The following is a 57003-nucleotide window of genomic DNA, read 5'->3' as shown; positions in this document are numbered from 1 at the left end:
ACGATACTAACTGAGCAAAAAACCTTAAGTTGTCGCTCTGGGCATATTTGTTTAACTCATAAGCCCGTGGAGTGCTCTGGTTACGAGATTCACTGCGGTGAGAGTGAGTTTCTCGCCGAGCATCAAAGCCTTATTAGTTACGACACAGCTGAAGCAAATTCAGAGGGTTTTATTAGCGAGGATGGCCAGATTGTGGGCACTTACTTACATGGTGTTTTTGACCGATCGCAAGCTTGTATGGCTCTATTAGAATGGGCTGGTTTGAATCAAGTAGTAAAGCAGGACAGTATTGAAGAGCGGCGTAATCAGCAGTTAGAGCGTCTAGCAGACATGCTTGAAGATGAATTAGACTGGTCAAAATTAGAGCTATATTAATTTTTTGTGACCTATTGAGGCTTTTTTAGCCAGGTCGCTTGAGTATGGCGCGTATAATTGTTTACAATTCTATCTCGGCTACAACTTTAGTGTGAGGGCTTACCTCAGCACACTTATAGCCACCTCCTCCTACACCTCTTTCGAACAAGACAGGTTCAAAATGAAGTTTAAATCAGTCAGTTTTGCATGCGCCCTTATGGTGGCTTGTGCATCGATGCATGCGCAGAGCGCGACTTTACAGCAGCAATTAAATGAAAGTGAGCAGGGAATTGCCAAGTATCAAGCTAAGCTTGATACGCTTCAGGGCGAGCTTGATCAGGCTCAAGCCGACGTCGACCAAGCTAAGGCTCAGAAAGAGACTGCTCAAGCTAATTACAATGTAGAGGCAAGTGCAGAAAATGAGCGTGCTTTAGACCGTGCTAATGGCAGCTTGAGTTTGGCGGAGCGCAAGTTAGCTTCGACTCAAAAGCGTATCGGTTTTGCGGATACTAAAAAGGCAGAGTATGAAAAAACGTATTCAGCTGCTCGTAAAAGCATAGATGAGCAAGCGAAAGCCAATGAGCGCGCCGCTCAGGCCGAGAAGCTCCGCCAGGAAGAAGAGGCTAGGCTACTCGCTGAACAAGAAGCCGCGTTGTTAAAAGAACAAGAAGAGCAGGCCGCCGCAAAACTAGCTGCTGCAGAGCTTGCTACGCAAGAGGCTGTAGTTGAAGAGGCTGTAGTTGAAGAAGCTAAGCCTAAGCTTAGTGCTGAAGAACTACAGAAGCAGAAAATGGCGAGGGCCAAAGTTTCTGAGTTTAATGCATATTTAGCTGGTGATGTTCGTAAGCGAGCGTCACTGTCTCGCCTTAAAGGTTCTAGCTCTTTATCGGGCTCATTTCGTTTTGAACACCTAGGTGGTGAGATTTATTTTACTGAAGTTCCTTTGAAGTCTGGTGAGCATAAAATTAAAGTATCTAAGCGTTATTTCAAGTTAGTTATACCAGAAGCAGATAATGGTGAAGTTTATAGTATTTATTTTGATAACCGCGCTAATGGACGCGGGCGATTGACTGCATTTAAAACAAGTTTGTTGGAAGTAAGTAAATAATAAGCTGCGAATATTTTTTGTAAAGGGCTGCTTAACATGCAGCCCTTTTTTGTATTTGCTCTTTTATGAGGCAACTTTGGTTTTACTGGGGGTTATTAGAACTAAACTTCCGGATGCGATTGTTTTTTTTCTGCTCGTTACTTTAAAACTATAAATAGCACCGTTGTTTGAATTAAGTTCTAATTGAGTTTGAAATTGAATGTTCTTTTCAGGTAGGTAGGTGTTTTCCCACGAGAATTTTTTTATAGCGCCGACAAATGCTGCTTGTTTTTTTCCGAGGTGAGAGTTTATATGTGCAGCATGTAGGGCTGCAGTTTGTGCAGCGTATTCTGCAAGTATACAGCTGTGAACTCGTGCATTTATCTGTAGAGGGTTGTTACCTCTTAAATGGCTTTCTGACTCGCATTGGATTCTATCTTTGTCGCAATAAGTTACTTTATCTATAAGGCACATGTCACTGCCGTGAGGTAATAGCTCTGCAAGGTCTAGATGTTTGAAGGAGCAAATATTCATGCTCGGCCTTCAACGACAAGTTTTAGCTTCTGATTGCAAGCTAGGTCAAAATAAAGTTCTGTTTTATTTGGTTGAGCACAGGCTTCTAATAAGGGTAAACATTTAGCTGCAGGATTATCCATTCGTAGGGCTTCTAACTCTTTTATTTTACAGTGGCTTAAGCTATCGCTATTTTCTATGCCTAAATTGAACTGGGCTATACAGTCATCGCTAGGCTCTCGGCTTAATAAAAAGGCGCAAGCAAAAGCTGTGTTAATAGATCTCTTAGTTCGTAGCGGGACTGGTGGAACACTGTCGTAGCAAACAAATAAGACCTGTTTATGCTCCGCGACTAATAAACCAGTGCTTTCGATTAAACCGCTAGAAAAGCTGTAATCGAAAGCACTTAGGCTGGTTGATGCACTTTGGCAGTGAGAGGCTATGCCCCAGTAGCCTGCTGCTGAATTATGTACTGAATTATGAAACTGGGTGGGTGAAATTAAGCGTTCGTTTTTACTTAGCGCGCGACAGATTTGATCAATAATTTGATAATCACCACCGGAGCTTGCAAAGACAGAAGCTGGTGATTCCAGTTTACTTTTCTCTTGAATTTGCTCACATACTTGAAAAGCTAGGCGAACTAAGTTGGTGGCTCGGCGACGTTCATTTGCTGGTAGGCTATTGGGTTTGTATTTATCTATTGAGCCAGCGTTATAGTCTTCTTTACCTAATAAAATGGCTTGAGCCTGGGGCCAATTGTTAATTCCCTCGCTCACAACTTCGATGGCATTAATATAAATGTTCATGCTTGGCCTCCAAAGATCAGACTGCAATTACTTCCGCCAAAGCCAAAGGAGTTACTGAGAACATAATCGATATCTGCATGACTGCTATCTAAGAGAATATTAGCGTTAATTTGGGGGTCGATCTCAAGCGTGTTTAAACTCTTGGGGCGCCATTGGTGTTCTATACTTAAAACAGAGTAAATTGCTTCTATTATACCTGCTGCACCCAGTGTATGGCCTGTCCACCCTTTGGTAGAGCTTGCTGCGACATATTTACCAAATAATTCACATACAGCTCGGCTTTCACTTAGATCATTTGCATTCGTGCCTGTTCCGTGTAAGTTAATGTAGTTAATGTCTTCACTATTTAATTTCGCTTGATTTAGAGCTTTTTGCATTGCCAATTGGGCGCCGATGCCATCTGGATGAGGGGTGCTCATATGGTGGGCGTCACTGCTCTCGCCATAAGCAAGCATCATTATTGCACTGTCTTCATTATTAGCCGGTTCAACAATGGCGAAACCTGCGGCCTCACCTATGTTTATGCCTTTTCTATTTTTATCAGAAGGGCGGCATAATTCGTTGGCAATAACTTGTAAGCTGTTAAAACCATAAAGTGTAGTCAGGCACAAGCTGTCGACACCACCGACAATCGCGGCATCACAAATACCTAAAGCAATGGCGCGCTGGGCGGCAGCAAATACTTTTGCGCTAGAGGAGCAGGCTGTTGAAATAGCACTTGAATAACCATTTAGCTTGAAATAATTTCGTACAAACTCAGCACAAGAATATACGTTGTGAGTACCTTGATAATTATACCAAGCAGGAAGTTGCTCTAAGCTCCCTCGCTTAGCCTGCTCAATATAAGCTCGCTCAGTTTCGTGAATGCCTGAGGTGCTGGTGCCAATAAATACACCAATTCGATTTGAACTGTATTTCAGTTTTAATGCAGAGACCTTGCTCGCAAAGGAATCCTGCTCAAGCGTTAACGCTGTCAAACGATTATTTCGACAGTCGTAGTCTTTAAGGCGAGGTTCTAGCTTAAGCTCGTCGCAGGCATCAATATGGCCGCAGTAGGTAGATAGGTCGTTTATATCAAAGAAACGACATGGTTCTAGGCCGCTATTACCATTTTTTAAGGCCTTAAGGTTGGCATCGATGCCTTGCCCGACGGCTGTGCTTAGGGTGTAAGCGCTAAGTTTAAGTGCGTTCATTGGACCAGAAGTTATAAAAGTTAAACCAATTGTAAGGAGCGAGTTTTATATAATGCTCTAATCTTTGCGCGTATTTTTGCGCCAGCTCATGCAGCACCTTATGACGTTCCTTTCTCGTTATTTTATGGCCTTCATATAAAAGCTCAAAATGAAGACTGTAATGTTTATTACCGTGATAAAGGCCTGTGCACATTATTACCGGAACTTTGAGTGTTGCGGCAAGTTGCCAAGGGCCGAGGGGGAGTTGGGCCGGTTGACCTAAAAAATCACACAAGGTATGGGTTTCATTGCGGCCGACACGGTCTCCCATAATGCCTATATATGCACCCTGTTTAATTAATTCATCAAGGTGAAGGGCTAGTTGAGAAGGGGGTTGTGCCACATCAATGATTTTATTAGCCATTTCGGGGCTTAGTCGTTCAATAAGCTGCATGGCTTTAGCGTTGTGTTGCCTATCCATAAGAATATAGATATCTAGATTACTTTCTTGTTTGGCAAGCACACGCATGGAGTCAAAGCTACCTATATGACTTACGAGTAATAAGCCTCCAGATTTTTCTGTAAACAGGTCTTTCCCTTCTGTATCGACACGAAATTGCTTATAACGACCGCTAAGGAAGTAAAGCCGGTCAATACTCACTTGAGCGAAATGATAGAAGTGTCTAGTAACCTTAAAAAAAGAGGGGGGATGCCCTTCTAGATGTTGCCAGTAGTCTTTACTGGTATTCACGCTATGCTTTTTGAAAATAGTAAAAAATAAAGCGGTAGCTATTAAAATTGGACTCAAAAATATTCGTGGGCTGTGAAGAGCAAACCAGTAAAGCAGGCTTAGCATAAACTTATTGCTTTGCTCTTTTTGTTCTCGCCAGTGTTGAGGGGAGTCACTGTTCATAGCTGCCTGATATTAGTTGTTTTATGCTAGTTGATTTGTATAGGTTGCTTAATAAGAGTCGCTTGCATAATAGTTTGCTTTTCTCTAAGCAGCTTAATCTTTATTAGACTATCTGTTTCTTGTGTTTCAACTTGGCAGTGGTTGCCTGGGTGTAGTGTTGATAAAAATTTGGCGCTTTTTACTGCGTTTATAGTAATGCCTTTTTGCTCGCAGAGCTCAATTAACCACTGAATGGTTAAGGCTCCAGGAACAAGGGTGTTGTTAGGGAAGTGATCCTTATAACATGGGTGTTCAGACGGAACATGAAAGTCAGATTTAGTCATTGTGTTCTTGCTCGAGTCTAGTTGTTCTTAAAAGATCCTCTAAGGCCTGTTGTTTAAGCTTCCCAGTAGCGTCCCGACCTAAACTTTTGACCTTAAGCAGAGGTCGTGGTAAAAAAACTGCGTCAATATGTTTGGCAAACAGTGAGCGAAGTCTTTCGCGTGTTAAATTGCTAACTACAAGAGCGGCGGGGCGTTCACTGTCCTTAGGTACAAAAAGTACAGAGTCATCAATACCTTCAATTTCTAGTAGCTTTAAATTTAAGTCTGTTAAAGAGCTGCGTTTACCGCCAATATTTACCATGTCTTGGCCGCGACCTAGGAATTGAAAGTGTTGTTTGTCGACAATATTGATCCGGTCTTCGAGTATGACAGGATCAGAAAAATAAGGCAGTGTAAGTTGAGTTTCTTGTTGCACTTGTTTTAGTTCGATTCCCTCGAGGCAGACCCATGTTATATCTTTACTGGTTTGGCGTGTGGCAAATGAGCCGGCTTCCGTGCAGCCATAATCTTCTAGCAGCGGGCATTGAAAGAGCTGCTCTATGCTTTGAGCAAGAGAAAGAGCCAAAGGCGCTGTGGCACTTACTATACAGTGAAGTTGGCCGCTTACTTCTTTGCTTAAGCTTTGCAGGACGCGTAAATGAGCTGGTGTTGTTACGAGCACTCCCTGCTTGAGTTTCATTAATGCATGACTTACATCGGCAGGAAAAAAAGGTTGCTCACAGCGTATTGAGCAGCCACTAACCAGGCTGAGCATGACGGTCATTTCTAGGCCGTACATATGCTGTGAGGGAACGGTTGCTAATAAACAGTGGCTTGAATCAATCTTAAAACGATTTGCAAGTCTTTGAGCAGCTCCTTTAAGTGAGGCCCAGTGTTTGTTGTTGGCTTTGGGCTTGCCTGTGCTGCCAGATGTAAAGGCAATAGCGCACCTTATATCTTCCGCAATATAGTTTTGTATTTGTTCATAGTTAAGTTGTTCTACTTTTGGCGTTTTCGAGTCTTGTATGTGTGGTTCACGGATAATAGCCCCGTTATTATCTTTCACCTGCCAAATGTTGATTTTGATGTGAGGCCTATTAAGCTCATAATCGAGCTCATTGTCACTGATTATAAAAAAGTCTGTATATTGTTCAGTGCTATCTCGGACTGCGCGCTCATTTTGCCCAGATGGTAATAGATTGGTTTTTCCTGCTAGTGCACAAGCTATAAATGCGCACATAAAATTGCCCCGGTCCTTACATAAATTGAGTGCGTATGTTTGCTCCGGTAAACCTTCTGTTAAAGCGTGAACATGAAGCATAAACTCAGGTCGAGTTAAGCTTTGTTGTTCTTTATAGAGCAAGGGCTGTTGTTGGTTGGTGATGGCTTCAGTCTCCACTTTTTTCTCGTATTGGGTTGGATGTGAAAACGATTTTTATATATTCAATAAAGCCTGGATGATTGTGCTCTGGAAATTTATGTTTTCTATATACAAACTCGCCAACAAAAAACACACCAACTAGCAGGTGGTTAAAGCCGTTAACCATAAGTGACCAGACCCATTGAGGGGCACTAATGGTGAATATTAAAGCGCTAAGCACAAAATAACTTAATAGTAGTGTCCAGCAGAGAGTAACTTTGTGCGTGTAGTTTCTCATGGCTTGAGTTAATGGCCCTCTAGATGCTTCTCCAATGGCTGTTACTAAGGGTTCTCGACCTGGTAATAAACTTTGAGCAAATACAAATAGGATAAACAGTGGTAATAAAATAGGTGGTAGGGCTATTAGGTAAAATACTGCGTTAGCGTAAAAAGTTGCGCTGGCTAGAGTGCTAAAAAAAATAAAAATAGCCCAAGCGTACTTGTCGCGATTGAGTAAGGGGCGTAGCAAAACTCCCGCACATAACAATACCATGGCGGCAAAATACCAGTGTTCAGATTTTAGTAAGGTGCCTAGGTGTACACCCACCGGATAGGCCAGTATTAATACTATTTGAAGAACTGTGCGAGGCGCTATGCGCATACTACTTACGTTGTTGGTTTATATGCGCTGTAAGCGACTTTAGATTGGCAAAAATTTGCTGATTATTTTCATCATCCGCTTTTAGTTGCACGCCAAAATTCTGGGCAACAGCAAGGGAAATTTCTAAGGCATCGATAGAATCAAGGCCTAAGCCTTCGGGATCCTGTGTGCCAAATAAGTCGGCTTCAACTTGTATTTCACTTGCTTCAAGATCTTCAAGATCGAGCGCTTCAACAAGGATTTTTGCAAGCTGTAATTCGGTGATTTGTTCAGACATAAGGCTACCTACGATTGATCTGCTTTTGTTGCACTGTATTCGCTGAATAAGCCCATAACGACATGTCGCTTGGCTTCGAGGCCTTCTGAGTCTTTGAGGGCTTCGACAATGGTGTGGGGAGGCACGCATTGTTCAATCGTGTCCCAGTAGTATTTCATTAGTTCTTCAGCATCAGCGCTGCGGCGGAAAATACGAGTTGCAAGGGGGACAACTCCCTTCATATACGCCTTAAGGAAAGCAGTGCTTAGTGCTGAAGGTGGCTTAGATATTTCCAAAAGTAAGAGCTTGCCACTTGGCTTGAGCACACGAAGGTACTCTTTAAATGCACTGCGTAAATCAGCAACATGGCGTAAAGCAAAACCCATAGTGAGCATGTCAAAGCTGTTATCAGGGAAGGGAAGGGCCTCACCGAGGCCCATGCTTGCGCGCTTAACGCCATTTTTACGAGCCTGACCAAGCATGCCTGAACTGGGATCAAGAGCAATAACGCAGCCTTTATCCCCAACGAGGTCTTGAGCGAGTAGTGAGACTTCACCGGTGCCTGCCCCCACGTCGAGTACTCGCATACCATCTTTCATACCTGCGCGAAGAAGCGCTTGTTTGCGGTACCAGCCACCAGAGCCAAAACTCATGATCTTACAGATCCAGTCATAGTGCTCGGCAGAGGAGTCAAACATACCGTCCACTCGCTTACGGCGAGTCTCTGCACTTTCGTAATAGTCGGAAAGAACGGGGTGAGGCGCTACACTATCGTTCGCCTGTTTACTCGAAACCGTTTTTTGCTTTGGATCTTGCATTGGGAAGGCCGCTAAAAAAGGGCAAATACTAAAGCAGGGCGCCCGCCTGCTCAAGTTGATTGTTGTCATTGATCCCGAATTGGCTCGACTGCTAAAATCCAACCCCGATTTTAATTAAAAGCTCTGTAGTTACGGGTTTTCTAGGCACCGCTGTTTTTATGGTACGTTCTTCTCTTTATACACGGCTTCAGTGTGGTGCGTGGTCCTTTAGTGATGGACCACTTTGTGATCTTCTCGAAGATGATAGCGTCTTTGCTGTTTGTGGTTTTTCTCCGTCACAAATGAATACAAGCCCACGTTTTATAGCCACAGGTATGCAGCAGCTGGCTGAAAAAAATAGTTTTGAGCTCCTTGGCGCGTCTGGTCCTGTTCGTTCGGGCTGTATAGAGACTTCTGGTTTGCGGTGGGTCGAAGATGATGAGAAATTACTCTTGAGTTTGAGTTTAGATGCTTCTGACTCGGACTTTGACTACGCTCTTGAGACTGAAAAAGCCTATGATTTATTGCTCAAGGAGATGTTTCAGCGTGGTTTTAATTACATGGTTCGGGTCTGGAATTACTTTGCTGGAATTAATCTAGGCGAGGGGGATCAGGAGCGTTACAGACAGTTTTGTTTAGGTCGTCATCAAGCCTTGGCTAAGCATGAGCTTAGTAAGCAGCACTTCCCTGCGGCATGTGCTTTGGGGCGTGATGATGGCAGTTTACTTATCTACCTAGTAGCGGCTAAAGAGCCTGCTAGGCATATTGAGAATCCACAACAGGTTAGCGCTTTTGATTATCCGCGTTGTTATGGCCCTCAAAGCCCATCCTTTGCTCGAGCGGCCGTGAAGTCTTGGTCAAGGCATCAAGATATTTATATATCTGGTACCGCAAGTATTCTGGGGCATAAGAGTTTACACCGAGGGGATGTGCTCGCACAGACCAAGCTCACATTGAAAAACATTGATGTTCTACTTGAGAGTATTAGGCTGCAGCATCAAGTGAGTCTGCCTACATTAGGCCAACCTTTATACTTAAAAGTGTATTTACGCTCTTCTGGGGATCAAGAGTTGGTGGCTGATGTTATTCATGCTCACTGGGGAGGGGCTGTTAACTGTATTTATTTGCTTGCAGATGTTTGTCGACAGGAGCTGGATGTTGAAATAGACGCGGTTGGCTGTGTATTTGTATGAGAGAGCCTAGTTTATTTTGCCGCTTATTTACTTACTTGTATCGATATTGGCGGGTCTTTGCTACGGGTTTGTCATTTGCGGTATTTGGTTTAGGAGGGCCTGTGGTTGCAGCTCTTTGCGCCTTGATCTTCCTCTTGTTTCCGATGAGACAGGGGAAGAGGGTAAGGGTTAGTCGGGCTATTTTACGTTCCACATACACGCTGTATGTCAACTTTATGCGAGCCCTTGGCTTATTGTCTTTCGAGGTTAAGCAGATTGAGCGCCTTGAAAAACAGCCTTGTATCATTATCGCGAACCACCCTTCGTTACTTGATGTTGTGTTTCTGTTCTCCCTAGTTCCCAATGCGAGCTGTATTGTTAAGAGAGCTTTATTTCATAATGTATTTACACGTCTGCCTATACGTGCTGCAGGGTATTTAGCAAATGATGATAGCGAGTTAATCAAGCACGCAAGGCAGGTGCTTGAGGCTGGGGCTCCGCTGATTATTTTTCCTGAAGGGACGCGCTCTACACCAGGTCAGCCACTGCGTTTCCAGCGTGGGGTGGCGCACATAGCATTGCAATTGTCTTGCCCTATTTTGCCTGTTATCGCACGTTGCGATCCGCCTACTTTGCTTAAGGGGCAGCAGTGGTATCAGGTGCCAGATCGCAAGCCTCACTTTTCTATGGAGTTTGGAGAGCTGCTAGATCCAAGTCAATTTGTTGATGATCAAGCAATGCCAAGTACGCAAGCAAGACAGCTAACTCGAGGCTTGCAGCAGTGGTATGAACAGCGTTTGTAAGCTGTAATTAAGAAGTATCCTTGTGACTTGATCTGAGCAGTGGCAGCACGACTCTGATGTTGTTAAAATGCGCGCCGATTGTAGGGAGACTGAATACTCCTTTTAAAGCTAGATGAGATGAAACATGCAGAATAAAGACGAAATTTACGCCCAAATGGTCGCCTTACTTGAGGAACTGTTTGAGTTAGATCCTGCAGATATCTCGCCAGAGTCAGAACTGTTTGGTGATCTTGATATCGATAGTATTGATGCTGTTGATATGATTGTACGCCTTAAACAAATTACCGGTAAACGCATAGAGCCTTCAGCTTTTAAAAATGTACGTACGGTAGGCGATGTTGTTGATGCTGTAGACGTTTTAGTTAATAGCTCGTCTGAAACGGATGATCCAGAGCCTTAGGCTTTCTATTTCAGCTCTTAAATGAGTTCGGCTGCGGCCACGACCCTTATGATTCAATCTGTTAGTGCTCGCCGTGTTAAGCTTCAGCCCAAAATTCTCGGGCGAGACCCCATACCGCTGAACGATTCATGGCCTCAAGGCTTTAGCATTGATATGCAGGCGCCTTTAGATTCGCTTTGGTTTGATGGTCATTTTTCTGACTTCCAGCTTTTGCCCGGAGTTGCCCAGCTCGATTGGCTTATCTATACGTTAGAGGCTATTGGAGTAAAAGGGCGTTTTGTAGGTTTTGATCGACTTAAGTTTACCCGCCCCTTAACGCCAGGTATTTGTTTTAAGCTCGAGCTCAATTTTCACATTAAGAAGCAGCACTTATTGGTTAAATTTCATTTATTTGATAAGCAAAGCTCATTTGCCAAAGGTGTGCTGCTGTTGGCGGAAGCTCGTCTCGAGGCCTAGATATGAGTGAGCTTAAACCTTGTGTCATTATTCCTGTTTTTAATCACGGTCGTGTTATTGCTGCTATTGCAGAGTCTCTAGTCGTAAAAGGTTTGCCTGTTATATTGTTGAATGATGGCAGTGAACCTGTTTGTGCTCGTGAGCTGGAGCGTGTAGGCGACAAGCATGAAACAGTTATATTATTGAGCTTTGATTCAAATCGCGGTAAAGGCGCGGTTGTTTGTGATGGCCTTAATTACGCTTTTGAAAAGGGCTTTACTCATGCATTACAGGTTGATGCAGACGGTCAACACAACTTAGACGATGTAGCTGCTTTTTTAGATATGATGCAGAAGTGCCCTTCTGCGGTTATTTCTGGATGGAGGCCCTATAGCGATTTACCTAAAGGACGTCGTTATGGACGCATGTTTACCGATATGTGGGTTTGTATTCATACCTTGAGTCGAGACATCAAGGACTCTATGTGTGGTTATCGTTTATATCCTTTGGCGCAAACCTGTCAGCTTTTGGCTAAGCACCGTATTTCTAAGCGCATGGATTTCGATACCGATATTCTTGTGCGCCTATATTGGCAAGGTTTGTTAGTTAAACATGTACCTACTCATATTAGCTATGGTGAGGATATGCCATCGCACTTTGCCTTGCTTGCAGATAATGTACGTATAACTTATATGCACACACGGCTATTTCTTGGCATGCTGTGGCGTTTGCCAAGTTTGTTTTTACGTAAAATACATGATGCTGATGCTTTGAATAATCGCTCTGATAACGGCTGCTCGTCATGAAGACCAATGTGATCTTAAGTTGTGAAACTGATATTACGATTGAATTTTACGATGTGGATTCAATGGATATGGTTTGGCATGGCAACTATGTTAAGTATCTTGAACAGGCCCGTTGCCGTTTATTTGAAAAACTAGGTTATGACTATAGCTGTATGTTGGCACATGGTCATGCATGGCCGATCGTTGACTTAAAGATTAAATATATTAAGCCCGCGGTGTTTTGCCAAAAAATACGAATTTATAGTGAGCTAGTTGAATGGGAGCACCGCTTGAAGGTGCGCTATATCATTATGGATGCCGAGAGTGGTTTACGTTTAACTAAAGCGCAGACAACACAGATGGTTGTGGATCTTGAGTCGGGAGAAACTCTATTTGAAGCGCCGGAGATATTGAAACAAAAAGTACAAGCTATTAGGGAAGAGCAATAATGACTTTGTATCGTACTTATGTGTTGTTACTCCCTATGCTTTTGAGCTTAGCTGTTCGTGCCGTTGAGCTACCAGAGGCGCCTAATGAGCCTGTGCTGAGTGGTAGTTTTCAGCAGCAAAGGCTGATGCAAGGGTTTAGTAGACCAATGTTGTCGAGTGGGCATTTTGTTTTTTGGCGTGAGCGCGGTGTACTTTGGCAGCTAGAGCTACCATTTGTAAAAACGACAACTTACTTAAGCGATGAAACCTTGTCGTGGACTACAGAGGGACAGCTAATTGAGCGTAAAATATCTGATCAAATCGAAAAGGAAGTTGCAGCAATTATTATTGCTTTATTAGGGGCTGATTATGAGCACTTACAGCGTCGTTTTATATTGTCTTATACCGAAGATGCTCAAGTTTGGTCAATTAACTTGCAGCCTAAAGATCAACTTTTAGCTGAATACCTAGAATCTATTGACATAAGTGGTCGAGACTTTATCGATACTTTGAGCGTACACTCGAGCAACGGTGATACAAATGTAACAAGTTTTGTGCTCGAGAATAGATCCTTAGAGCCGAGTGTGAAAGCTCAGCCATTTTTTATGCCTAACCCTGGTATAAACCCTTAAGTTGTATGACTCTCTTATCCCCTAGAAATCTAAACGTCGCTTTAATACTTTGGATTTTTTTCTTGCTTGTGCTTGCTATCCGTCAGCTCGATCTTGGTGTCAAGTTTGATAGTGATTTACGTTCGTTACTACCTAGTAGTACACACTCGACTTGGCAGGAGCAAGCCGAGCAGCAACTTGATGAGTTTTCTCAGGGGCGCATTAGCTTAATGCTATCATCAGAAGATAGCATTTTATTAAAGCACGAAGCAGAGCTATTACAGGCTCGTCTAGAGAACGCTCGTTATTGGCATTTTTATGATTTAACATCTCAGTTTTCTACAAGCGAGTGGCTCGCTGCTCTTCAAGCACATCGTTTTATGTTGAGTGCGGATGCAACATTAAAAGAGTTGACCGATTTTTCAGGTCAAGAGCTTGAAAAGGCTTGGCACAGTTTGTTTTCTATTGTGCAAGACCCAAGGCCAATGCCCTTCGTTGAGGATCCTTTGAACTTGTCTGGACGTTGGTTAAAGCAAAACAGTGCTTTTTCTTCTGTCGTGCAAGAGGGTGTATTACTCTGGCATGCAGATAGGCATGCTGTTCTGTTAGTTTTACAGAGTTCAGGGGCTGAGTTAAACCTTTCTGAACAAAAGAACGCTGTAGCAGAAATAGATGCTTTGCTTTCGGGTCTACCTATTTCTATTCAAAGTGCTCGAGCGGGTTTGATTTTTCATGCTGAGCAAGCTGCTACTCAAGCAGAGAAAGAAGTTTCAATTATTGCCTCCGGCTCCCTCGTTGGTATCGTGCTTTTATTTTTTTGGGCGTTTCGAAGCCCTTGGCCCTTAGTTATTTCTTTGTTAGTTGTTAGCTTGGGTATTATTAGTGCGTTTGTTGTAACGACTGCTGTGTTTTCTACGCTACACGTAATGGCTTTGGTTTTTGGTGCTTCTTTAATCGGCGTTGCTGTGGATTATTGTCTGCATGTTTTTTGTCATGTTTATTTCTCTTCTGGGCATCCTTCTGAAAACCGAAAAGAGCGTAGTTTAAAGGCAGTTTGTGCAGTGCGTGTTGGTTTGCTGTTAGCGTTACTTACATCGTGTTTGGCATATTTGTGTTTGTTGCAATCGCCGCTTCCGGTTCTGTATCAAATTGCTATGTTTTCAATTGCAGGCTTATTTAGTTCTTTTTTATTGGCTTTAGTTGTACTCCCCTATCTGGCTAGTTTTATACAAGCTAGAAAAAATCAAGGGCTTTTATATGTGGCGATGTTGAATGTTCGGCCTTGGTCTCTTTGGGGGCGATTTCAGTTTCGCTGGGGCTTGGTTTTAGTTGTTGCTCTGTTGTTGTCTAGTTTGTTGGGGCTTAAATTTAATTCTGAGCTTAGCGCTTTGCACAACATCGACTCTGAACTGTTGCGGCAAGCAGTTGCTATTGAAACGGAGTTTAAGCCGAGTTCAGCTAATCAATACTTATTACTTGAGGCGCAGAGTGAAGAGGCTCTTTTGGAATTAGATCGATCTGTCTCAAAGCAGCTGCATGATTTAATGAGCGATGGGTATTTTGAGTCATTTTTAAGTGTGACTCAGGCCTATAGGCTTAAAACAGAACAGCGCTCTACTTATGAGGTGCTGAATGAAAAATACTATGGTAATGGTGCGATTGAGCGCTTGTTGTTGAATGCTGGGGCAGCGCCTTTAATCGTTAAAGAGCAAATGCAAGGCTTTAATCAAGCGGCAACTAAGTTGTTTGAATTTAAGCAGTATTTAGATTTGGCTCCGCCCCAAATCAAGCAGCTGTGGCTGGGTGAAAGTAGTGGCCAATGGGCAACTCTGATTGTGTTTTCTGGTTTGAAGGATCCTGCGTTTATTGGCCCTATATTATCAGCATGCGATCATTGTTCTTGGCATGATCGTGTTGCTTCAATGGGCGAAGATTTAAATACTCTGACAAAGCAGGCTTTATTTTTCCTTGCGTTAGCCTTTGTTGTTGCGGCTTTGTTTTTTGTTTTCCTCTATCGTCGGTGGGCCATTTTGTTATTGCTAGGTGTGCCTTTTATATCAGTGATCACGGTGTTGGCTTTATTGACTCTAAATGGCACAGCAATAAATTTGTTTCATGTTATGGCCTTGTATCTCGTTTTGGGTTTAGGGGTCGACTATGCTGTTTTTGTTTATGAGGCGAATGCCTCTATAGATACTCAGCATGCTTATGTTGCTGTGTTTCTAAGTGTAATTACAAGTTGTTTGTCATTTGGTTTGATGGCCTTAAGTGCGACACCGATGGTGGCATCATTTGGTTTGGTTATCTTACTTGGAAGTTTGTTGAATTATTGTTTAAGCCCATTGGCTCAGTTTGCTCGAGGGCGTGTATGAGAGCAATATTCTATGCTTGGTTTTTACTCTTAATATCGGCTTGCTCTAATGTTCATAAAAAGGAGCGGCTTGCACCTGCTCTTAGCTCTTGGTTGCCAGCTGACACACTAGCTGTGGCGCAATACATCGATATTCACAGGGCTAATAAAAGCTGGCAGTTACAAGCGATGCTGGAAGGTAATGCCGGTGGTATTAAGTTGTTACTTATGAGTGAGTTGGGTCAGCGTTTATTTTTACTTGACTATGATGGCGAGCAACTCTCTAATTCTAAGTATGTAGTTGTGCCCATGCCATTTGATGAGGCCTATATTCTGCAATCTTTACAGTTTTCCTTTTGGCCTGATCAGGCTCTAAATGAATTAGAGCCTTTAGGTTATAGTTTTAATTTTTATGAAGATGGACGGCGTGAAATTTTTTATAAGGGTGAGCTCTATGCAGAGCGTGTACTTATAGATGGGTGTGATAAAAAAGTTGAATTACACCAGTATACTTATAAGTTTGTATTAACGATTCAAAGTCAAAACTTGCTACATCAAACTGATAAACAAGGAGACTATCGTGCGGACGACTGTATCTTTCCCTCCCATTGAGACTTTAATTCCGCATGAGGGGGGAATGGTTCTTATAGATAAGGTATTAACTTATTCCTCTGAAAGTATAGAGGTGCTTATTACTAAACAGGCCAGTAGTATAGTGGCTTTAGAGAGTGGCGAGGTTCCTGCTTGGGTAGGTATTGAATATATGGCTCAGGCTGTTTCTGCTTTTGCTGGCTTGCGTGCATTAGAAAAGAGCACAGTGATTAAAAAAGGTTATTTACTTGGCTCTAATCGCTATAGGGCTTATTGCGATACTTTTCCCGCAGCAGATCCCTTGGTTGTTAAAGCGAATCAAAGTTTACTTGATGAAAGTGGCGTATCAATTTTTGATTGTCAGCTTCTCTTTGGTGAGACAGTGCTTGCCGAAGCTGCTATTAAGGCGATTCAGCCTGAAGATGATGAATTAATTAAAAGAGGCTTGAGTTAATGTCATTACGTGTATTGGTAACAGGTTCCAGCAGAGGCATTGGAAAAGAGATTGCACTGCGTTTAGCTCAAGATGGCTATGAGCTTGTTCTTCATTGTCGCAGCAGAATTAAAGAGGCAGAGGCTGTGAAATCGGAAGTGGAGAGCTTGGGCTCTCAAGCTAGTATTTTGCAGTTTGATCTTTGCGATCGAGCACTTGCCCGAGAGCTAATAGAAAAGGATATTGAAGAAAACGGCTGTTATTACGGAGTTGTATGTAATGCTGGTTTGGCAAGTGACGGCGCTTTTCCTGCTCTTTCTGAGGAGGATTGGGATAGTGTTGTGCGTACAAATTTAGACGGTTTTTACAATGTTCTCCATCCCGTTACGATGCCCATGGTTCGCAGGAAGGCGCCTGGACGTATTATTACTTTATCGTCTGTTTCTGGCTTGATGGGTAATCGTGGTCAAGTCAATTATAGTGCTGCAAAGGCCGGTATTATAGGAGCTACAAAGGCTCTGGCTATTGAATTGGCAAAGAGAAAAATTACTGTAAACTGTGTCGCTCCGGGTCTGATTGAAACTGAAATGACTGAATCGGTACATATGGACGAGGCAATGAAACTCATTCCGATGAATCGAGTAGGTAAACCTGAAGAAGTCTCTTCATTGGTTAGCTACCTGATGTCTGATTCTGCAGCGTACATCACCCGGCAGGTGATTTCTGTCAACGGCGGTATGTTCTAAATGACAAAGCGGGTAGTGGTAACAGGCATGGCGGGCATCAGTTCGCTTGGTCATGACTGGCAAAGTTTTGGTTCTGCTCTAAAAGAAGGGCGCAGTGGCATTATTGCGATGCCAGAGTGGGATAGGTATCTTGATCTCAATACTCGCCTTGCAGGTCCTATTCGCGACTTTGAAATACCGGCACATTACACTCGTAAAAAAACGCGCTCCATGGGCCGTGTTGCACTTATGGCGACACGCGCCAGTGAATTAGCGTTAGAAGATGCGGGTTTATTGGGTGATCCAATCTTAAATAGTGGTCAAGTTGGTGTTGCCTATGGTTCCTCTACCGGCAGCCCCGATGCCGTCACCGATTTCGGCTCTATGCTGATCGATGGTGATATGAGCAATATCACCGCAACCACCTATATTCGTATGATGGGGCACACTACACCGGTTAACATTGGTGTGTTTTTTGGTTTGCGCGGTATCTTAATCCCTACCTCTAGTGCCTGTACTTCTGCCAGCCAAGGCATTGGTTTTGCCTATGAGCGAATTAAATACGGTCAGCAGGTGGCTATGGTAGCTGGTGGCGCTGAAGAACTGTGTCCAACGGAAGCCGCTGTCTTTGATACGCTCTACGCCACCAGTACACGCAATGATGCACCCACCACAACACCTGCGCCTTTTGATAAAGATAGAGATGGGCTTGTTATTGGCGAGGGTGCAGGTACGCTTGTACTTGAAGAACGCGAGCATGCTCTAGCGCGCGGAGCACATATTTATGCTGAGCTTGTTGGTTTTGCAAACAACAGTGATGGCGGCCATGTCACGCAACCAAATAAAGATACAATGCAGACTGCAATGGAGTTGGCATTAAAAGATGCCAAGCTTGATGCGAGTGCAATTGGTTATGTTAATGCTCATGGCACGGCCACCGATAGAGGTGATATTGCTGAATCGAATGCAACTGCGACTGTTCTTGGGCGAGTTCCTTTTTCGAGCTTGAAAGGTAATATTGGTCACACTCTAGGTGCTTGTGGTGCGCTAGAAGCATGGGCAGGTATTCAGATGATGAATGAATCTTGGGTTGCTCCGACCTTAAACCTAAAAACTCCAGACGAACTTTGCGGTGACCTTGATTATATTATTGGCTCAACAAGAACTTTAGAATTTGAATATCTAATGTCAAATAACTTTGCCTTTGGTGGTATTAATACCTCAATTATTTTCAAGCGAGTGTAGCTGGAGCTATAAATGATCGACCCTGTTTTATTGGATTTGTTAGTCTGCCCCGTCTGTAAAGGTAATCTTATTTGGAAAGAAGAGCAGCAAGAACTGGTCTGTTTAGAAAGCAAGCTGGCTTACCCAGTGAGAGATGGGCTACCAGTTATGCTTGAAAGTGAAGCGCGAAAATTGGGTGAGCAAGAGTCGGTTTAGTTTCTATTGCTCACCCACTTGTTATTGTTTAGTTTGAAGATCAATTAATTTTCTGTCTACAAGTTCTAAAAACTCCGGTGTACTTAAAGCTCCCGCGTGGCTTGCATTTAGCCCGTGAATTTGCCGTGCTTCCTGTTGTAACTTTGTCGTTAACTGGCTTTCAAGCGCCACAACGCCATCATCGCCTCGGCCCTTTTGCCATGAAAATACCAGTGTGTAATTAAGGTCTTTAGGCCAGCTCCACTGGTGTAAGTCAACAATAAAGTCACTGCCAGCAGCTACATCACGCCAAGAAGGTACTACGATAGGTGAATATTTTACACCTTTGCCTGCGCTTGGCATTCCGTGCAAGGGGCTGTTAAGTGTGAGTACAAACTCAACGGGTAAGGGGGCTGGCTTGGCACTATTTTTCTTGATTAGTGAACGAGTTACTAAGCCGCCCATACTGTGGGCAAATATGTAAAGCTGTTTGTAGTTGTGGCGTTCCTGCATGATATTTAAAGCGTTATATAAATAGTCGCTTACGATATCTAGTGGCATTCCGCTTGGGTAATAAAGCGCCCAAGCTTGGTAGTTCTCAGTATCTAGTTTTTCTATTGTTGGTTTCCAGTCTAGGGGGGTGCCATTAATGCCGTGTACAAACACTATTGGGGTTTTATTTTCACTGTAGTCCGAAAAAGTGTAGAGGCCAACGGCGCCTTTGGCTGCAAAGTCGGTCGGTCGCCACAGGCCCATTTCTGCATAGTCTCTAGAGAATATTGGGTTATCTAGTCCGGTTTTACGACCTATATTGTCGTATGAACGCTCTTCAGCTATTTTTCTTTGCTCTGTTTTAATTGGCTTGATTGGGCCGCGAATTATTAAAGTAGGGGCGGTCAGTTGAGCATTTTTTTGGACGGTTATTGTGCTTACCTTGTTTTCATCAATTCCGATGTAAGTCCCTGGCTCCCCTTGTTGGTATTCTCCATCGTTATTAGTGTCGACAAAAGCACCGAGATGATACTCACCTGGCAGCATGTCCATATGAAAGCTTCCACCCTCGTCAAGTAGCTGGGTTTGACGCTCAACTATTTCATGCTCATTCATGGTGAATAATATGGCATAGATGGGGCCTTGGTCGCTTTGTTTATTTTCTACTTGACCGTGAATTCGTCCAGCGCCATCAATTAGTTCTGCCTGCTTGTTTATTTCGAGTAAGGAACAAGCGCTTAAGAGCAGGGGGATTGTTAAGCTAGTAATAAAGCGAATAGAAGGGTTTTTCACTGAGCGGTCCTTAGCGTTAATGATAGACCAAGGGTAAACGAGCTAGGAGCATAGCTCAATAGAATTGATTGGCTTGAAATATCTGGCATAAAAAAGCCGAGCACTAGGCTCGGCTTAAAAGTGCGTAAAAAGCTTATTGCCAGCCTTCTACACCAGCCATGTCAGGTAGTTGGTGAGCAATACCTTTATGGCAATCGATACAGGTTTTTTCACCGTCAGCAAGAGCGGTGCTGTGCTGTACTGCCGCGCGAGCACTCTGCTGGGTGAAGTCCATATACTCAAAGTCGTGACAGTTGCGGCATTCCAGTGAATCGTTAGCTTTAAGGCGAGCCCATTCGTGTTGAGCAAGCTCTAAGCGGTGGGCTTCAAACTTTTCACGGGTGTTGATGGTGCCAAAAATCTTGCCCCAAACTTCTTTAGATGCCTGCATTTTACGTGCAATTTTATGTGTCCATTCGTGCGGTACATGGCAGTCAGGGCAGGTGGCCCTCACCCCTGAACCATTACTAAAATGCACAGTGTATTGCAGTTCTTGGTAGACATTATTTTCCATTTCATGACAGCTAATACAAAACTCCTCAGTATTAGTCAGTTCGAGGGCGGTGTTAAAACCACCCCAGAAAATAATGCCCGCAATAAATCCACCTAGGCTTAAAAAACCTAAGCTGAAATGCACGGAGGGTCGGTTAATAACCCGCCAATATTTCTTTATTAATTTAATCACAGTGCACGCTCACTATTTTTTAAGGACGGTCTTAATATCTTCGTACTCATTTACAAGCAGGTCTTTTTTACCCTCTGCCTGAGGTACATGACATTGAGTACAGAAATAGCGACGTGGGCTAACATCGGCAAGGAAGTTACCATCGCGGTCCATAAAGTGAGTCACGCTGATCATGGTGGCTTGAGAGTCACCAACTTGATCGCGTGCGTGACAGCTTAAGCATTTGTTCGCTTTAAGATCGACCTGATAGTTGGTGATCTTGTGAGGAATCAAAGGCGGCTGCATAGGGTAGGCGCGCACTTCTTTTTTATCGGTGTTTGCATCATTAGTGAGTGGTGCAGGGTTGTCGTTAACAACATCCAGCGGCACACCCTGACGCAAAGTGGCGATTTCGTTGGCCATAAGGCTGCTAGCAAAAAGCACAGTAGCCAAGGCGACCAGGAAGCTTAGTTTTTTCATTGTTCTCTCCTTAAACCTTGGTGATTTTCACAGCGGTTTTCTTGAAGTCGGTCTGCTTAGAAAGCGGATCGGTCGCATCAAGAATCAGCTTGTTAATGAGCTGGCGAGAATCAAACCAAGGTACAAACACAAGCCCTACAGGAGGTCGGTTGCGGCCTTTGGTTTCTACGCGGCTAACAATATGGCCTCGGCGAGATTCAATCTTAACTTTATCGCCACGGCGCAGACCTTTTTTCTTGGCGTCTTCTGGATGCATAAAACATACGGCATCTGGGAAGGCTTTGTAGAGCTCAGGTACACGCTGGGTCATAGAGCCGCTGTGCCAATGCTCAAGAACACGGCCGGTGCTTAGCCAGAATGGGTAGTCCGCATCAGGGCTTTCTGCAGGTGGTTCATAAGGAAGGGCAAAAATAACGGCTTTGCCGTCTGGTTTGCCGTAGAACTGGAAGCCTGTGCCTTTTTCGACATAAGGGTCACTGCCTTCACGGAAGCGCCACTTAGTTTCTTGGCCGTTAACAACTGGCCAGCGCAAACCACGTGTTTTGTGGTAGGTCTCGAACGGTGCAAGGTCGTGCGCTTTGCCACGGCCGAAGGTGGCGTACTCTTCGAATAGACCTTTTTGCACATAGAAACCAAAGTGCTTGGATTCAACGTTGTCGTAGTTCGGATCGAGCTCGTTGTTGCTGTAGCGGTTAACTTGGCCGTTAGCAAATAGCAGTTCAAATAAGGTTTTACCTTTGAACTCAGGATTCTTATTGAGTAATTCAGCAGGCCATACTTCATCGGTGGTGAAGCGCTTAGAAAACTCCATCACTTGCCATAGGTCAGATTTGGCTTCACCTGGGGCTGTAACAAGTTGTTTCCAGAACTGAGTGCGGCGCTCGGCGTTGCCGTAAGCCCCTTCTTTTTCTACCCACATAGCTGTTGGTAAAATAAGGTCAGCAGCTTGAGCAGTGACCGTTGGGTAGGCGTCCGATACCACGATAAAGTTTTCAGGATTGCGGTAGCCCGGTAGGGCTTCAACATTCATATTGGGGCCGGCTTGCATGTTGTTATTACATTGCACCCAATAAGCGTTAATTTTGCCGTCTTTTAAATCTCGATTCTGCTTAACGGCGTGAGCTCCGACTTTGCCATTGAGTGAATTTTTAGGTAGTTTCCAAATTTTTTCTGAATAAGCGCGGTGCTTAGGGTTCTTAACAACCATGTCCGCAGGTAGGCGGTGAGCAAAGGTACCTACCTCACGTGCTGTACCACAAGCTGAAGGCTGGCCAGTTAAGCTGAATGGGCTATTACCTGGCTGAGAAATTTTTCCGGTCAATAAGTGGATGTTGTACAGAAGGTTATTCATCCATACGCCACGAGTGTGTTGGTTCACACCCATGGTCCACAAGCTCATCACCTTGATCTTAGGATCGGCGTATTGCTTTGCAAGTTTAATCAGTGTGTCTTCGCTAACACCAGAAATCTCGCTGGCTTTTTTAACATCGTATTCAGCAACAAATTTAGCGAATTCATCAAAATCAATGGGTTTGCCGCCACCAGCTTTACTGGCGTTTTTAGCTGATTTTTGGCGAGGGTCTTCTGGGCGCAAGCCGTAACCGATATCGTCATTACCTTTAACAAACTTGGTGTGTTTCTTAACAAAGTCCCAGTTTACGGCGTCGTTCTGAATAATGTAGTTGGCAATGTAGTTGGCAATGGCCAAGTCGGACTGAGGCTCAAAGATCAGGGTATCATCAGCTAGGTCGCAACTTCTGTGATGATAAGTTGATAGCACGTTGACTTTAACGTGAGGAGCACTTAAGCGGCGATCGGTAATGCGAGTCCACAGAATAGGGTGCATCTCAGCCATGTTCGAACCCCAGAGCACAAAGGCGTCGGCGTGTTCGAAATCGTCATAGCAGCCCATAGGCTCATCGATACCAAAGGTGCGCATAAAACCGCCCACCGCAGAAGCCATACAGTGGCGAGCGTTGGGGTCGATGTTATTACTAAGGAAACCGGCTTTCATCAATTTAACGGCAGCGTAACCTTCCCATACGGTCCACTGACCCGAGCCAAACATACCTAAGCCTTCTGGGCCTTTAGCTTTTAGTGTGGCTTTGTATTTGTCAGCCATAACATCAAAAGCTTGATCCCAGCTTACCGGGGTAAAATCACCGTTTTTATCGTATTTTCCGTCTTTCATACGTAAAAGAGGTGAGGTAAGGCGATCTTCCCCGTACATGATCTTAGAGAGGAAGTAGCCTTTAACGCAGTTTAAACCGCGATTAACAGGTGATTTAATATCACCGTGAGTAGCGACCACTTGGCCTTCTTTGGTGGCTACATTAACGCTACAGCCTGTGCCACAAAAACGACAAGGCGCTTTTGACCACGTTAGCTGGCTATCAGCTGAGGTTGCGATTAGGTTGGCTGCCGTAGTTGGCACGGCCATGCCGGCTGTTGCAGCAGCCGTGGCTAAAGCCTGATTTTTAATTAGAGTACGTCTGCTTATTTTCACGCAATTTTCTCCTCAAGGGCGTCGTTATCTTCGGCGTGGTGATAGATCATCGAAACGTTAACTACGCCTTGCTGCTGTTGAAGCTCTTCTATTACTACTTTGGTGTGGTGAAGGCTTGGGCATTCAAACACGGCTATGGCCTTACCTTCGTGACTGTCATCGCGGTGAAATTCCGCATTGTCGAAGCTCTCAATGTATTGTTGTACTGCTGCCGCTGATTCAGGCTGAAAGTAGACAATGACACTGCTGATATGAGTCTCCCCCATGTTTACACTCCCGGTGGGCCAAAAATGATTTGGCTCATCCACAGGCCAAAACCTAAGGCGCCTACTAAGGCCACGCTTAGTGCTGGGAATAAGACAACAGTAATTAATAGAAAGGAACGCAGTTCCTGCCCACGAGTTTCTTCGTTTGTTTCGTTTTCCATAGGAGCCCTGCTCTTATTAGAAGTATTTTTTATTGCGCCGGAGAGGCTGCTTGGCATTCAGTCTAGTAACTTCCTGTTAAGAGACTGTGTTAGCGCACATTAGACGTGTAGCTCTGCATAGTGTTTTTGATTTGAGTCAAAAGAATTTGTAGCTGCTATTAAGCCTAGTTCAATGCAGTGAGATCTGTGTATTAAGTGCTCTTTAGTGTGTACATTAGACTCATATTTAACCCTTTTTTTATTGTGGTTATTTCCATTGTTTTAAAAAAACCCGCTGAGTAGCGGGTTTAGATATTCTTATTTAGAACGTCCAAGATGCGCCAATAGAGGCGTAGTCGACATCAACAGCGTCGTTCATATCAAAGACTTCATACTCAGCACGAACAGCAAGAGAGCCAAGCTGAATACGAGCACCTATACCGTAAGCGCCGTTGGTTTCATCACTGACATCACCATCAAATTTAGCCACACCATATTTACCAAAGATACCCAATGGACCCATGTTAAAAGCAGCTAAGCCTGAGGCAACAAGTCCTGTAGAGTTTAAGTCGTCGTTGACAACTTTGACGCTACCAAAATCGATGTAACTGACTTCAGCTGCGACATCAATTAAAGGGATGATGCCAAAGTTATAGCCACCAAAGAGTTTGTAGCTTGTATCACTGTCTTTGATATCGCCGCCTTCTTTGGCAACTTCATAAGAAGAAGATGCAAGTGATGCACCTGCGTAAAGGCCGGTATCTTTGCCTGCTGAGGCGTTAGCTGCGGCAAGGGCTAAGCCGCTTGCGACTAAAATTGAGCTTATCTTTTTCATGTTCTACCCCAAAAATTAGGTTGTTAATAAATAGGTTGTAAATGTGCCTAGCTTTGCGTTTTTATTATTGTTCTTTTTCTATGTTGCTTTGGTTTAGGCTGGTAACCAAAGCTTAGAAAGTTCGATGCTTGCCTCGATTAGCATTTGCATGCCAATAACTGCAAGTATTAGGCCCATCAAGCGAGTGACCACGGTTAGCCCACTTTGTCCTAGCAAGCGAATAATACGCTGGCCATTAATAAAGGCGATATAGGTAATTAGGCAGAGTAGGGCAAAGCCTGCGATGCAGATCAGAATGTTAGTCCAGCCGCCGTCGGCGCTAAAATTCATGGCCGTCGCAATTGTGCCTGGCCCCGCTAAGATCGGAACCGCTAGTGGGGTAATGCTTAAGTCACCTTCTTCATCACCACTGTTATGTGTGTGTAGTTTGGAACTTTCACCGTGCAGCATCTGATAGCCAACAATAAAAATCAGAATGCCGCCTGTCAGACGCATAGCCAGTAGGCTAATACCAAATAGGTGGAAAATGGCTTTTCCCAATAAAGAAAAGCAGAGAATGATACCAAAGGTGAGTAGTAGGGCTTTGAGTGCCGTTTGCTTTTGCTTTTTTGCGGGCATAGCACCGACTAAACCGATAAACACCGCAGTGTTGGCTATCGGATTCATAATGGCAAAAAAACCAAAAAAGACAGAGATCAGGTAATGCAAATCCATTGGCATTGAGGGACATGGTTAAGTGAGTGTGAGCACTATAACACTGGAGCCTTAAGAAAATTAAGCACCCATGTTTATACCGCTTGTTCTGCTGTGAAACAGCTTACTCTTTTACGTTCATTTTTTTCTGCTCTTCAAGGCTGAGTGTGGCCATAGCATCGGCACAATGATCACTGTTAGCTGTAGCTCTATCTAGCATGCTTTGTGCTAGTAACGACATACCGCCGGTCATGACAGCGGCACTACCACTTAGTAATACCCCAGATTTATTTAAGCCAAGAGCTGGTGATTTTAACGTGCCAGCCACCCGAACAAAAGGCGTGACAAACATGTCAGCGCTAACACCGACCCCTTTGCGAGGTTTAGTATTGAATTCGATGTTGAGCTTTTCATTGTTGAGGTTGATATCTCCCCCTCCAACAACAAGTAGTTTGTCTGTCTGTGCGAGCATCGTTCCAATTTGGGCATCGCCTTGAGTGATGTCTAAGGTAAATACAGTGCATTCCCAGTTGGTATAAGGTTCTTTATTAGCAAAAGGGTTGAGTGCGTTTAATAGTTGCTCAATGATGTCACTAGAGAAACGAGACATTAGTTTATTGTCGACTTTACCGCTGCCTTGGGTAATAACGATCTTGCCGTTACTTTCTTCCGCGAGCTCTCTAGCGCTAAGTCCTTGGCTTTTTAAGGCAATATCAACATTGGTTAAAGGGCTTTGTAGTTCTTTGCCGTTTTTATCTTTGAGCTCGTAGCTGATGTTGTCGAGATCTAAGATCAGTGAAAGTTCGGCTTTATCGCGTTGTAATAAATTGATCTCTGAATTTATGCTGCTGCTTTTGGGACCAGTCAACTTCAATTTATTACTTAGGTCACCATCTGACAGTTGGGTATTGAGTTGAATATCTGAGAGTTCATTATGCTCTAGTAGCAGGCGCTCAATCTCAATATTGAGATCCGCATTAATTTGTTTTAGTGGGCTTAGATCTAGCTTGTCTTCAGTAAATACGTAGCGTGATTGGTTTTTATCTTTGCTGTTTTTGTTGTCCTGCTCTTTATTGTCGGTTTCAGTGTCTTCTGTTTTTAACCATGGTCGAGCATCTACAAGAGCTGCGTGAATATCTGCGTGAATGCTTGCTGTATCAGCGTTAACAAACTTGATCAGTCCTTTAAGTGTTGTGTCTCCAAAACTCAAGTTTTGAATATCGGCGCTGCTGGTCTGCCCATCTTGGCTCAGTTTGGCGTTTAAACTAAGTGGTAGTTTAGGTATCGACTCGGCTGCAACAAAACCTTCTAATAAGCCTTCTAAAGAAGGACTGTTTAGTTTTATATCGGCGTTGCTTGTGTCACCAATACTTGCTTGAATCTCAGCACTAAGATCCTTTGTTTTGATGTTTAGTTTTTGAATATCTATGTGCTCTTTGCCTAAGTTTACTTGGCTGTCTAAGTTTAGAGCTTGTTTGGGTAGACCCTCTAAAGCAAAGAGCTGGCCTAGTGCATCAAGGTCGTTAAGATCGATAGTGTTAGTTATCGTTGATGTAGATAGCTGTGTTTCGATATTTAATTTTGCTTTAGCTTGTTCGACTTGGCTCTGCAGTTTTAGTTGCTTATTTTGGTAATGATGTTCAAGGCGCAATTGCATATATTGCTCATTCTTGAGCACATCAATACCTAAGTCATCTAATAAAATCTTGCTGGCTATTTGGGCTTTGCTGTGCCCTGTACTGCTAATTTCGTCAAAAATGTTTGATATTTCGCCCTTGGAGTTTAGCTGATGCTCATTGAGCTTTAGCTCAAGTTGGTAATCACTGGTTTTGCCATAGCTAAATGCGTGTATATCACTAAGCATAAGTTTTAGCTTTAGCTTGTAATGATCAAGCTGGGCTTGGGCTTGTATTTGGTAGTTCTGCTCTGCTTCAAGCTGTAGCTGTAAAGAGCTTAGTGTCAGTACTCGGGGTTCGTTACCGGCTTGATCTATCTTGAGCTTAACATCACTAATTTCAAGGCTCTGTAATAGAACGGGCAGATGATCTAGGGGCGCAGATGGGTTATCTTGATGTTCATTTTCTGAGTTTGTTTGTTCTGCGCTTTGTAGAGTGGGAAAGTCCCAGCTGTTTTGGCCTTTAGCATTGCTTTCTAGGTGAAGGTTCAAACCGTGAACAGCGATATGGCGGATGATGCTTTGGCCTTGCAGTAGCTCTTGGTAACTGGCTGCAAAGTTGAGCTCTTTTAGTTGTAGTAGTTCGGTCTCTTTTGCCCAGCTTGGGTTGGCAATGCTGAGTTCATTAATACTTAGAGTTGGCCTAGGCAATAGCTTGATTCTAAGCTGGCCATCAATGCGAACGTCGCGTTCGAGTTCAGTGCTGAGGTAATGGGTGATGCTTTCTTTGAAGTGGCCAAAATCAACCAGAAATAGAGCTGTTGTTAGAAGTATCAGCAAAACGACTACAGTAGCCACGACATAGGCGAGTGTTTTGATAAAGATGTTTCTGGTCGTGGGCATTGAGGCTTTCCTTGCTCTGTGATTAATGCTGAGCAAGCCTAGCATTTTGTTGTGACGAGATCACCACGGTGCTTAAAAATAGACGTGATACACTGAGCTTCAAGGTTGTGTTGTTGCTCAAGCATCAATGCTGTCATTTGTTAACTGGAACGCCTGCTTGTAAATGGATACACCTAAACCCGCCCCTTCCATTGTTACCCGTTTATCACTTTGGCTGTGCTTGGTAGCAACGGTTTTTATCTTGGTGCTTTTGGCTTTTGAATACAAAGAGGCTCGCGCCTATATTCTTAAAGCAACTCAGTTAGAGGCTCGCAGCGTTGTTACTGATGTCGATTTGCAGGTTGAAGAATTACTGTCAAATGCCGAGCACTCTGTTGAGGCCTTGGCCGCCTTGCTACCTTATCAAGTTCACAGCTCCCAAGCACTTAAACAAAGCCTTGAGTCCTACCTGCAAAGTAATAAACGCCTTTATGGCGCGGCGATAGCATTTAACCCAGAGCATCCACAGGTCGACTATGAATTTGCTCCTTATATGCATCGTGACACGGTTCACTCGGGGCTTGCATCTAAATCAAGTAAGCCTCACGGAGAGTTAAAAACGGCGGGCTTAAGCTATAAAAATTTAGCAGCGCCGAACTACAGTTATCGGCAACAGCGCTGGTATAGCGAAGTCGTAAAAAGTAAAAAATCGCGTTGGTCTGAACCTTATTTTGATGAAGGTGGCGGGAATATTCTGATGGCAACGTATTCCGTGCCTGTGTTTGTGCCCGTTAATGGCGAGTCGCAATTACTTGCGGTCGTCACTTCTGATATTGCCTTAAGTAACCTTCAAGAAATTATCTCGCAGATTAAGCTGGGTGAGAGTGGTTACGGCATGTTGTTTAGTGTCGATGGTTTAATTATTAGCCACCCTAAGCAGAGCCACGTAATGAAGGCTTTTGATTACGGCTTAGATGTTGAAAGGCGAGATTCTTGGCTGCAGGTTCAGCAGCAGATTTTTGAAGGTGAGCGGGGCATTTTGCAGGCACCTTGTTTACATCAACAGCGCAGCTGTTTTGTCGCGGGCAAGGCACTTTCAACGAATGCTTGGCCTATGGTGGTTGTTTATCCAGAAGATGAATTATTTGCACCCTTAAAAGCGTATTTGTTGCGCATTGTATTTGTAGCGCTTGTCGCTCTACTGGCTTTAATTGGCATCGTCTGGATGCTGATCTCCTCATTAACACGTCCTTTGGCTCAGCTTGCGGAGCATACTCGCCATATTGGTGAGGGTAATTTTGATAGTGATATCGATGTAGCTGCAAGCTCTCGTGAAGTGATTCAATTAAATGAAGCTGTTAATTCTATGCAAAGGCGTTTAGTGACGTACTTGCAGGATCTTGAATCGCAAACGGCGGCTCGCAGCCAGTTAGAGGCGGAGCTTGGTGCCGCTCGGGATATTCAAATGGCCTTGCTGGCCGGTTCTGAAGGCCGGGCTAGCTTGGCCAGCTCAGCATTTGCACTATGGGCAGAGCTTACACCGGCTAGTAAAGTCGGGGGTGATCTTTATTATTGGTTAGAGCGTGATGGCCGTCTACTTGCTGCGGTCGGTGATGTGAGTGGCAAGGGCATGCCCGCTGCTTTATTTATGGCCAAGACCTTATCGTTGCTATCGGCTTTTGGTCACCAATATGAACAGCTTGATGAGCTTTTAGAAACGTTAAACAAGGAGCTAAGCCAAGATAACCCAGAGTGTATGTTTGTCACGCTTTCTTTACTTGAACTCGATTTACAAAGTGGTGCATTAAGCGTGGTTAGTGCAGGCCATCAAGAACCTATTTTACTGGCGGATGACTGCTTGCCTTTAGAGCTGGATGGTGGCCCAGCCATGGGTCTTTATGAGGGGGCTAAGTACCCACTTAATAAGTTTGATTTAAAGCCAGGCTCTCAGTTGATCCTTTATAGTGATGGCTTAGATGAAGCTTTTGATACGCAGAAGCGCTGTTTTGGCTTAGCCGCTATGTTAGACGTTTTGGCTCAAGTTCAGGGGGCTTCAGTAGCGGGTCTTGGTGCTGCGCTATTAGAAAAAATAGCTCAGCATTCGCAAGGAGCGCTGCAAAATGATGACCGAACCCTGTTGGTTATTGAGTGGAAACCACAAGTGTTTTTTGTGTCTAAGCCTTTGCTGAGTCCAGGTTTTTCCTTACTTGAGGTTGATCCTGAGCATTATTCGTTAACGACATTATTAGCCCAAGTCGATCATTATTTACAGGAATTGACGGTAGACTTGGAGGTAGGCTTTAGATTGAAGCTTATTGTCGAAGAGCTCTTTTTGAATGTACGTAATTATGCCAAATCACCAATTGACCTGCTGCTTGCGTATCATGACAATGAGTTCTTGCTTGAGTGTAGGGACTCTGGGCCTGAGTTTAACCCTCTACAGTATCAGCGTGCTGAGGCAGCTGAAGGTGAGGTGTTAATTGGTGGTCTGGGTATCGAGTTAATTAAAGAAAGTGCTGATACATTAAACTATTGTCGGCAACAAAATAAAAACATTATTAGTTTGAGTTTGCTAGCTAATGTAAATAGAGCAAACTGATCAAAGGAGAAAGGTTGTGCCTCTTACAAGTAAAGTTGATTTAGTGAATGAGCAAGGTGTATTGCGTGTGCATTTAGGTGGAAGCCTAGATGGAGATACATCTTCTGAATTAGACGCTCTGGTTGCAGAGCAAGACTTAGCTAGTTTAAGTACCTTGGTGTTTGATATGGCTGAACTCGAATACATTAGTTCGGCTGGTTTGCGGTCAATTTTTATGGCGCTGAAAAAAATGCAGGGCCATGGTGGCCGAGTTGCAGTTGTTAATCGCAAGGCGCATATCGAAAAAGTTTTTGATATTGTGAAAGCCATTCCCGATCTACAGATTTTTGCTAGTTGGGGTGAAATGGATGCGTATTTAGATGCAATGCAGAACCAGCAGGATTAACTTTAACTTCAGATGCAGCGTCTAGTTTGGGTCTAAGGGCTTTAAGTTACCCTTATCTTTAACCTCTTCATACATATGTTGATGAAGCCGGTTGAGGCTTATTGTAAGCGAACATGCTAATAATAAGGTGCTGATACAAAATACAACTAAGCCTAGTGTCATCGGTGAGATACCGGGCTCTAGGTTTATGATTCTTTCCATATCCATTTTCATGCTCATTGCCGCCATGCCGGTATAGTGCATGCCGCAAACCGCAAGCCCCATAGCGATAGCGGCGATAAATTTATGGGAGCCGTTCTCGAGCTTAAAAGCCAAGTACAGAGCGATTGTTGCCGCAATAATAGCGATAAGTATCGATAGAATGAGAAGGTCTGTACGGTAGTGCATTGTGCCCGCCATAATCATCGCTTCCATGCCCATATAGTGCATGGACGTAATACCTAAGGCGGTAATAAAACCCGCAGCAGCCAAAGCGGCATTTGAGTCTGGGGCCTTGCTAAATATGTTGATGCCTAGGCCGGTGAGTACAACGGCAATGATCAGAGAAGCAAGGGTGGGGCCTAGGGCATAAGCGATTTCAATCTCGCTGTTATAAGCGATCATACCTATAAAATGCATGCTCCAAATGGTTCCGCCTAGACAAAGAGCGGATGCATAAATCCACTTGTTGCGCGCTTGTTGAGGCCTTAGGCGAATAACATGCATTAATTGCAGAGAGGTATAAGAGCCAAATACCGCAATAATAAAAGAAAGCGCTACTAAAAAGAGGTTGTAGCTTGCGTGTATAAGCATGGCGTAGCCTTCCTGCTACTTCTTATTTGTATTCTTTCCTTATAGCTTAGTTTTTTAGCGCTTGCTTAAGGCTAGCCTCGTTATGGCGCTAACCTTAAGTACAGAGTGCGGGCGGAACGCTAATACTTTCCTTGTTTGCTTTAGTTAGCAATACCCTTGTGGCGTAAAAAAGCTTCTGGACTAACGTCGCGGCCTCTAAAGTTTTTAAACAAGGTGGCTGCACTTTGGCTGCCGCCTTGGCTGAGTATGCATTGCAAAAAACGTTGCCCTGTCTCTTGGTCAAATAGGCCTTTTTCTTCAAAAGCAGAAAAGACATCAGCACTGAGGACTTCGGCCCATAGATAGCTGTAATAGCCCGCTGAATAGCCACCTGCAAAAATATGACTAAAGCCACATTGAAAACGGTTCCATTCGGGAACCTGAATGACGGCGACTTCTTTGCGGATTTGGTCGAGGCAGGCTTGCACACCTTGGTAGTTGTCGCTGGAAAAATGGCGATGTAGCTCCATATCAAATAAGGCAAATTCAACTTGTCTGACCAGAAATAAGCCGCTTTGAAAGTTTTTAGCTGCGATCATTTTTTCAATGAGCTCATCACTTAGGGCTTCCCCTGTATCGACATGAGCACTGAGTTCTTTGAGTACAGGGGCTTGCCAGCACCAGTTCTCCATAAGTTGGCTAGGTAGCTCAACAGCATCCCACTCTACGCCTGCAATACCACTTACAGAAGCAAGATCCATTTGAGTTAGCATATGGTGTAAGCCGTGGCCAAATTCGTGGAAGAGGGTGGTGACATCGCTGTGGCTAAGTAAGGCGGGTTGTTCTGCGCTTGCTGGATTGAAATTACATACTAGGTAGGCAACAGGTAGTTGCAGGCCATTTGCGGTTTGACGGCGTGTGCGACAAACATCCATCCAGGCCCCACCTCGTTTGCCTTCACGGGCATATAAGTCGAGGTAAAAAGCGGCGATTTTCTGGCCGTCTTTTTCAATGTCAAAATAGCGCGCGTCTTCATGCCAGAGCTCAACCTCTTCGCTGCGTTCTATGACATCAATGTTGTAGAGCTTGGAGGCTACTTGAAATAAGCCCTGTAGTACTTTTGGAAGAGTGAAGTATTGGCGGATCTCTTCTTGGCTTACATCGTATTTAGCTTGGCGAAGTTTTTCACTGTAATAACCTATATCCCAAGGCTTTAGCGTTTTTTTCTGATAGTTGGCACTTACCCACTGTGTTAGTTCTTGTAAGTCTTCTAAGGCTGCGGGTTTAGCTTTGTTGGCGATATCACGTAAAAATTCGCATACTTGGTCGGGGCTTTGAGCCATTTTGGTGGCAAGGCTGAGTTCGGCGAAGTTATTAAATGAGAGCAGCTGGGCCTGCTCATGGCGCAGTTGCAGTGTTTCCTCAATAAGCGGGTTATTGTCCCACTTATTTGCGTTGGGGCCTTGGTCTGAAGCTCGGGTATTGTAGGCTTGGTAGAATGCTTGGCGTAATTCGCGTTTATCTGCAAAGGTCATGACTGCCACATAAACAGGGCCGTCTAATGTAAGCACCCACCCGTCCAGCTCTTTTTTTGTGGCTGCCGCTTTGGCCGCTGCAATAATACTGTCGGGTAAGCCTGCCAGTTCGCTTTCATCGTCACAGTGGTAATGCCAGCCTTGAGTCGCATCCAAAACATGATTACTAAATTGGCTGCTTAACTGAGATAGCTTGGCTTGATTGTCGGCGAAAAGTTGTTGTTGCTCCGACTCTAGGTCGATACCACTTAGGTGGAAATCTCGTAGGGCGTGTTCAATAGTAGTGAGTTGAGCTTGGCTGTAGCTATTGGCCTCGCTGCTTGTTTTTAGGGCTTGCCAGGCTTGCATTAACTTTTTGTTTTGCCCCATACCTGTGTAATAGGGGCTTAATAAGGCGAGGGCTTGCTCATGAGCATCTCGAAGTTCATTACTGTTACAAACAAGGTTTAAGTGGCTGACGGGGGACCAAGCTTGACTAAGTTGGTCTTCACGCTGTTCTAAGGCTTCGGCAAGACTTTGCCAGCTAATAGATTCTGGCGAATCCAGCTCACTTAGCTGGCTCTCTAAAGCCGCATTGTTATTTTGAGTGAGGGTCTGAACAGCCTCAACAACTTGTGACGCTTTAATGGCCTTAAATGGAGGCAGGGTATGGGTTTCTAATAGGACGTTGTTTGTCATGAGCTTCTCAATCAATGAATGTCGGCAGGCTTTGTTTGTAAGCCACTGCTAATAATGCGACCTAAATTTGTTATTGCAAGTCACGGTGTTCTAGCTGCTGACTCTTCTTATTGAGTAGCCCTAAAGTTAGACAGCCTTGATATGCAGACTATCGTTATAAATATTCTTTCTTGAACAGCGTATTAATTAGTTGAGTGACAAGCAGCTAATAGGTAAGGGGTGAGTATGAGTCGTGTGCTTATTGTTAGTGCGAATGAGGTTGAATCTGAACAGCTTAAAAAGTCAGTTGTTGGTTCAGAACTTTGCATTGATGTGCTACACAGCGAAGCAGAATTGGCCGTTTACCTCTCTATGAATAGCCCTGATTTTATTGTTTTGGGGCAATCGATAGCCATGCAAGATGTCAATTTGGATTCTGTAAGCTCAATAGCTAAAGGCACTCCCATCTTCAATACTTTTAATTGCAGCGCTATAGCTAAAGACTGTGATGAAGCAGCATCTTCAAAGCCTCAGCGTTTCTTCTCTGAGCAAAGCTCGAGCTGGTTATTACCGTTATTGCTGTTGTTGACATCGGTCTTATTGGTGGTTGATATGGTTAATGACGCCTATCAAAGCCGTTTACAGTTGGCGCGCTTAGATGCGCAACACGAGCAATTACTGATACAGCATGATGGTACCCAGCGATCTTTGGCCTTGGTTGCAACAGGCGTTGTTGATGCGAAAGTCACAGCTTTAAAATTATGTGAGCATAAAAGCAAGGCGCATGAGTAAGCGCTTTTACTGCTCTCTACGTTTTGGCAGGAAATAAACCGTACAAGATCTACACTGAATAAAGATCTGTCGTGGCCTTTTAATGTTAAGTCGCGTTTGGCTTTGACAGTTTGTATATGTCGAGGAGGCGGTGATGAGTGCTAATTATTTGGTTGTCGATGCGTTTAGTGATTCTGTTTTTGGTGGTGTTCCAGTTGCAGTGTTTACCGATGCTGGAGACATATCTTCAGGGCAGTGCCAGCATTTGGCTGAGGAAATTATGCCAAGTGATACGGTGTTTATTGACTCAGCTGAGGCGAGTTCAGGCTGCTATGGCTTTCGTTTTTTTAATGCGCAGGGCTCTTGCGGGGCTGGTGGTCATACGATTATTGCCGGTCTTGCTGCCTTAAAACATGTGCATGGTGCAGGCGCCGGAGCTAAATTAGAGCAAGTGAAGATCGATGCTGGTGATAGTAGCTTTGAAGCGGCGATTGATACTGGGGAGCACAAATACCCTTTTCTTTGGCGTCAGAGCCTAAGTCCCGAGTTTGATCACTTTGTACCTGATATTGCGGACTTAGCTCGTATTATTCGTGTGAATCCTGATGATGTGAATACGACGAGTTATCAGTGTTTTATTGCTGCCTGCGGTTTGCCCTATCTTATTATTGCGTTGAAAAGCTATGAGGCTTTGAGAGCGGCTGAGTTAAATACGACAGCCTGGGCCGAATCATCGCTACCAGAAGCGCTGGTTGATCGTATCTTATTGCATGTGCCAAGCACAGGGGGCTTGGCGGCTGACTTCCATGCTCGTCTTCTACGCCGTGGTGACGCGGCTCATGCCGACCCTGCTATAGGAGAGGCGATGCCTGCTTTTGCCGCTTACCTTTGTGAGCATGAGCAAGTTCCTCAAGGCACACACAGTCTCACAGTCATGCGTGGGGAGCTTAATAAGCGGCAAAGCTTTATTCATCTAGATGTAGAAAAAGGTGAAAGTGGCGCGCTTAGCTTGCGTACAGCAGGTGATGCTGTTGTATCTGCTAGCGGTGAAATTGTGAATATCTAGCATGTGCTTATGCTAGATATGGTGGAGCTAAGCGAGGCAGTTTTATAGCATATCTACCCCTATTTTTCGGTTTTCAAAAGCGGGTATTTTCTTATCGTATAGACCTTAGGCCTGTGTTGCGGGCAGTGTTAAAGCCGTTGTTGTGTTAAGTTTACTTGATCTTGTAACTGTACACATCCTAGGTGTTTTTGATGTCAAAAATAGATTCCGCTGACCTTGTTAGTGATATGCCAAATGTCGATGCTGAGTGTTTTCAGGCGATTGATTTGGATGCGCTTAGTGAGCGCGTAGCCACAGGCTCTAAACCTAAGATTCTTTTACTTTATGGCTCGTTAAGAGAGCGTTCTTTTAGTCGTTTGGTGACCGAAGAAGCGGCAAGAATATTGACTACACTCGGCGCCGAATGCCGAACCTTTAATCCAAGTGGATTGCCGCTACCTGATGATGCGGAAGCTGATCACCCCAAGGTTGATGAGCTGCGCTCTTTGGTTTTATGGTCTGAGGCCATGGTTTGGTGTAGCCCTGAGCGTCACGGTGCGATGACCGGTATTATGAAGTGTCAGATAGATTGGATTCCCTTGGCTTTGCAGGCTGTGCGACCAACACAGGGTAAAGTGTTGGCGGTGATGCAAGTATGCGGTGGCTCACAGTCATTTAATGCGGTTAATCAGATGCGTATACTCGGGCGCTGGATGCGCATGTACACCATCCCTAATCAAAGCTCGGTTGCCAAAGCGTGGTTGGAATTTGACGATAATGATCGTATGAAAGCCTCGTCGTATTACGACAGGGTGTTTGATGTATGTGAAGAGCTACTAAAGTTCACGCATCTACTGCGCGGTAAAGTTGGTTACTTAACTGATCGTTACTCTGAGCGTAAGGAAAGCGCTGAGCAATTTAGAAATCGAATTGATCAGCGCTCTATGTAGAGTGAATAAGCCCTGCTAGAGAGGCTGGGGCTGATTAAAAGTGAACGCTCATTTGTACTTGGGTTGTATCGGTGGTGTCGGCTGAAATATAGGCGGCACCAACGGAGAAACTGGGGGCAAAATAGTATTGTGCGCTAAGGTTAAATTCTGTTTCTGCGCCTTGGGCATAGTTGATCTGGCTCCCTGAGAGACCAAGCTCTAAGTCGGCAATTAAGACTGATCGCACACCTAAGGTTAGGACAATGCCGTCATCACTGCGATCAACCACACCTTCTAGTTGGCGATTAGCATAACCTACCAAGCCATATAGATCTGTTTGTTTCCAAACGTTGAAACGACCACCTGCTGAGATATTTAGGTTTTCAAGCTCAAATTTATCTTCGCCAATTTCATCTGTGGCGCGTTGATAACGAATATAAAGTAGGCCGCTGTCATTGATACTGCTTGCGCCGGCAATGCCTAAACCTGAGGGGCGGTAATCGCTGTTATTCTCGTTATCACTGACATTTTCATAGCTAAATTGGAGAAAGTCCCAGCTAGGGTCTTGAGCGTAACTCTGGCCTGCGATAGAGAGCAATAGTGCGGCAGAGGCAAGTTGTTTTATGTGCTTCATAGTTTATCCTTAACGGTCCTTGTGTGGCATTGTAGCAACTCATGGCTAAGTTGTTCAGTGTGTTAGATAGATTAATCTTGGAATAGGCCGCTTTGGCGTAAATAGTGAGAGGCTTAAGAAGTAAGATTTAGTCATTTGTATGTAGAAGCTCCGTTTGCACTGCTTATTAAAATGTTAATGTAGGTGTGTTTCTAAGCTCTGTTTAAGTATTAATTGTTAGAGATTTAAGATGGATAAAAAAGAATCCTGCGGTCAGCGTCTTCTTATTGATTGGGGCACAACCAACTTTCGAGCCTTTGTCGTGGATGCTGAGGATGAACTCGTAGACTCCTTTGCAAGTGAGCGGGGCTTATTGAGTGTGGAATCTGGTGCTTTTTCCTCTACCTTGCAGAGTTTGCTGGAAGAACATTTAGCTTCATACAAAGCCATGCCGATACTCATGGCAGGTATGGTTGGTTCCTTAAAGGGCTGGGTGAATGTGCCTTATGTTTCAAGCTCGGCCGGTGCTGCTGAGTTGTCTGCCGCGGCACATGCTTTAACGTTACCTTGGGGCGCCAAAGCTTACATTATACCGGGCCTTAGTCATGAACCGGAGGCAGGTATTTATGATGTTATGCGTGGTGAAGAGGTTCAATTAATTGGCTTGCAGGCTTTACTTGGCGAAAATCAGTTAAAGGTTATTTTACCTGGAACGCACTCTAAGCATGCGTTGATGTCTCAGGGCCAGATTAATGCTTTTAAAACCTATATGACAGGTGAGCTATTTTCTGTGCTAAGTAAGCAAATGCTTTTTTCTCGTGACTTAAACCAGGCAACAATTGGCTCATCGGATAGTGCTTTTTTGCGTGGTGTGTCAGAAGGGTATTGCTCTGAAGAGTTAATGGCCGTGCTATTTCGTTCGTGGACGCATCGCTTGTTCAATAATCTAAAGCCCGATGAGGTACTCGATTATTTAAGTGGCATGTTAATTGGTGCAGAATTAAAAACTATTGGCACTGATTTACATTATGTTGTTGGTGGGCAGTCACTCTGCCAGCGTTATTTATTAGCTGCCGAGCACTTAAGCTTACTGTGCCAATACTATAGTGGTGATCAGTGCTTTTTGGCGGGCATGAAAGTTTTATCAAAGGAGCGTTTTGATGCTGAAAAAGCTTGAACTAGAAAACCACCTACCGCTTATTGCCATTTTACGTGGTATAGAGCCCGCAGAGGTGCTTGATGCTGCCAAAGTTTTAACTGAAGAAGGGTTTACGATGATTGAAGTGCCCTTAAATAGCCCCGAGGCGCTTAACAGCATTAAATTACTTGCCGATAGTTATGTCGATACCGACTCAAATAAATATTTAGTTGGTGCGGGTACGGTAACAACCTTAGCCGAGGCAGAAGCGGTCATCGATACTGGGGCCAATTTAGTGGTGACCCCTAATTTAAATATTGACGTGATAAAAGCTGCTGTACAGGCTAATTGTGTTTGTTTTCCCGGAATTGTCACACCTAGCGAGGCCTTTTCAGCATTGGCTGCAGGTGCAAGTGGCTTGAAATTATTTCCTGCGTCACAAGTAGCTTATGCTGGTTTTAAAGCCTTAAAATCAGTATTGCCTGTAGGAACTTTGTGTTTTCCTGTTGGTGGTATTAATGCACAAAGTGAGAGCATGAAGCCGTGGCTTGATATTGGTGCTAATGGTTTCGGTTTGGGTGCAGCCCTTTATAGTGCGGGTATGAGCATGACTCAACTTCGTGAAAATGCAGCAAGCTTTGTTGCCGCATTGAACACAGCTCGTTAATACTCCTATTAATAACTGTGTTAATTAACGACTAATATGCTTTGAGCTAGTGATGATATCCAATACTGATTGCACCAAACTGTGTATCAGTTAGCTGCCCTTCAAATGTATCTGTTCCGCGCATCATTGCAAATGTTGCGGACCAATCATGCCACGTCGCACTTAAACCGATACTCGCTATTGCCTGCTCATTAATTAAATCAACTGAATGGCTGTCTTTAAATGTATTGCCATCAATGGTGATATCGTTAAAGACATAAAGCGCGTGCATGGCAAACTGAAATTGCCATTGGAACTCTGAGCCAAAGCGCGCGGCTGAGGTGTTGATAGAGCGTGCAGGGTCCGGATCAACATACGCGTAGGTTTCGGCAAGTGAGTCCCCTAGGCGGAAAATCAAACCTGTACCAATATCACTGCGCAAGTTACCAAGACCACCAATAGAGTAAGAGCTGACATCAAAAAAGTCGGAGTGACTCGCATACAGGCGTCTTGTGTGTTCGGCATCTAAGCGAAACACAGCTTCGTTCTGTATTTGATGATCCCAGCCCATTGGCTCCGTGCCATTGGTGATGTCGTGAATAAATTTCTGGGCCTGCTCGGCCATAGCGGCGGGACCAATAATTCCCAGGGTCAAACCTCGGCTATTCGCGATCTTGTTGTCGTACGCTCGAGAACGAGTATTCCATAAAAGTGTGCCGGCATAAGGTCGGTCGTCTTCCACTAATTCACTGGTTTCAATGTTGTCAGGGGTATACATGCCTTGAGCAAGGCCATAACCAACAGCAAACTTGTCAGCGTGTTTGCCATAAAGACCCAGCTTAGAGTTGAATCCCTTAATCCATTTAGGTGCGGGTTGCTCTTCTAGTTTGTCATACGAACCGTAACCCCAAGCGTATGCAACACCATTGGTAAAACCGTCGTCACTAAATGCGAATAAATCATTTTCAAAAGTAAACGCATACCAGCGCTTACCTTCTTTGTTATCGTCTTGCTCAGACTTATCTTGGCTCAGCGCTGAGGTACATAGGCCGCATAGGCTTAATGATAATAATAGTTTTTTCATGGGTATCACTTGGGAATAAAAAAGGGCATGTATGTATGCCCTTTTTCGTATGTAGATTGACAATAAAGTATCATACTTTCCCTGCTCTGGAGCCCCCGTGTTTACTGGGCAGGCTATAATGTCGATTTCTTAAAGTATCATACTTTGCGCGATGAGAGCAGGTACTACTCTGATTTTGGGTGACATTAAAGTTTCATCCTTTTCTTGAGTCTTAATATAAATCAATGGCTTAGTTGTCTATGCAGTGGTTCCATCAGGTATTTATTTTCTGCAAGGGCAAGTGGCAGCACCTATTTTAAGCCATTACTTTATAGAAGATGGCCAAGGGTTATTTAGCTTTATCTGTTTCACCTTAATTCACCGCCTCATGATTAATTCATCGGTGCGCGGTGAATTAAGGTGAATCTTTTGAGTTTGTGGGTGCTTGTATTATTTTACCGTCGAACTTCTCTATAAGCTTAACCTAGTTTAGAGCTATAAAAAGTAGGGAAGGCAAGCTCTTAGGCGTGAGCTTATTTTGTGCTATGCTGTACATATATACAGTTGTGTTGTTAGAAATTATGCCTGTTTTCATCGCCCACGATCTTATCCCAGAAGAGCCTAATACCAAGCTTCACCGCTATGCCCTGTACAGCTCAAAAGTACCCTGTGGCTTTCCTTCGCCTGCAGATGACTTTAGTGAAGAGACACTCAATCTCTCGGAGTACCTGATTAAGCACCCAGCATCGACCTTCTTTGCGCGGGCCGAGGGGGAGTCTATGCATGGCGCGGGCATAAACGACGGCGATCTATTAGTGGTGGATAGAGCTCAGCCCTATGTTCAAGGCGCTATAGCAATTGTCAGTGTATGCGGTGAATTAACCTGCAAACAACTCGACTTAAAGCAACAGCGCTTACTGGCGGCAAACTCTAGCTTTCCTCCCATACCCATTACCGAAGACCTTGATACCATTATCGAAGGCATTGTGATTTGGGTGATCAAGAACACGATGCAGGTATAGTTGTGTTTGCTTTGTGCGATCAACGCTCTTTCTACGCTAGTTGTGAAACGGTGTTTCGTCCTGATCTTCGAGGAAAACCCATCGTTGTCTTGAGCAATAACGATGGCTGCGTTGTCGCTCTTAATCAGCAAGCCAAAGATTTAGGTATTCCGTCATTTGCCCCATTCTTTAAGCATAAAGCCTTGATTCAAAAAGCGGGAGTCGAGGTCTTTAGCTCGAACTATGCCCTCTATGGCGAGATCAGCCGCCGCATAATGAGCACTCTTGAATCAGAGGTACCAAGCCTAGAGGTCTACAGTATAGATGAAGGGTTTTGCGATTTTACTGCTGTGCCAGAGGGGGAGCTTAAGCCATTGGCTCAGCACCTACGTCAGCGCGTATATCGTGAGCAGAGAATTCCTATGGGTGTGTCAGTTGGATCTACCAAAACATTAGCGAAGCTCGGTCAGTATGCCGCCAAAAAAATCCCAAGCTTAAATGGCGTTTGTATTATCGAGAACTTACGTCAGCGTATCTGGTTAAGTGAGCGGGTACCTGTTTCGGAAGTCTGGGGTGTGGGGCGGAGGCTGAATAAGAAACTTACGGCGATGGGTATTCAGACTGCTGCACAGCTTGCAGCTATGTCGGAAGAACAGGCTCGAGCTTTAAATGGTGTTTGCCTAGCTAGAACGATTAAAGAGCTAAATGGCCAGTCGTGTATACCGATGGAGTTGGTACCTGAAGTGCGGCAGACCGTAGTTTGCAGTCGAAGCTTTGGAGAAAAAGTCACATCTGTAGATGACCTGAAAGCCGCTGTCGCTAACTTTGTTGCTCGAGCATGTGAAAAACTTAGATCTCAAGAGCTATATGCAGGGCGCTTGAGCGTGTTTATTCTAACTAGCCGTTTTGATGCGAACGTATTTGCCGATGAATACAGCGAAAAGATACCTGGTGGAAGTAACGACAGTCGCAGAATCGCAAACCTTGCATGCCAAATAGTTGAGCGCATTTACAAAGAAGGTTATCGCTACGCCAAGGCGGGTGTAGGTCTTATCGAACTACGCCCAGCAAGTAGCTGGCAGGGCGATTTATTTTCCATCGAGGAAAATAATAAAAGCGCCGCACTTATGCGTATTATGGATGATATTGATAAGAGGTTTTCAAGGGGCACAGTAAAGTTAGCACGACAAAAAGCGTCACAGAAATTTGCAATGCGCCAAGAAAGATTGTCGTCTAATTATTTAACACAATGGTACGACATACCTAGTGTTAAGTGTAAGTAAACTTAACGCAAGTTTTGTAGGGTACACCTTAAAATAGTACGACAATCGGAAAATGTAACTACGAAACCTGACAAAAAAATGGAAAATGCTTGGAGTGTTCTGCTCAAGTTAAACCGGACACTTTCCTAAAGGAATTTTCATAGGTAATTGGCGACATATCGTTGTTAGCGGTATGCAGCCTGTCTAAATTGTAATATCGCATATAAGCTGCGACATCGTTTTTCATGTGCTCTCTTGTGAGCTGTGGCACTTTCAATAGCCAATCATACTTGAGGCTCCCGAAGAGCCTTTCCACTACCGCATTATCCCAACACGCGCCTACGTCACCCATGCTAGCTCGTATACTATAACTCGCCATCAGCTTGCGATAGTGCTTCTTAGTGCCCCATCCATCTGAACCCGTTTCTACCTCTTGTATGCCAACTCTAAGCCCAAGCAGGCGCCATGCATCCCCGATGTAGTTTTTCAGACCCTTGGCGTGAAAGAGACTTTTTAAATGGTGGTGTATCATAGTAAAACACTCGATATAGACGCTTACGCGTAAGAATGGGGGTGCTTTTACTTTATTAACGAGATCGATGATGTGATTAGCCGTAGCTGGGTCTGGGTGTTCGCGACTGCTTAGCTTTTGTTTTGTAAAGCCGGCATCGATCAGGGCTGCAATTTCATTGGTAACGAGCTTGAAGAGGGTGCCAGAGCCACACGCTGAGGGCGTACCCCATTAATAAGTCACGTGTGGTTGGCATTTTTTCGGTTGGTCGAAAATGACTATGTGCCGAGGATAGCTTGATGTAGCTTAAGTGTTCAAGTTATTTTAGGGTTTCGGTGAGTCGCTTAAGCATCCGAATGGCTGTCCAGCAGCCACTGTGCATGATCTTGGTTATCTCGGTGCTTCGCGTAATCATTTCCAGGGCGAATCCTACTGGATTGCGTTGGCGCCTAAGTCCTTTAAGAAACGAGGCCTACCTACATCATTTGTGGAGAATAATGATGATGTTGAAAAAGCTCTGCTTTCATCATCAATTGTTAATCTCAAAAAAAGCAGTGGCGCAAAATCTTCTAGTCAGAAAGATCTTATGAAATACGTCGATGAAGATTGGGGTCTTATTAGTTGACAGATCAATAGCATTGCCCCTCAAATAGTTGTGTGCGGAAAAACGTGGCCATTAATTTGTAACAAGCTTGTTAATAAAGTCAAAGTTAGTGACCGCGCATATGTTTCTAATAAAATCATATATGTAAACTTCTGGCATCCATCTAATAGATCATCAAGCGCTATGAGCTATTATGCACTTTGCGCTATTGTAGAAATGGCAATGAAGGCGAAACAAAGGGCTTTAGAACTTGAATAAAATAACATTTGATAAATTACTACAAGATGTGGCCAGCGATGGATTGGGGATTGATTATGGGGCACCGATTACAGATCTTGAAGATATTACGTTTGTTGAAGGCTCCTTGAATCTAAGTTTTGTTGATGATTACAAGTGGTTTTTACAGACATATGGAAGCCTCCTTATTTCGAATACCGCTTACTGCGGAATTGAGGCTGGAAACCCTAAATCAGATGCAGAAGGAACTGTCCTAGGAGAGACCCTGGCATTTCGTAAGCTTCATCCTAATTTAGGTCACAACTATTTAGTGCTTATTAATGAAAGTAATGAATGGTGGGAAATCTTGGACAATAATTCTGGCGTGGTCTATTCCTTTGACCCATTTGACGGTGATCTGCAAAGAGCAGCAAATAACTTCGAGGAATATTTAATTCTGAAGCTTAAAAGATCTGCGGGAATTTTTGAGTGATTAAAGGTGGCTTAGGAGTATTATAAAGGCCTTCCAAGTTAACTTTTATTGCTTTCGCCGTCAGGGGGATCAGTAGAGGCAGCCTGAAAAGACTATAGCAATCCTAAGGCTATAAAGAAGGCTTATCGATTGCTTAAAGAGGAGGCTGGGCTACCAAAGTGGTGGCTCAAGATGCTATTCAACCAGCTTACACGGCACTTCACTAAGTGGACATGCTTTTGAACTGGGTCTTACGTGTAGTAGTTCAGGCCAAATCTGAGCTACTACACCTTACGTTAAAGCATAAGCTTGAGAAAACATATAAAAAGCCCTTTTAAACACTACATTAATGGTAGGATTTAGCGCCTATCGATGTTTTAAGTCCTCTATATGTCGGCCTGACATCGCCCTTTTACAATATTAACTGCCAGCTAGTTCAGACCTTAGAATTAGCACCGATTCTGGTGCATCAATACCTATCTTGGCTTGCCCGTTTTTTGAACTAAGGAGTTCAATAACAACGAGCCCATTATTAGTATGAAGCTCAATTTGAGAGCTATCTTCCGAGGAGTCTTCGATATAGGGTTTTCGGGTTAGAGTTAACATGCGTGCGTCCTTGCGGCTTGTTTAGGTTACGATTAGTTTAATATAGTTGAACCTGGGGTAAATAGGGCTTCAAAACAGAATACTAATTATGATTTAGGATTTCCCTCCCCAATAGACTTAACGGAATCACATTCCTTGGGTATCACGAAAGCAACAAAATCCCTACCAAGACCGCTTTCTGGTTGGTTTTCTAAAGCGGTGGAGAAGCTGGTGTTATGAAAACCTATAGGAATGATCGGCCCCCAGACTTCGGCATTTCCAGTAACTCCTGTATATCTACCTCCAGACGCGCTACAAAAGCATTGTCTTGGGTTGTGCATCAGCTTAACAACGTCACCACAATCTCTACACAGTATTAATTTCATATCATCCTCAATAAAACATCTGGATTGATCTTTAATAAAGATTTGAAAGCATAGTAATCAATACTTTTCACGCATATTATAAGCGTAGCATGAGTCAAAACTGTCACGCATTCCTCTAGTCGATTGATCAAATGGTTAGTCGATAGCGTTAAGGGGGGAGATGCTAGTGATTCTCAATATCCATTTCCAATTACCGTTGTAAATGGCGCCTATTTTGCGTTAGAGATAAAGGTTTATCGGATCTATATTCATATATTTTTTGAAGTACCACATGTAGCTGATAAATAGTGAAATGAAAAGCATGGGAGATCCTCGACAATTAACAATAAAGAATGAAAAATAACGTATGTAATGCAAAGGACATGTGGAAAATGGAATACGATCACGGTAGGCGAGTAACTCCGGAGGTCTGGGAGCTATCTCCCCTAGATCTGTCAATTTACGAATACGAGAGAAAATGTAAGGACTTTTACTGCCGGAAGGCAAAGCCTGAGAATGAAACTGAGGCGCAACGAAAAAGCCGTCTAGGTGAGCTAAAGACTGCAAAGAGTCAGCTAGATCGCGAATTCAGTCGCTTAATGGCGCTAGTATCTGTGGAAGAGCAATTAGAGAACTACCGCAATGAATTTAGTGACCTTAAGACACCTCAGAAACTGAGGGCGATGGACAAAGAAGCTCACCACCCAACCGATACCCTTGAAACAAATTTGCGACTCGCGGGACGAGCTCAGCCTAGTCCACGTTATAGTGCACACCACATTGTTGAGGGAAAGGGTAAGCTGGCTGATACTAAGAGGGTTAGGTTACACCTAGCGAAATACAATATACGTATAAATGACCCAGATAATGGTGTTTGGATGCCAATGACTGATGATGACCGAGGTCATTGGGCAATGCCGAAATGCCCTCCTCATAGTAGAATTCATACTAAGAAATATGAAGAATGGGTTAGAGATGAAGTGATAGGCCAACCTTCAGAACAACATATCCGGAATAAACTAATTTTCATTCGAAATGAGCTTAAGTATGGCCGACAACCTTTGAGTGTAACTACAGATGCCTACAATAAAAAATTCGGGTTAGCACCATGATCTATCGAATACACTTCAACTCTGAAGCATACAAACAGTTCGACCTGAGCGAGCTTGATCTATTTGATTCAGTCGAACGATACATGGACTGGGATGAGTTCGAAGTAATAACAACTAAAGGCGGTAGCTTTGATGGAAAGTGGAGTGACTGCTCCGCAACATGGATGGATTCGATTTCAGATGAAAATATTACACCAGATATTGCTGTATGGGATCGTAGCCGCTGGTTAGTTCTTTCTGAGAAAGCCTACGAGGCCTTAAATGGAATACTTACCCCCTATGGTGAATTTCTGCCTATAACAATCGACGGTACTCCTTGGCATGTATTTAATTGCCTAAATGTTGTTGATGTCGATCACTGCCGAAGTAAAGCATCGTTTGAATCCGGCGTGTATTTTGATGTCAGTGAAATACACTTTAAAGAGGGTGTAGAGAGTGATCAATTGGTGTTTACCACTGATTATACCCAGCGCGGAATTATGTATTGCTCGGATACGTTCAAAACTTTAATCGAGAGTACCGAGTTAACAGGGTTAACTTTCAACAAAGACTTAACATCTTTTGAGTCTTAGGCATTGACTGGAAGTCTGAGTTTTAATCATGTAGCCCAAAAGTTAAGATTCGCATTATCTATGAAAAACAAAATAGCGCACACGAAACCGGAGCCAATAAAGAACACGAGGCTTCTCTCGCAGCGAGAGTACATTGATCTCCAATCTAGTGGCGCCCCAGTCAAAATTAAAAAGTCATACTTCGGTAGAGAATGCCAACAGGGTCGTAGGTCAACTAGAGAAGTTTAAAAAGTAATTAAGGCGATTCATGGGAAATGCATCGTGAGCCAAACAGAAAATCTCGAATCCACATCTGAAGTTAATTGAATTGCTTGTATTCAGTGGGGGTATGTCCGTCTATCGTGCAGACGGTGTGAAAACCTAGCACACGTTTCCAATTGATGGAGTGCCGCTTGTGGCCGGTTATCGTCTATTTCTAGGCGTATACCAGTCAGACTGAAATCACACTTAAGCATTCTCTGCCAACTCTAGCGCATCATCCACTTCTATTCCCAAGTAACGAGCTGTGGTTTCGAGCTTAGTGGCCTGAGCTGTATCTGAATGGCACGTAAGTTCTTTGTGCGTCGGTATATCAGCGTAGCTTTGGTGCACACCTCAATGAGTGAGTTCAGTATTCAGTAGGATTGAGCCCGATCTCCGTAATCCACATTTCTACAAGATGAGGATAATGGCAAGTGGTGATATGAGGGAGTTACTAACTGGGTTTTTAAATAGGTAATCGTCTCTTTTTTGCCCGGATTTATCGATCCATTCCCTCTGTTTGTTACGTGGTTACTCTGTGATTTCGAATTGTACCGTCTGCTACATTTTTTGGTGGAGAACTATGGAATGTTTGATATTTGGTTGCCATGTGTGAAATCTCTTATCTGGAGCTTTATCGTGTCGTAACTCTGAAGCTTACTGTCGAAGGTCAGGTTAAATAGAGCCAAATCTATGACTTTTTAGCTAGCTTGAGGCAGATACGGATGGCACAGAGCACCTTAAGCTTTAGAGGTGGTTTTTGGTACACTAGCTTGCCTTTGTTCAAGGGTGTATGTCTGTTTGGAATGTGGGTAAGATAAAGCATTATAGCTCCTCTGTGTTATGCCCTTTGTACTTAATATTGCTGGTTTCTATGGGCACTATTCGACCCAAAACAAACGTTGGAAGTAGCCTTCATGGCTGATTAATGTGTCGATAAATGCGCAACGTTTTACTTAACCTCTTTTTCTAGGATCTAATATGTCTATAAAAAATGTTGTTGAAAAATTGTTCTACGACAATACAAACTATACGACTCCTGATCAAGCTACAAACCAAGCTAGTTCTCTGGAAGCACTATCAACAGATTTATATACTGATTCTAAGCGGTTTATCTATGAACTTTTACAGAATGCTGACGACTCACCAGAGCAGGGCTCGACGGTAAAAGTTTGGATAAAAAGAATTGGTGAGACATTAATTGTAGCCCACTCAGGTAAAGCTTTTAATGAAAGGGACGTAAGAGGTCTGTGTAATGTAAACAATGGTACAAAGAAAGGTGATGCCAGCAAAACCGGCTATAAAGGCATCGGGTTTAAGTCAGTATTTGGTCAGTCTAAAGAGGTCACAGTTTACACAAACGATGAATATTTTAGATTTGATTCGTTCTTTCCTTTTACTTGGCAATGGGGTGAAAAAAAAGAAGATTGGGAGAGAAACAATAACCGTGAATTCATTCCCCCTTGGCAGATAATACCTATATATACGGAACATGGGGATGTTTTAACTCCAATTCATCAATATCTCCAATCCATAAATGCTAAGGTTGCCACAATAATAAAGCTAGATGACACTAGAGGTACATTTCAAGCGGTACAGGAACTTTCAGAAAATGTTGATATGTTCCTTTTTTTAAAGAATATTGATGAAATAAATTTTGAAGTAAATGGACTCTACAAAATAGAAATAAATCGATCGGAAAATAGTGGTGTCAAGTTAATAACCAATGGGGAGGTTGTTGCAAGGTGGTTGGTAAATACAATAGTTCTTGATGTCCCGCCAGAGCTTACTTCTGATCTAGAATATGAAAGAAATATACCAGAAAAATTGTTGACTGCTAATAATATTGAGCTAACTTTAGCTGCAAAAATTGGTGAAGATGGTGTTGCGGAACTGGAAGCAAGTGAAAAATTAATATATTCCTATTTGCCTACAGACGAAACAAAATATCAATTTCCCGTACTGGTAAACACTAGCTTTTTGACCAATGCAAACCGTGAGCATCTTCATGTCGATTCTAAATGGAATCAATGGTTGTTTAAAAATATTGCGATTGAGATATTTAAATGGATATCAATACTGGTAGTAGGTGAAGAAAAGTTCCAAGCTTATAGATTAATCCCACGAGAAGTGATAGCTGACGAACTGGGCCGGCACTTTAATGAAGGCGTCAATGATGCCATAAATACTGTGGAATTTGTTTTAACAAAAAACGACGGTTTAGTAAAAGTCTCGGACACTATTGTTGACTTTACATATCTGTCTGAGAAACAATTTGTTGGCGAAAAATCAATAAAAAAGGCTTTAAGTGATCTTGACGGTGCAAGAGTGATCCACTCTAAGTACTTTATGATAAATCATGGGTTTGGAGGTCGAATAAAATCACTAGGAGCTGAAAGCTTTGAATGGAAAGACTTACCTAAGCTATTAAAGTCTAAGAGCTTTTCCTGCCTTCATTCGATAAATAAAAACATAGAACTAATAAAGCACTTAAAATCATTGTCTTTAAATGATTCAATTGGCGGAGTGTCAGATGAAATTCTTAGGGGGCTGCCATTTATTTTCGACCATAGAAATAGGTTAAACAAACCAACAGAAATATATTTCCCTACTGCAGATGACAACAACTGGGATGATCCAGGCGGTGAGCTAGCATTCTTACATATAGATATACAAAAATGGATCTCATCAGTCCCAGATATGAGGGCATGGATAGAGCAGCTCGGTGTTGTTGAAAAAACTGATGTCAGCTTCATTACTAAAACAATAATCCCAAACTCAGAAATCTATATAAATAGAAAAAATGCTATCCAAGCAATACGAGACCTCTTCAATCTATATAAAAAAGACGAACTTAATTCAAATATACTCGCCCAGCTCTCTGATTTGAAGCTACTTACAAACAACGGGAGCCTTGTAGCTGCAAAGAAATGCATTCTTTCTAGTTCCTATTCTCCTCGCTTAGAGATTGAGTCCGTATTAGGAGAAGACGTTTTTGTAAGCAAAATGTACATGGACAATTCCAGGGATAAAGATGAATGGAAAAGATTTTTTAAGTTCTTAAAGGTGTCTGATGGCATATCTTTGGTCACTCATGAAAAAAAGTCATGTAAGACCGTATTAGTAGCTAATGGATTTAGAGAGGGCTACTTCAACGAAGATGACAAAAAATTCAAGCCTTTCCTATCAACTTTTACTGGTGATGAATATAAAAATCTCATAGTTCTACGCTTCATCCACCAAACCATAAATAATCATCCATTATCGAAACAATACTGGCACGACGTAATCAATAACCACTCTTCTTCAGAACTCTCAAGTCCTGCCACAACATTTTGGGGTAATTCTAGAAAACTAGGCCGAACTACAGGAGATTTAGTAGAAAACTATACCCAATGGGTTATTAAGAGCTTATGTGTAATACCTGTAGCAACGAAAGAGTGCAAACGCTCATCTGAAGTATTACTCAATACAGATGAAATAAAAGATTTAGCTGGCGAATACTTGCCTGTTTTTGACGGTGTTGAGTTATCTGACGATTGGAGATCATTTTTTAAATTTAGATCTAAGCTTGAGCTGTCAGACTACTTAGAGTTGCTTAGTGAAATATCTTCTGATTTATCAGTAAATGAAAAGGTTAAAGAAAGTAACATTAATAGGGTTCAATTAATATACAGGCAGCTATTGGATTTGAGTGGTAATTGGGGGGAGATGGATCTAGAGGTTATTTCGGAATGGTCTTGTTCAGGACTACTACTGAATACTAAAAATCAGTTTTCAAAATGTACGTCTACAAAATATTTCATAGATGGTAATGATGCAGTATTTCAGGGGTATTATGAGTTTTTAAATATTGGTGCTGAGAATAAACAACATAGCAATATTGTTGTGTTTCTGAATGCATTTAAGATCACCATTCTACGGCAGAGTGATTTTAGGCTTGAATCCTATAAAAGTGAAGATGGGAAGGAGCTCATTGCAAGACTAGAAAGCTCGCTTCCATTCTTTAAGGCTTGGGTTGAGAATGAAAATGATGACCCTGACACTTTAACCTCATTAAAATTGCTGGATGATAGGTTTTCTTTGTTGGGTATTTATGAAGCAGAAGCGATTCAAATAACATATAAAGATCTAGGTTTTTCTAAGAGCGTCAATGTTCACCTTGATGGGAGCAAGCTATTTGTAACTAAACCATGGGAGAGTAATAAGGTATTTCTGCAACTTCCTAGCGTACTTTGTCGATACTTTGGTTTGATTGGGCATGATAAAAAACTTACCTTTCTTTTGCGCTCTGAAACTTGTGAAATTAAAGAGTGCTTTGAGCAAGAGAGTATTGCTTTTCCGGTAGATGTCACCTTAAGAGATGATAAAATCATCAATGAGTTTTATAGTACAAAAATACAATCTTCGGACAAAGTGGTTAAAACTTTTGATGAAGTTAAAACGGCTATTAGTAATGGTACATCACCGGACTTTTTTCATATTTCTACTTCTGATTATCAAAAGCTCGTATTTGTAGAGGGGTTGATCTCAAGGGCTGTGAGTCGTGTTATTGAATTTTTAGATAAACTGCATGAATATGACTGCGCAAATCACTACGAAATAGCCCCTAGTATCATTGGTGGTGTAACTAAGAATGGGAGAGATATAACCGTCGTTGCTCGGCCATCAGATAATGATGCGGTACTTCTATATTACACTTCAGAATTTGATGTTCTTGAATATGTTGATTCTGAGTTTTGGTGTGTGGATGGTACGAATGTACCTCAAAGAGTAACGATTGGCCATCTGTTGAGGATGACCAAAATTAATAGAATTCCGATAGCAAACTTTAAGTTTGAAGACCAAGAATTCGAAGAATTTGTCAAAAAGAAGAAAACAGTTGATTTTGAATTTGATCCAGTTCCTTCATCTCCATACAAAATTGCTCAGACTATTTCTTCATTTGCTAATACTGAAGGCGGAGAGTTGGTGTATGGCATAACCAAAAATGGAACTGAGAATCAGCTTTTAGGTTTGAGTACGGATTTTAGAATGGATGAGATCACAAGGGAAGCTATGAAGATGATTTCTCCGTTACCAGCCATTACTTACAATTGGGTTGATCTAGGGGGGAAACGTATTTTTATCATTAAGGTCAAAAAGTCAAATGAAGAGTTGCTAATTAGAGGTCAAAAATATATTAGGGACGGCTGCCAAACAAGAGTTGAGGGCGATGATTTTTCTTGTGCTATAGAATCTTTAGCTGTTTCAGGTTACGAAAAAACCGTAGCTATTATTATTGGAATCGAAAATTACAAGCCGAGAGGGTCCGGCCAAGTTCAGTCTGTAAAGTATGCAGAAGAAGATGCCTTATTATTTAAAGAAATACTTCTTAAGCAGTTTGAAGTTGATGAAAATGATATCTATATGTATATTAATGAAAACGCACTGAAGAGTGATTTGGAATATGGGTTAAGTGGTCTATTTCATTCTTTATCAGAGAATGATCGTCTGGTTTTTTATTACGTTGGACATGGGTTTCATAACGGTACGACAAATTATCTTTCAACATATGATACTCATATTAATAATGTAGCTGAAACAGCAGTTTCTCTGCGTAAGATTTTACTTGACCCCTTGTTGAATTCGAAATGTAAATCTGGCTTGGTATTTATCGATGCTTGCGCTAAAAGTTTTAAAGATGATGGAGAAAGAGCATTGATATCAGATTTAGATGGTGACGACTTTCAATTGTTTAAAAGTGACCACCCTCATTTTGCTACATTTCTATCTTGCCAGCCAGGACAAAGTTCTTATTCTTGCGATGAGTTGAGGCATGGGATCTGGACTTATTTTTTACATGAGGCGCTTAGTGGTCGAGAAACTGAAGTGATTAAGTCTAGCAAGTATATCACTGATAGAAAGCTAAGCGATTATTTAACAAAATGTGTATCTTTCTACGCAAAAGATAGACATGATTTTGAACAAAACCCAAAAGCAATTTTAGATTCAACTTGTGAGAATGTATTAGTTGAACTCTAAATTATTGTGATAATTATGTTTTAATGTATAAACTTTGTATCCTGTAGGCACGTCTTAAAGTGCATTGTCAACGTACGTCGAAAGAGTGTGAATATAAATCATTTTGTTCTTGCTCTTACTGCAACTTAAAGAAGCTGAGGAGGGCGCTCCCTGCTCCCTAGTGGCTTCAGCTTAAATAATTATTTTTTGCATAAAACTTAATCAATAATATAAAAATGCCAACAAAACGAAAACTATGGCCAATGGATGGCCACACAGCCGGAAAGCATCTTGTGTTAAGAGTTTATTTAAATGCTTGGTTCGGGATACTATCCAACAGATTTGACCAATTGCTTTTTGTTGATGGGTTTGCGGGCCCTGGGGAATATAAAACTGGTGAAGACGGCTCTCCATTGGTTGCATTAAAGGCTGTCATTGAGCACACTCACAGTAAAGTTCAATCAACAAAAATACGCTACATATTTATCGATTGTGATAAAGCCCGTCTAGAACATCTACAAGCGAAAGTCTTTGCAGAAATAGATGACATACCCCCAAATATACGAATAGATTTCTTTTGTGAGACCTTTGAAAAGGCAACCGATAAACATATCATTCCAGCTCAAGAGGGCCTCTTGGGGAATCCTTGCTTTATCATGATAGACCCTTTCGGAGTAAACCAAACCCCGCTCAACGCTATAACAAAAATAATGTCATTCCCTCGCACAGAGGTGTATATATCTCTCATGTACGAATTTATTAATAGGTTTAAAAAACAGCCAGAATTTGAGTCCTCTCTTAACATGTTGTTTGGCTGCACTGATTGGCAGAAGCACTCACAGATAGATGATAAAGAGGCTAGAAAAAAAGAGCTCTATAAGCTTTATAAAAACAAGCTAAAAGAAAGCTGCGCTAAGCAGGTAGTTCATTTCGATCTATATAATGGCAATAAACTAAAATACGGAGTTTTCTTTGCTACTCAAAATATACTCGGAAGCCAAAAAATAAAGGAGGCCATATGGAAGGTTGTGCCAAAGGGAGATTTTGCATTCCGCTCTGAAAACAACCCGCAGCTAAATATAAATATAGAAAAACCCAATTTTGAGCCGCTTCAAGAAATTTTAATTTCCTACCTTAAAGATAGAGGCTTCGTTAGCATCAAGGAGATATTGGAGTATATTGACTCAGATTCAACAGAGTTTCATCGAGGGCACGTGAAGGCAAATGGGCTCAAAGTTATTGAAAATAAAGGCGAGCTAGCTGTATCAGTAAAACGAACACTAAACAAACCACGTAGAGCATTAACGTACCCCGACGACTGCCTAATAATGATCGAGTGATCTACCCCGCCTCCCAAAGCTGACCTACATTTAATAATAATTCTGCCAGCAATTTCTCTCTTTCTGGAGTGCCATCCCATAAGCGCCCCAAAGCATCCATCAACATCTTGCTTTCTCTTGGGTCTGCAGTGCTGCGCTCTACGCAAACATGCTCACCAAGGCGGCGGAGCTTGGGGCTATAGTGTTTCCAGTCGGCCCTAAATGCCCTTGAGACCACAGCCTGACTTACACCCGAATCTTTTGCTAAATCTTCCTGCCGGATAGATTTCTCGCTCAAATGCTTTTTAACAGCAGATTGCAAGGCGCTTTTATCGATCACTGTATTCGTATATTCGCTTAATGTAGAATATACGAATACTATTTGATATAGTTTTACCTGTCAAAACTCATTAAGATGTATGTATACCTATACAGGAAAGTCTGATGGCCACAAAAAGTAAAATCGAATGGACAGAACAAACCTGGAATCCCGTAACAGGCTGCACTAAGGTATCACCAGGCTGCAAACACTGTTACGCAGAGACAATGGCTAAGAGACTTCAGGCCATGGGTACAGTAGGGTATGAGGGCGGTTTCTCTAAAATCTCCTTAATGGAAGATAGGCTTCAGCAACCCTTATCTCGTAAAAAACCAACAATGTATTTTGTGAATTCTATGAGCGACCTTTTCCATGAAAAAGTCCCCTTCAGCTTCATTGATAGAGTCATGAAAACCATCAACCAAACCCCCCAGCACGTATACCAAATACTTACAAAAAGAGCAGGACGGATGAGGGAGTATTTCGAGTCTAGAAGAGTTCCTGACAATGCTTGGCTTGGTGTCTCAGTGGAAGATAGAAAATACGGCCGACCTCGTATCGCTGAGCTACAAGCAATAAAAGCAAAAACACGGTTCTTATCAATTGAACCGTTACTTGAAGAGCTAGGGCAAATACGCCTCAAAGGCATCCACTGGGTTATTGTCGGCGGTGAATCAGGGAAAAAGGCAAGACCCATGGAAAAAAAGTGGGTTCTTCAATTACGCGATCAGTGTGACTCTAAAAATGTAGATTTTTTCTTTAAGCAGTGGGGGGCTTGGGGGCAGGATGGTATTAAAAGATCCAAAGCTGCGAATGGTCGATTATTAGAAGGTGTTACATGGGACATGATACCTGCTATCAACCTATGACAAATGAGACTTTAAATTACACGTTTACTACTTGGATTCACATACCTTTCATGGCAGGATAAACAACCATACAAAGTAAAGGGAATTATAATGGGGACGCAAGAAGATAAATATCAATGGCAAATAGGCTCCCCACCGCCAAGTCTGGATGAGCACAGCCAAACAAAACATAAAATTACAACAACATACCTAAAGCAGTATATCGACATCTATTTTCAGCGTGTCCAAATTGAAAGACTGGACTTGCACTTGGTTGATGGGTTTGCTGGAGGTGGTAAATATATAGATCTGCATACTGGAAGTATGGTTGACGGCTCCCCCTTTCTCGCACTAAAAACACTTGAAGAAGCTATTGTACGAGTCAATATCGAGAGGAAAAAAACCAGAACGATAAACTGTAATTTTTATTTCGTTGAGAAATCCCTTGAAAGTACTAACTACCTAACCCATGAAATAAAAAATTCTACATTCAACAGCGCTTTAGGGTCAACAATTCACTGTCACAACAATGAGTTTCATCGATCCTTACCCGGCATAATTAAACAAATCATAAGAAAAAATCCCCGCACACAACGAGCAATATTTTTGCTTGATCAATATGCCTACAAAGATGTTCCCCTTAATTCAGTTGCGTCTATTTTCAATGAACTAACTGATCCTGAAGTAATACTCACATTTAATTACGATTCATTACAGCGATACATCTCAAATACACAGAATATGAGAACCAGCATGAGAAACATTAACCTAGAATCTCATATTGCCTGGGATCGAATTCAGGAGTGGAAAGACACTGGACATTGGCACTCATTAATTCAAGAACAGCTAGCGGCAGCAATAAAAGCTGCATCTGGCGCACCACACATGACCCTATTTTTTATCAGTGGGAAACGAGGGGATTCATCTCCATATTGGTTAGTACACTTATCGAAAAAATATATCGCACGTGATGTAATGATGAAGATTCACTGGGATCATGCAAATGACACGATGGAGTTTTCACATTACCTCAATGAGGGGTTCTTCCAGATTGGTTATAGGGCCTACGAAACGCCAGGTCAGAGTTCATTTGAATTTTCAGACCATAAAATACTATCAGATGAAACCAAAAAACGATGTATAGACAAACTAAGTACAGAAATACCTAAAATAATCTACGATACTTCAGGGCCAATCATCTTTAGCGACCTTCTTGACCAATATGGAAGCCTCACTCCAGCATCATCAAGCGAGATAAAGGAGGCACTACAAACCGCAATAGATCAAGGTGAAATTGAAGTTAGAGGATGCAAGGGCGAGCGCAGATGCAAATCTACTAGAATAAATAATAAAGACACCCTAACCTACAAACAAAGCCAGCTTTTTATCTAGCTATAGCAATCTCCTTATAAAAAAAGATAGACTAATAAGTGACGTCGAGGGAACATTGAAAGAATATAGCGGGGCAGTTTTTTTTATAGACATTCTTGGGGTTGGAGCATTAACGAAAGGTGAAATCAGAATTTCAGATGTGGATTATTCTGCTCACCGATTCAAGTTTCAGGACAAGCATTCTCAACATCATTTCTGTGCAAAAATACTTCTTAAATTCAGAAGAGTTCTTATAGGCCTAACGGCAATAAAT

The 57003-nt window shown here is 42.9% G+C and carries 57 protein-coding genes and 1 pseudogene (2 of these 58 cut by a window edge); 33 read left to right on the top strand and 25 right to left on the bottom strand.

Annotated features, from left to right (window positions below; all coding sequences use genetic code 11):
* Both AB1S55_RS02050 and AB1S55_RS02045 read left to right on the top strand, forming a co-directional pair.
* On the top strand, positions 1–375 hold the final stretch of the coding sequence (locus AB1S55_RS02050) for a cobyric acid synthase (protein WP_370980120.1). Its footprint begins 1095 nt before the window's first position; 375 of the gene's 1470 nt are visible here — the last part of the coding sequence; the start codon falls outside the window, past its left edge; it ends in the stop codon at positions 373–375.
* A gap of 160 nt (positions 376–535) precedes the next feature.
* Positions 536–1462, top strand: a complete 927-nt coding sequence (locus AB1S55_RS02045) for a hypothetical protein (protein WP_370980119.1) — start codon at positions 536–538, stop codon at positions 1460–1462.
* Between the two features lie 63 nt (positions 1463–1525).
* Here the strand turns inward: AB1S55_RS02045 and AB1S55_RS02040 are convergent, their stop codons facing one another.
* The 9 genes from AB1S55_RS02040 to AB1S55_RS02000 are packed head-to-tail and all read right to left on the bottom strand — an operon-like array spanning position 1526 to position 8242.
* A complete protein-coding gene (locus tag AB1S55_RS02040) occupies positions 1526–1975 on the bottom strand; it encodes a hypothetical protein (protein ID WP_370980118.1) in 450 nt (149 codons plus the stop codon).
* Positions 1972–2760 carry a beta-ketoacyl synthase chain length factor gene (locus AB1S55_RS02035; RefSeq protein ID WP_370980117.1) on the bottom strand — a complete coding sequence of 263 codons (789 nt, stop codon included), beginning with the start codon at positions 2758–2760 and terminating at the stop codon, positions 1972–1974. Before AB1S55_RS02035 ends, AB1S55_RS02040 begins: the two co-directional genes overlap by 4 nt.
* Positions 2757–3953: a beta-ketoacyl-[acyl-carrier-protein] synthase family protein gene (locus AB1S55_RS02030; RefSeq protein ID WP_370980116.1), complete on the bottom strand. Its 1197-nt coding sequence runs from the start codon at positions 3951–3953 to the stop codon at positions 2757–2759. The genes AB1S55_RS02035 and AB1S55_RS02030 overlap by 4 nt, the downstream gene beginning before the upstream one ends.
* Positions 3940–4845, bottom strand: coding sequence for a hypothetical protein (locus tag AB1S55_RS02025; RefSeq protein WP_370980115.1), 906 nt, complete (start codon positions 4843–4845; stop codon positions 3940–3942). Before AB1S55_RS02025 ends, AB1S55_RS02030 begins: the two co-directional genes overlap by 14 nt.
* Before the next feature lie 26 nt (positions 4846–4871).
* Complete coding sequence (locus AB1S55_RS02020; RefSeq protein WP_370980114.1) at positions 4872–5168, bottom strand: hypothetical protein; 297 nt, start codon at positions 5166–5168, stop codon at positions 4872–4874.
* Positions 5161–6546 carry an AMP-binding protein gene (locus tag AB1S55_RS02015; protein WP_370980113.1) on the bottom strand — a complete coding sequence of 462 codons (1386 nt, stop codon included), beginning with the start codon at positions 6544–6546 and terminating at the stop codon, positions 5161–5163. The genes AB1S55_RS02020 and AB1S55_RS02015 overlap by 8 nt, the downstream gene beginning before the upstream one ends.
* A complete protein-coding gene (locus AB1S55_RS02010) occupies positions 6536–7168 on the bottom strand; it encodes a hypothetical protein (RefSeq protein WP_370980112.1) in 633 nt (210 codons plus the stop codon). The genes AB1S55_RS02015 and AB1S55_RS02010 overlap by 11 nt, the downstream gene beginning before the upstream one ends.
* A gap of 1 nt (position 7169) precedes the next feature.
* On the bottom strand, positions 7170–7445 hold the full coding sequence (locus tag AB1S55_RS02005; protein WP_370980111.1) for a phosphopantetheine-binding protein: 276 nt from the start codon (positions 7443–7445) through the stop codon (positions 7170–7172).
* An 8-nt stretch (positions 7446–7453) separates the two neighbouring features.
* Positions 7454–8242 (bottom strand): class I SAM-dependent methyltransferase, encoded by a 789-nt coding sequence (locus tag AB1S55_RS02000; protein ID WP_370980110.1) that lies wholly within the window; start codon positions 8240–8242, stop codon positions 7454–7456.
* A gap of 158 nt (positions 8243–8400) precedes the next feature.
* Here AB1S55_RS02000 and AB1S55_RS01995 point away from each other — a divergent pair, with 158 nt between their 5' ends.
* The 13 genes from AB1S55_RS01995 to AB1S55_RS01935 all read left to right on the top strand — a co-directional run bounded on the left by AB1S55_RS01995 (position 8401) and on the right by AB1S55_RS01935 (position 18394).
* Positions 8401–9414: a hypothetical protein gene (locus tag AB1S55_RS01995; protein ID WP_370980109.1), complete on the top strand. Its 1014-nt coding sequence runs from the start codon at positions 8401–8403 to the stop codon at positions 9412–9414.
* Entirely contained in the window at positions 9411–10196 is a 786-nt protein-coding gene (locus AB1S55_RS01990) for a lysophospholipid acyltransferase family protein (RefSeq protein WP_370980108.1), read from the top strand. The genes AB1S55_RS01995 and AB1S55_RS01990 overlap by 4 nt, the downstream gene beginning before the upstream one ends.
* A gap of 124 nt (positions 10197–10320) precedes the next feature.
* Entirely contained in the window at positions 10321–10596 is a 276-nt protein-coding gene (locus AB1S55_RS01985; protein ID WP_370980107.1) for an acyl carrier protein, read from the top strand.
* Between the two features lie 48 nt (positions 10597–10644).
* Positions 10645–11052, top strand: coding sequence for a hypothetical protein (locus AB1S55_RS01980; protein ID WP_370980106.1), 408 nt, complete (start codon positions 10645–10647; stop codon positions 11050–11052).
* A gap of 2 nt (positions 11053–11054) precedes the next feature.
* The gene (locus AB1S55_RS01975) at positions 11055–11837 is read left to right on the top strand and encodes a glycosyltransferase family 2 protein (RefSeq protein ID WP_370980105.1); all 783 of its coding nucleotides are present in this window, start codon (positions 11055–11057) and stop codon (positions 11835–11837) included.
* Positions 11834–12265: an acyl-CoA thioesterase gene (locus AB1S55_RS01970; RefSeq protein ID WP_370980104.1), complete on the top strand. Its 432-nt coding sequence runs from the start codon at positions 11834–11836 to the stop codon at positions 12263–12265. Before AB1S55_RS01975 ends, AB1S55_RS01970 begins: the two co-directional genes overlap by 4 nt.
* A complete protein-coding gene (locus AB1S55_RS01965; protein ID WP_370980103.1) occupies positions 12265–12876 on the top strand; it encodes an outer membrane lipoprotein carrier protein LolA in 612 nt (203 codons plus the stop codon). The genes AB1S55_RS01970 and AB1S55_RS01965 overlap by 1 nt, the downstream gene beginning before the upstream one ends.
* A 5-nt stretch (positions 12877–12881) precedes the next feature.
* Positions 12882–15227 (top strand): MMPL family transporter, encoded by a 2346-nt coding sequence (locus tag AB1S55_RS01960; RefSeq protein WP_370980102.1) that lies wholly within the window; start codon positions 12882–12884, stop codon positions 15225–15227.
* Positions 15224–15817, top strand: coding sequence for a DUF3261 domain-containing protein (locus tag AB1S55_RS01955; RefSeq protein WP_370980101.1), 594 nt, complete (start codon positions 15224–15226; stop codon positions 15815–15817). Before AB1S55_RS01960 ends, AB1S55_RS01955 begins: the two co-directional genes overlap by 4 nt.
* Positions 15786–16250 (top strand): hypothetical protein, encoded by a 465-nt coding sequence (locus AB1S55_RS01950; protein WP_370980100.1) that lies wholly within the window; start codon positions 15786–15788, stop codon positions 16248–16250. Before AB1S55_RS01955 ends, AB1S55_RS01950 begins: the two co-directional genes overlap by 32 nt.
* On the top strand, positions 16250–16975 hold the full coding sequence (locus AB1S55_RS01945; protein ID WP_370980099.1) for a 3-ketoacyl-ACP reductase FabG2: 726 nt from the start codon (positions 16250–16252) through the stop codon (positions 16973–16975). The genes AB1S55_RS01950 and AB1S55_RS01945 overlap by 1 nt, the downstream gene beginning before the upstream one ends.
* Positions 16976–18199, top strand: coding sequence for a beta-ketoacyl-ACP synthase (locus AB1S55_RS01940; RefSeq protein WP_370980098.1), 1224 nt, complete (start codon positions 16976–16978; stop codon positions 18197–18199).
* A gap of 12 nt (positions 18200–18211) precedes the next feature.
* On the top strand, positions 18212–18394 hold the full coding sequence (locus AB1S55_RS01935; RefSeq protein ID WP_370980097.1) for a Trm112 family protein: 183 nt from the start codon (positions 18212–18214) through the stop codon (positions 18392–18394).
* Positions 18395–18415: 21 nt separating this feature from the next.
* Here the strand turns inward: AB1S55_RS01935 and AB1S55_RS01930 are convergent, their stop codons facing one another.
* From AB1S55_RS01930 to AB1S55_RS01890, 9 genes are all read right to left on the bottom strand, one after another.
* Positions 18416–19657: a lipase family alpha/beta hydrolase gene (locus AB1S55_RS01930; RefSeq protein WP_370980096.1), complete on the bottom strand. Its 1242-nt coding sequence runs from the start codon at positions 19655–19657 to the stop codon at positions 18416–18418.
* Between the two features lie 133 nt (positions 19658–19790).
* Positions 19791–20381 carry a cytochrome c3 family protein gene (locus AB1S55_RS01925; protein ID WP_370980095.1) on the bottom strand — a complete coding sequence of 197 codons (591 nt, stop codon included), beginning with the start codon at positions 20379–20381 and terminating at the stop codon, positions 19791–19793.
* A gap of 12 nt (positions 20382–20393) precedes the next feature.
* On the bottom strand, positions 20394–20840 hold the full coding sequence (locus AB1S55_RS01920) for a nitrate reductase cytochrome c-type subunit (protein ID WP_370980094.1): 447 nt from the start codon (positions 20838–20840) through the stop codon (positions 20394–20396).
* Between the two features lie 10 nt (positions 20841–20850).
* Positions 20851–23346 carry a nitrate reductase catalytic subunit NapA gene (gene napA / locus AB1S55_RS01915; RefSeq protein WP_370980093.1) on the bottom strand — a complete coding sequence of 832 codons (2496 nt, stop codon included), beginning with the start codon at positions 23344–23346 and terminating at the stop codon, positions 20851–20853.
* Complete coding sequence (locus tag AB1S55_RS01910) at positions 23343–23612, bottom strand: chaperone NapD (RefSeq protein ID WP_370980092.1); 270 nt, start codon at positions 23610–23612, stop codon at positions 23343–23345. The genes napA and AB1S55_RS01910 overlap by 4 nt, the downstream gene beginning before the upstream one ends.
* Before the next feature lie 2 nt (positions 23613–23614).
* The gene (locus AB1S55_RS01905; RefSeq protein ID WP_370980091.1) at positions 23615–23773 is read right to left on the bottom strand and encodes a periplasmic nitrate reductase, NapE protein; all 159 of its coding nucleotides are present in this window, start codon (positions 23771–23773) and stop codon (positions 23615–23617) included.
* Between the two features lie 301 nt (positions 23774–24074).
* Positions 24075–24587, bottom strand: a complete 513-nt coding sequence (locus AB1S55_RS01900; RefSeq protein WP_370980090.1) for an outer membrane beta-barrel protein — start codon at positions 24585–24587, stop codon at positions 24075–24077.
* Between the two features lie 93 nt (positions 24588–24680).
* Positions 24681–25307, bottom strand: a complete 627-nt coding sequence (locus AB1S55_RS01895) for a MarC family protein (protein ID WP_370980089.1) — start codon at positions 25305–25307, stop codon at positions 24681–24683.
* Positions 25308–25404: 97 nt separating this feature from the next.
* The gene (locus AB1S55_RS01890; RefSeq protein WP_370980088.1) at positions 25405–27798 is read right to left on the bottom strand and encodes an AsmA family protein; all 2394 of its coding nucleotides are present in this window, start codon (positions 27796–27798) and stop codon (positions 25405–25407) included.
* Positions 27799–27961: 163 nt separating this feature from the next.
* On the opposite strand from AB1S55_RS01890, the gene AB1S55_RS01885 reads away from it, so the two are divergent.
* Positions 27962–30376 carry a SpoIIE family protein phosphatase gene (locus AB1S55_RS01885; protein ID WP_370980087.1) on the top strand — a complete coding sequence of 805 codons (2415 nt, stop codon included), beginning with the start codon at positions 27962–27964 and terminating at the stop codon, positions 30374–30376.
* 16 nt (positions 30377–30392) lie between these two features.
* Positions 30393–30761, top strand: coding sequence for an STAS domain-containing protein (locus tag AB1S55_RS01880; protein ID WP_370980086.1), 369 nt, complete (start codon positions 30393–30395; stop codon positions 30759–30761).
* 21 nt (positions 30762–30782) lie between these two features.
* On the opposite strand, the gene AB1S55_RS01875 is transcribed toward AB1S55_RS01880, so the two are convergent.
* Positions 30783–31553, bottom strand: coding sequence for an MHYT domain-containing protein (locus AB1S55_RS01875; RefSeq protein ID WP_370980085.1), 771 nt, complete (start codon positions 31551–31553; stop codon positions 30783–30785).
* A 140-nt stretch (positions 31554–31693) separates the two neighbouring features.
* Positions 31694–33745 (bottom strand): M3 family metallopeptidase, encoded by a 2052-nt coding sequence (locus AB1S55_RS01870; RefSeq protein ID WP_370980084.1) that lies wholly within the window; start codon positions 33743–33745, stop codon positions 31694–31696.
* Positions 33746–33970: 225 nt separating this feature from the next.
* Between AB1S55_RS01870 and AB1S55_RS01865 the strand changes: the two genes are divergently transcribed.
* From AB1S55_RS01865 to arsH, 3 genes are all read left to right on the top strand, one after another.
* Complete coding sequence (locus tag AB1S55_RS01865) at positions 33971–34516, top strand: hypothetical protein (protein WP_370980083.1); 546 nt, start codon at positions 33971–33973, stop codon at positions 34514–34516.
* Between the two features lie 133 nt (positions 34517–34649).
* Positions 34650–35561: a PhzF family phenazine biosynthesis protein gene (locus AB1S55_RS01860; RefSeq protein ID WP_370980082.1), complete on the top strand. Its 912-nt coding sequence runs from the start codon at positions 34650–34652 to the stop codon at positions 35559–35561.
* A gap of 191 nt (positions 35562–35752) precedes the next feature.
* Entirely contained in the window at positions 35753–36490 is a 738-nt protein-coding gene (gene arsH / locus AB1S55_RS01855) for an arsenical resistance protein ArsH (protein WP_370980081.1), read from the top strand.
* Between the two features lie 34 nt (positions 36491–36524).
* Here arsH and AB1S55_RS01850 read toward each other — a convergent pair whose 3' ends face one another.
* Positions 36525–37103: an outer membrane beta-barrel protein gene (locus tag AB1S55_RS01850; protein ID WP_370980080.1), complete on the bottom strand. Its 579-nt coding sequence runs from the start codon at positions 37101–37103 to the stop codon at positions 36525–36527.
* A 229-nt stretch (positions 37104–37332) separates the two neighbouring features.
* Between AB1S55_RS01850 and AB1S55_RS01845 the strand changes: the two genes are divergently transcribed.
* Both AB1S55_RS01845 and AB1S55_RS01840 read left to right on the top strand, forming a co-directional pair.
* Positions 37333–38259, top strand: coding sequence for a 2-dehydro-3-deoxygalactonokinase (locus AB1S55_RS01845; RefSeq protein ID WP_370980079.1), 927 nt, complete (start codon positions 37333–37335; stop codon positions 38257–38259).
* Positions 38243–38887 carry a 2-dehydro-3-deoxy-6-phosphogalactonate aldolase gene (locus AB1S55_RS01840; RefSeq protein WP_370980078.1) on the top strand — a complete coding sequence of 215 codons (645 nt, stop codon included), beginning with the start codon at positions 38243–38245 and terminating at the stop codon, positions 38885–38887. Before AB1S55_RS01845 ends, AB1S55_RS01840 begins: the two co-directional genes overlap by 17 nt.
* A gap of 46 nt (positions 38888–38933) precedes the next feature.
* Here AB1S55_RS01840 and AB1S55_RS01835 read toward each other — a convergent pair whose 3' ends face one another.
* Positions 38934–39950 (bottom strand): lipid A deacylase LpxR family protein, encoded by a 1017-nt coding sequence (locus tag AB1S55_RS01835; protein ID WP_370980077.1) that lies wholly within the window; start codon positions 39948–39950, stop codon positions 38934–38936.
* Positions 39951–40510: 560 nt separating this feature from the next.
* Here AB1S55_RS01835 and AB1S55_RS01830 point away from each other — a divergent pair.
* Both AB1S55_RS01830 and AB1S55_RS01825 read left to right on the top strand, forming a co-directional pair.
* Complete coding sequence (locus tag AB1S55_RS01830) at positions 40511–40951, top strand: LexA family protein (protein ID WP_370980076.1); 441 nt, start codon at positions 40511–40513, stop codon at positions 40949–40951.
* Complete coding sequence (locus tag AB1S55_RS01825) at positions 40921–42213, top strand: Y-family DNA polymerase (protein ID WP_370980075.1); 1293 nt, start codon at positions 40921–40923, stop codon at positions 42211–42213. The genes AB1S55_RS01830 and AB1S55_RS01825 overlap by 31 nt, the downstream gene beginning before the upstream one ends.
* Before the next feature lie 103 nt (positions 42214–42316).
* Here the strand turns inward: AB1S55_RS01825 and AB1S55_RS01820 are convergent.
* A pseudogene (locus AB1S55_RS01820) lies at positions 42317–42574 on the bottom strand (integrase core domain-containing protein); the annotation flags it as partial.
* 505 nt (positions 42575–43079) lie between these two features.
* Between AB1S55_RS01820 and AB1S55_RS01815 the strand changes: the two are divergent.
* A complete protein-coding gene (locus AB1S55_RS01815; protein WP_370980074.1) occupies positions 43080–43328 on the top strand; it encodes a hypothetical protein in 249 nt (82 codons plus the stop codon).
* Between the two features lie 229 nt (positions 43329–43557).
* On the top strand, positions 43558–44016 hold the full coding sequence (locus tag AB1S55_RS01810; protein ID WP_370980073.1) for an SMI1/KNR4 family protein: 459 nt from the start codon (positions 43558–43560) through the stop codon (positions 44014–44016).
* A 399-nt stretch (positions 44017–44415) separates the two neighbouring features.
* Here AB1S55_RS01810 and AB1S55_RS01805 read toward each other — a convergent pair whose 3' ends face one another.
* Positions 44416–44601: a carbon storage regulator gene (locus AB1S55_RS01805; protein WP_370980072.1), complete on the bottom strand. Its 186-nt coding sequence runs from the start codon at positions 44599–44601 to the stop codon at positions 44416–44418.
* Between the two features lie 697 nt (positions 44602–45298).
* Between AB1S55_RS01805 and AB1S55_RS01800 the strand changes: the two genes are divergently transcribed.
* The 4 genes from AB1S55_RS01800 (at position 45299) to tcmP (ending at position 54212) form a co-directional block, all read left to right on the top strand.
* The gene (locus tag AB1S55_RS01800) at positions 45299–46057 is read left to right on the top strand and encodes an AHH domain-containing protein (RefSeq protein ID WP_370980071.1); all 759 of its coding nucleotides are present in this window, start codon (positions 45299–45301) and stop codon (positions 46055–46057) included.
* Positions 46054–46629 carry a hypothetical protein gene (locus AB1S55_RS01795; protein WP_370980070.1) on the top strand — a complete coding sequence of 192 codons (576 nt, stop codon included), beginning with the start codon at positions 46054–46056 and terminating at the stop codon, positions 46627–46629. Before AB1S55_RS01800 ends, AB1S55_RS01795 begins: the two co-directional genes overlap by 4 nt.
* Before the next feature lie 1221 nt (positions 46630–47850).
* Positions 47851–52893, top strand: a complete 5043-nt coding sequence (locus AB1S55_RS01790) for a sacsin N-terminal ATP-binding-like domain-containing protein (protein WP_370980069.1) — start codon at positions 47851–47853, stop codon at positions 52891–52893.
* A 215-nt stretch (positions 52894–53108) separates the two neighbouring features.
* Positions 53109–54212 carry a three-Cys-motif partner protein TcmP gene (tcmP, locus tag AB1S55_RS01785; RefSeq protein ID WP_370980068.1) on the top strand — a complete coding sequence of 368 codons (1104 nt, stop codon included), beginning with the start codon at positions 53109–53111 and terminating at the stop codon, positions 54210–54212.
* Between the two features lies 1 nt (position 54213).
* Here tcmP and AB1S55_RS01780 read toward each other — a convergent pair whose 3' ends face one another.
* Positions 54214–54531 carry a hypothetical protein gene (locus AB1S55_RS01780; RefSeq protein ID WP_370980067.1) on the bottom strand — a complete coding sequence of 106 codons (318 nt, stop codon included), beginning with the start codon at positions 54529–54531 and terminating at the stop codon, positions 54214–54216.
* A 104-nt stretch (positions 54532–54635) separates the two neighbouring features.
* Between AB1S55_RS01780 and AB1S55_RS01775 the strand changes: the two genes are divergently transcribed.
* The 3 genes from AB1S55_RS01775 to AB1S55_RS01765 all read left to right on the top strand — a co-directional run.
* Entirely contained in the window at positions 54636–55379 is a 744-nt protein-coding gene (locus AB1S55_RS01775; RefSeq protein ID WP_370980066.1) for a phage Gp37/Gp68 family protein, read from the top strand.
* Between the two features lie 90 nt (positions 55380–55469).
* Positions 55470–56750 (top strand): three-Cys-motif partner protein TcmP, encoded by a 1281-nt coding sequence (locus tag AB1S55_RS01770; RefSeq protein WP_370980065.1) that lies wholly within the window; start codon positions 55470–55472, stop codon positions 56748–56750.
* A gap of 55 nt (positions 56751–56805) precedes the next feature.
* Positions 56806–57003: the 5' end (the start) of a hypothetical protein gene (locus AB1S55_RS01765; RefSeq protein WP_370980064.1), read on the top strand. It continues 708 nt past the right edge of the window; the window shows 198 of its 906 coding nt (coding positions 1–198); the start codon lies at positions 56806–56808; its stop codon lies off the right edge, out of view.

Origin of the sequence: Agaribacterium sp. ZY112 (genome assembly GCF_041346925.1) — a bacterium.
Taxonomy (GTDB): Bacteria; Pseudomonadota; Gammaproteobacteria; order Pseudomonadales; family Cellvibrionaceae; genus Agaribacterium.
This window is presented reverse-complemented; position numbering and strand designations above follow the sequence as displayed.

What these genes read in the sequence shown, in the direction of transcription:
- AB1S55_RS01975 (WP_370980105.1), top strand. Translation starts at nt 11,055, where the DNA reads ATGAGTGAGCTTAAACCTTGTGTCATTATTCCTGTTTTTAATCACGGT.
- AB1S55_RS01940 (WP_370980098.1), top strand. Translation starts at nt 16,976, where the DNA reads ATGACAAAGCGGGTAGTGGTAACAGGCATGGCGGGCATCAGTTCGCTT.
- AB1S55_RS01990 (WP_370980108.1), top strand. Translation starts at nt 9,411, where the DNA reads ATGAGAGAGCCTAGTTTATTTTGCCGCTTATTTACTTACTTGTATCGA.
- AB1S55_RS01800 (WP_370980071.1), top strand. Translation starts at nt 45,299, where the DNA reads ATGAAAAATAACGTATGTAATGCAAAGGACATGTGGAAAATGGAATAC.
- AB1S55_RS01770 (WP_370980065.1), top strand. Translation starts at nt 55,470, where the DNA reads ATGGGGACGCAAGAAGATAAATATCAATGGCAAATAGGCTCCCCACCG.
- AB1S55_RS01830 (WP_370980076.1), top strand. Translation starts at nt 40,511, where the DNA reads ATGCCTGTTTTCATCGCCCACGATCTTATCCCAGAAGAGCCTAATACC.
- AB1S55_RS01890 (WP_370980088.1), bottom strand. Translation starts at nt 27,798, where the DNA reads ATGCCCACGACCAGAAACATCTTTATCAAAACACTCGCCTATGTCGTG.
- AB1S55_RS01850 (WP_370980080.1), bottom strand. Translation starts at nt 37,103, where the DNA reads ATGAAGCACATAAAACAACTTGCCTCTGCCGCACTATTGCTCTCTATC.
- AB1S55_RS01870 (WP_370980084.1), bottom strand. Translation starts at nt 33,745, where the DNA reads ATGACAAACAACGTCCTATTAGAAACCCATACCCTGCCTCCATTTAAG.
- AB1S55_RS01835 (WP_370980077.1), bottom strand. Translation starts at nt 39,950, where the DNA reads ATGAAAAAACTATTATTATCATTAAGCCTATGCGGCCTATGTACCTCA.
- AB1S55_RS02010 (WP_370980112.1), bottom strand. Translation starts at nt 7,168, where the DNA reads ATGCGCATAGCGCCTCGCACAGTTCTTCAAATAGTATTAATACTGGCC.
- AB1S55_RS01805 (WP_370980072.1), bottom strand. Translation starts at nt 44,601, where the DNA reads ATGTTAACTCTAACCCGAAAACCCTATATCGAAGACTCCTCGGAAGAT.
- AB1S55_RS01920 (WP_370980094.1), bottom strand. Translation starts at nt 20,840, where the DNA reads ATGAAAAAACTAAGCTTCCTGGTCGCCTTGGCTACTGTGCTTTTTGCT.
- AB1S55_RS01790 (WP_370980069.1), top strand. Translation starts at nt 47,851, where the DNA reads ATGTCTATAAAAAATGTTGTTGAAAAATTGTTCTACGACAATACAAAC.
- AB1S55_RS01900 (WP_370980090.1), bottom strand. Translation starts at nt 24,587, where the DNA reads ATGAAAAAGATAAGCTCAATTTTAGTCGCAAGCGGCTTAGCCCTTGCC.
- AB1S55_RS02020 (WP_370980114.1), bottom strand. Translation starts at nt 5,168, where the DNA reads ATGACTAAATCTGACTTTCATGTTCCGTCTGAACACCCATGTTATAAG.
- AB1S55_RS01885 (WP_370980087.1), top strand. Translation starts at nt 27,962, where the DNA reads ATGGATACACCTAAACCCGCCCCTTCCATTGTTACCCGTTTATCACTT.
- AB1S55_RS01875 (WP_370980085.1), bottom strand. Translation starts at nt 31,553, where the DNA reads ATGCTTATACACGCAAGCTACAACCTCTTTTTAGTAGCGCTTTCTTTT.
- AB1S55_RS02045 (WP_370980119.1), top strand. Translation starts at nt 536, where the DNA reads ATGAAGTTTAAATCAGTCAGTTTTGCATGCGCCCTTATGGTGGCTTGT.
- AB1S55_RS02025 (WP_370980115.1), bottom strand. Translation starts at nt 4,845, where the DNA reads ATGAACAGTGACTCCCCTCAACACTGGCGAGAACAAAAAGAGCAAAGC.
- AB1S55_RS02030 (WP_370980116.1), bottom strand. Translation starts at nt 3,953, where the DNA reads ATGAACGCACTTAAACTTAGCGCTTACACCCTAAGCACAGCCGTCGGG.
- AB1S55_RS01970 (WP_370980104.1), top strand. Translation starts at nt 11,834, where the DNA reads ATGAAGACCAATGTGATCTTAAGTTGTGAAACTGATATTACGATTGAA.
- AB1S55_RS01840 (WP_370980078.1), top strand. Translation starts at nt 38,243, where the DNA reads ATGCTGAAAAAGCTTGAACTAGAAAACCACCTACCGCTTATTGCCATT.
- AB1S55_RS02000 (WP_370980110.1), bottom strand. Translation starts at nt 8,242, where the DNA reads ATGCAAGATCCAAAGCAAAAAACGGTTTCGAGTAAACAGGCGAACGAT.
- AB1S55_RS01905 (WP_370980091.1), bottom strand. Translation starts at nt 23,773, where the DNA reads ATGGAAAACGAAACAAACGAAGAAACTCGTGGGCAGGAACTGCGTTCC.
- AB1S55_RS02040 (WP_370980118.1), bottom strand. Translation starts at nt 1,975, where the DNA reads ATGAATATTTGCTCCTTCAAACATCTAGACCTTGCAGAGCTATTACCT.
- AB1S55_RS01910 (WP_370980092.1), bottom strand. Translation starts at nt 23,612, where the DNA reads ATGGGGGAGACTCATATCAGCAGTGTCATTGTCTACTTTCAGCCTGAA.
- AB1S55_RS01955 (WP_370980101.1), top strand. Translation starts at nt 15,224, where the DNA reads ATGAGAGCAATATTCTATGCTTGGTTTTTACTCTTAATATCGGCTTGC.
- AB1S55_RS01845 (WP_370980079.1), top strand. Translation starts at nt 37,333, where the DNA reads ATGGATAAAAAAGAATCCTGCGGTCAGCGTCTTCTTATTGATTGGGGC.
- arsH (WP_370980081.1), top strand. Translation starts at nt 35,753, where the DNA reads ATGTCAAAAATAGATTCCGCTGACCTTGTTAGTGATATGCCAAATGTC.
- AB1S55_RS01985 (WP_370980107.1), top strand. Translation starts at nt 10,321, where the DNA reads ATGCAGAATAAAGACGAAATTTACGCCCAAATGGTCGCCTTACTTGAG.
- AB1S55_RS02005 (WP_370980111.1), bottom strand. Translation starts at nt 7,445, where the DNA reads ATGTCTGAACAAATCACCGAATTACAGCTTGCAAAAATCCTTGTTGAA.
- tcmP (WP_370980068.1), top strand. Translation starts at nt 53,109, where the DNA reads ATGCCAACAAAACGAAAACTATGGCCAATGGATGGCCACACAGCCGGA.
- AB1S55_RS01995 (WP_370980109.1), top strand. Translation starts at nt 8,401, where the DNA reads ATGGTACGTTCTTCTCTTTATACACGGCTTCAGTGTGGTGCGTGGTCC.
- AB1S55_RS01935 (WP_370980097.1), top strand. Translation starts at nt 18,212, where the DNA reads ATGATCGACCCTGTTTTATTGGATTTGTTAGTCTGCCCCGTCTGTAAA.
- AB1S55_RS01895 (WP_370980089.1), bottom strand. Translation starts at nt 25,307, where the DNA reads ATGCCAATGGATTTGCATTACCTGATCTCTGTCTTTTTTGGTTTTTTT.
- AB1S55_RS01865 (WP_370980083.1), top strand. Translation starts at nt 33,971, where the DNA reads ATGAGTCGTGTGCTTATTGTTAGTGCGAATGAGGTTGAATCTGAACAG.
- AB1S55_RS01980 (WP_370980106.1), top strand. Translation starts at nt 10,645, where the DNA reads ATGATTCAATCTGTTAGTGCTCGCCGTGTTAAGCTTCAGCCCAAAATT.
- AB1S55_RS01945 (WP_370980099.1), top strand. Translation starts at nt 16,250, where the DNA reads ATGTCATTACGTGTATTGGTAACAGGTTCCAGCAGAGGCATTGGAAAA.
- AB1S55_RS01795 (WP_370980070.1), top strand. Translation starts at nt 46,054, where the DNA reads ATGATCTATCGAATACACTTCAACTCTGAAGCATACAAACAGTTCGAC.
- AB1S55_RS01775 (WP_370980066.1), top strand. Translation starts at nt 54,636, where the DNA reads ATGGCCACAAAAAGTAAAATCGAATGGACAGAACAAACCTGGAATCCC.
- AB1S55_RS01860 (WP_370980082.1), top strand. Translation starts at nt 34,650, where the DNA reads ATGAGTGCTAATTATTTGGTTGTCGATGCGTTTAGTGATTCTGTTTTT.
- AB1S55_RS01960 (WP_370980102.1), top strand. Translation starts at nt 12,882, where the DNA reads ATGACTCTCTTATCCCCTAGAAATCTAAACGTCGCTTTAATACTTTGG.
- AB1S55_RS01965 (WP_370980103.1), top strand. Translation starts at nt 12,265, where the DNA reads ATGACTTTGTATCGTACTTATGTGTTGTTACTCCCTATGCTTTTGAGC.
- AB1S55_RS02035 (WP_370980117.1), bottom strand. Translation starts at nt 2,760, where the DNA reads ATGAACATTTATATTAATGCCATCGAAGTTGTGAGCGAGGGAATTAAC.